Origin of the sequence: Streptomyces sp. NPDC049040, assembly GCF_043197715.1 — a bacterium.
Taxonomy (GTDB): Bacteria; Actinomycetota; Actinomycetes; order Streptomycetales; family Streptomycetaceae; genus Actinacidiphila.
The window spans coordinates 177,054-224,242 of the sequence record NZ_JBICTO010000004.1 but is presented as its reverse complement, the minus strand read 5'-3'; the positions used below and the strand labels follow the sequence as shown (position 1 = coordinate 224,242).

Genomic DNA, 47,189 nt, shown 5'->3' with positions numbered 1-47,189 from the left:
TGTGGGGGGCGCCCCCCCCCCGCCCCCCCCCCCCCCCGCGGGGGGGGCGCCCCCCGCCCGGCGGGCCCCCCCCCCCCCCCCCCCCGGGGGGGGGGGCCCCCCCCCCCCCCCCCCCCCCCCACCGCCGTACGCGCGCTACTTCCGCTTGAGCGTGAAGTCCGTGATGACCGCCACTCCCTTCTTGATCTTCACCGTGGCAACGGTGGGCTGGTAGCCGTCCTTGGCCACGATGACGGTCAGCGGGTTGTTGCGGGTGTCGAGCCAGAGGGCGTAGGTGCCGTCCGCCGCAGTCGTCAGCGTGTAGGTCGACGCCCAGCTGTCGACCTGGACGGTGGCGCCGGCCAGCGGCGCGGTGCCGCCGGTGGCGGTGACGCCGTTGACGGTGCCGTTCATCTTGCCCCAGGTCTTGGGCGGGTTGACGTGCAGGCCGACGGGGATCGCGGCCACCGGGTAAGGCGTGTCGCTGCCCGCCGTGATCAGGGCGGTGAGATCGCCGGGCTGCGAGACCTCGGGAACCGAGGCGTCCAGCGTGACGGTGACCGTCGAGCTCGCACCGGGAGCCAGCGTGAGCTCCTGCGTGCTCTCGCTCAGCCAGCTGACGTCGGCCGAGCCTTCCTGCGCGTAGCCGGGCAGCAGCTCCACCGCGGCGATCGGCGAGCCGGGAGCGTTGCCGCCGCCGACCTTGTAGAAGCCGGCCGCGCCGCCGCCCCGGTAGGTGGGGACGTTGGCGTTGGGCAGCGCGCTCCAGGTGCCGGACTTCGGGTCGAAGGCCTGGCCGCGGTTGGTCAGGGCGTTCTGGCTGATGCCGCTGGAGAGCAGCAGGAGCCCGTTGGCCGAGGTGGAGGCCGAGGCCCACTGCGGGGCGGGCAGGTCCGCGACCGGCGACCAGCTGTCGCCCGCCGGGTCGTACACGTAGGCGTGCGCGACCTCGGACTCGCCGGCGAGGCCGCCGGCGCAGTACAGCAGGCCGTCGATGGCCGCGCAGGACTGCCAGGAGATCGGCTCCGGGTAGGCGGCGATGGTGGTCCAGCTGTCGGTGGCCGGGTCGTAGGCGCTGGCGTCGGTGGTGCCGCAGGCTGTCGCGCCGCAGCCGCCGATCATGTAGAGCTTGCCGTCGAGCACCGCGGTGCCCGAGCCGGCGTAGGACCTGGGCGCGGCGGTGCCGGTGGTCCAGGTGTCGCCCGCGGGGTCGTAGACCTCCAGTTTCGAGTCGGGGTTGCCGGATGCGCCCCATCCGCCGACGGCGTAGAGCTTGCCGTCGATGAAGCCGTGCGCCGCCGCCTCACGGGTGTCCGCCGCCGAGGCCAGCTTCGTCCAGCTGCCCAGGGACGGGTCGAGGACGTAGAGGTCGCTGGTGTCGGCGGAGCCGTTGTAGCCGAAGGCGGAGTAGACCTTGCCGTCATGGGTGTCGACGGCGTTGTCCATGACGGCGTTCGGGAAGTCGGGGGCGGTCTGCCACGCGTCCCCCGACGGCCCCGCGGCGGGAGCCGTGGCGGTGCGGGCAGAGTGCGCCTTGCTGGAGAGCGGGGAGAAGGTGCCCTTGACCGTCCTGAGCGGGGCGCCCTGCGCCTGGATCCCGAAGCCGCCGGAGCGCTCGCTCAGCTTGATCGTGGCGGGAGCGCCGCCGGTGTTCTTCACCGTGAGCTGCCGGGTGGTCTTCGCGCCCCAGCCGACCGTGGCGTCGACCGTGCCGGGGGTGACCTTGAGCCGGCCGGCCTTGAGCGGGAAGTTCGCCTTGACGGCGCTGTCCGCGCCTACGTTCACCGACTTGGCGGTGGTGGTGTAGTGGGCCTTGGCCGCGTCGAGCGTGTGGCTGCCGACGCTGGTGGAGAACAGGGAGTAGAAGCCGTCGCCGAGGTTCGGGTCGTCGGGGGTGGCCACGGTGGTGGCGCTCTCGGTGGTGTCGTCCTGGCCGGTGACGGTTGCGCCGACCACGCCGTCCGAGGTGTTGGCGTCCGAGACGGTGCCCACGACGAGGCCGCCGGGGACGGTGGTCAGCTCGCGGTTCCCGACGAAGACGTTGTCGACGGACCACCACCAGCCGAAGTGCGAGGTGAAGTGGAATCGCACCTGCACGGCCGGCTTGCCTGCGAAGTCGGACAGCGGCACTTCGAACCTGGCCGGACCGTCGATCCCGGAGGTGGTGCCCCAGACCCGGGTCCAGGTCGTGCCGCCGTCGGAGGTGGCGTCCACCTCGGCAGTCTGGCCGCCGCTCGAGGTGTATTCGGTGTTGAAGGCAAGCTCGGGTGACTTCTTGCTGGTGAAGTCGTAGACGGGGCTGATGAGTTGGGTGTCCTGGCTGGCGGCGCCGCCGAAGTGGTCGCTGTCGGCCACGGCGAACGCGCCGTCGCCGCCGGTCCTGTTGCCGCGCGAGCCCGGGTCGTCGAACTCCCAGCCGCCGGAGGTGCCGTCGGCGTTGACGACGCTCCAGCCCTGCGGGGCGGCGTCGGTGGAGTCGAACGTCTCGGTGGTGCCCGTCAGATGCTGGGTGTAGCCGCGGGCGGTGCCCGCCCATGTGTCCACGGGTACGGCGAGGTTCAGGCCGACCGCGCCGTCACCGACCGTGAGGGATTTGGTGACGGGCTCGTAGCCGGGGTCGGACGAGGTGACGTGCACCGTGTAGTCGTGCCCCTGGGGCAGCGACAGGGAGTACGAACCCGTGGCGGGGTCGGTCCACACCGAGCCGGGGACGCCGTCCGCGGTGATCTCGGCGTAGAGCGGCCAGCCGTGGCCGGAGCCGTCGGTGACCTTGCCGGATACGGTCTGGCTGGGGACCGGGGCCAGGCCGTAGTCCTTGGTGAGGGTGGAGCCGTCGGCGACCGCCACCGCCGGGTCGGTGGTGGTGGCGTAACCGAAGGCGTCCACGGTCACGTCGTAGGTGCCGGCGGGTACCGACAGGTCGTAGGCCCCCGCCGTGTCGGTGTGCGCGACATTGGTGCCTGCGCTGATCGTGGCGCCCGGGATCGGCTTGCCCGTGCCGGAGTCGGTGACGGTGCCGGTCAGCTCACCGTGCGGACCGCTGCGGAAGGCCGCAAGGCCGCTGGGGGTGCCAAGGCCGGTCGGTCCGTCGTAGCCGGCTCCGCCGGTGCACAGGTAGGCGGGGGAGCAGGAGCCGTTCGAGCCCGTGGTGATGTCGTTGAGCCCCGAGGACGCCGCGTAGGGGTAGGAGTTGGGGTACGAGCCGGCCACCGGGGTGCCCGCGTCGGCGTAGACGCTCGCGATGATCGGTGACGAGACGCTCGTGCCGCCGTAGACCGACCAGCCGCCGGCGCCGTAGGTCTGGTAGACCGCGACGTCCTCGGCCACAGCGGAGACATCGGCAAGCGCTCGGTTGTCGCAGCCGGTGTCCTTCTGGAAGGCGGGCTTGGGCTCGTAGAGGGAGCAGCCGGAGCCGGCGTCGGCCCAGGCCGACTCCGTCCAGCCGCGGGTGGTCCCCGAGTCGCGGCTCAGGGTGGTGCCGCCGACCGAGGTGACGTACTGCGAGGCGGCGGGATAGCCGACGCCGTACGCGTAGTCGCCGGTCGAGACGGTCACCGCGACGCCGGGGTGGTTGAAGTAGGCGTCGAAGGCGGTCGTCTCCGAGGGGTCCTCGCCGTTGCCGCCGCGGTAGTCGCTGCCGTAGGAGTTGGAGACGAACTTGGCGCCGAGCGCGACGGCCTCGTCCACGGACGAGCCGAGGTTCTCGAAGCCGTTGTCGTCGGCCTCGACCAGCAGGATGTGCGCATGGGGCGCGACCGCGGAGACCATGTCGAGGTCGAGCGATATCTCACCGGCCCAGCCGGGGTCGGGGGACGGGTAGGTGCTCCCGCCGCGCTGGTCCACCTTGCTGAAGCAGCCGTTGGCGGTGGTGCAGGCGGGCAGCCCGTACTGCTGGCGGTACACCGCGAGGTCGGCTTCCGCGTTCGGGTCGTCGAACGCGTCCACGATGGCGACGGTCTGTCCCGCGCCGCCGTCCGTCGGCAGGCTGTAGGCGCTCTGCAGGTCGGATGCTCCCCAGCCGTCGGGTGTGACGGCGGCGGGGGTGAGGCCCTTGACCGGCTTGATGTCGGCGCGGCGCAGGGCGTAGCAGGTGAATTCGTCCTTGCTGGGGGCGGCGCAGGACGGTTCCAGGAGCGGGTGTTCTTTGCCGGCGGTGGCAGGGGCTGCGGTGGCGGGCCCCGCGGCTCCGGCCGGTGCCTGGACTCCCAGGACTGCCAGTGCGGTGGCACTGGCCACAGCCAGGCCGGCGAAGATCGTCCGCCGGAGAGGTGGTCTGGTTCTCGTCGAAGTGCCCAACGTGTGACTCCATGCGTTCTTGCAGGGGTCGACCCGCGTACGACTTTGGGGGCGACGGTGAATGCACGCGCAATCACCGGGGGTTATTAGGCGAGCCATGTCTGCGCCATGTCAACGGCTACCCGCTGTCATGTTACGTGACTGACTGTTAGTGACGGTCGCGGAACCGCTCGGAGCCGGGCGGGAGTTAATGGGGTTTCCTGTGGCATTTCGGTGTGAACGCTGCCGCGAAATCGACCAGTCGACGCCTCAGTGGTTCCACTGGGCCCCGCCTGCCCCGCTCGGGGCGTGAACACGTCACGGCGGCAAGCCGCCAGGGGTCCGCATTGACCGGCGGATCGCGTCGGCTGGAGGTTTGTGCTGGTCAGTCAGCCTCCCCGCGCCCCGACAGTTTCGCGTCCATCCTCCGGATCCTCCGATCACGCCGTGAGCTTCCGCGGCCGCCACCTTCTGGAGTCTCCTTGCCAGCCGAACGCTCCTCCGCGGGCCGACCGCGCACGCTGCGGCGCACAGCCGCCGCTGCCGTCGTCGCCGTCCTCGCCGTCCTGGCGATCCTGCTGCCGCAGCAGGCCTTCGCCGCACCATCGCCGACCACCGCCGCGGGGAAGGTGACCGCGGAACCGGCCTGCGGCACCCCCAAGCCCGGCCACTTCGCCTGCTTCACGCTCCGGCGCACCGACCGCACGGCCTCGCTCGGCGTGCGGCGTGACACCGCGGGCGCCGCCGTGGCGCCGGACGGCTACGCACCCGCGGACCTGCGGTCTGCCTACGGCCTGCCGGCCGACGGCGGAGCCGGGGCGACCATCGCGATCGTGGACGCCTACGACAACCCGAACGCCGAGTCCGACCTCGCGGTCTACCGGGCGCAGTACGGCCTGCCCGCCTGCACCGGCGACAACGGCTGCTTCCGCAAAGTCGACGAGCACGGTGGCGCCGCCTACCCGGCAGCGGACGAAGGCTGGGGCGCCGAGATCTCGCTGGACCTGGACATGGTCTCGGCTGTCGCGCCGCAGGCCCACATCCTGCTGGTCGAGGCCGACTCGACCACATCGGACGAGCTGGGCACCGCGGTGAACACGGCGGTGTCGATGGGCGCGAAGTACGTCTCCAACTCCTGGGGCGCGTACGGCGACAACACGGACGACCTGGCCTACGACGAGGCCTACTTCAACCACCCGGGCGTCGCGGTGGTCTTCAGCTCCGGCGACGACGGCTACGGCGTCAGCTACCCGGCGTCGTCGCCCTACGTCACCTCGGTGGGCGGCACCTCACTGGTCCGCGACGGCAGTGACCGCGGCTGGGACGAGTCCGTCTGGAACGGCGTGGCGTACGGCAGCGACGGACCGCACTGGGGCGCCACCGGCTCGGGTTGCTCGCAGGTGGAGCCCAAGCCGTCGTTCCAGGCGGGCGTCGACTGCGCCGGGCGCTCCGTGGCCGACGTCAGCGCGGTCGCCGACCCGGCCACCGGTGTTGCGGTCTACAACACCTTCTCCGACGGCGGCTGGAACGTCTACGGCGGCACCTCGGCGTCGGCGCCGATCATCGCCGGCGTGTACGCGCTGGCCGGCACGCCGGTCGAGGGCACCTACCCGGCCTCGTACCCCTACCAGCAGCCGGGCGCGCTCAACGACGTGACGCGCGGCGACGACGCCAGCTGCTCGGACAGCTCGCTGTGCGGCTACGGCCCGGTGCCGGACTGCACCCCTGCCTACACCTGCGCCGCGCAGCCCGGCTACGACGGCCCGACCGGCCTCGGCACGCCCATCGGTGCTGCCGCCTTCAAGCCCGGCCCGCACGGCACCGTCAGCGGTGCGGTGACCGACGCCGCCACCGGGGCGGCGATACCGGGGGCCACGGTCAGCCTCGGCGACTACCGGGCGACCACCGACGCCCAGGGCCGATACCGGCTCGACATCCCGGCGGGTTCCTACCAGTTGGGCGTCTCGGCGTTCGGGTTCGCGGACAGGGACCTCGGGCAGGTGCGCGTCGACGACGGTGCGGCGCTCACCGAGGACGCCGACCTGGTGGCCGTGCCCTCGCAGACGATCTCCGGCACGGTCAAGGACGGCGGGCAGCACGGCTGGGGCCTGTACGCGAAGCTCACCGTGGACGGCGTTCCCGGGACGGTCTTCACCGACCCGGCCACCGGCCGCTACTCGGTCCGGGTCCCGATGAACCGGACCTACACCCTGCACGCCACCGCGCTCTACCCCGGCTACCGGCCCACCGACGCCACCGTCGCCGTGGACGCGGGCCCGCGCACCGCCGACCTCGCCCTGCCGGTCAACACCACGGGAATGCTCCCGCCCGGCTACGAAAAGGACTACGGCGGTGGCGGTCTGCAGTCCTTCGCCACCGCCGCGACCCCCGGCGGCTGGACGGTCAGGAACAACACCGACGCAGGCGGGTGGCAGTTCGACGACCCGCTGAACCGGGGCAACCAGACCGGTGCCACCGGCCGCTTCGCCGAGGTGGACGACTACGCCCTCGGCTGGGCTCCCGCCGACACCGAACTCATCAGTCCGGCCTACGACTTCAGCGCCCAGACCAAGCCCGAGCTGCAGTTCGACACCGCGCTGCCCTCGCTGTACCGGCTGGACGACCTGACCGCCGACGTCGACGCCAGCACCGACGGCGGCGCCACATGGACCACGGTGTGGCACCACACCGATGTCATCGGCGGCCCCTCGCACCAGGATGTGCCGCTGGCGGCCTACGCCGGGAAGCCCTCGGTGACGCTGCGCTTCCACTTCACCGGCTCGCTCACCGGCATCTGGCAGATCGACGACGTCGCCGTGGGCACCCCGACCACGGTCGCCAGGCCCGGCGGCCTGCTCGTGGGCCGGGTCACCGATGCCAACACCGGCACCGGCGTGCTCGGCGCCACGGTGAGCGGCGTCGCCGCCCCGTCCGACTCCGGCCGCAGCGTGGCCTCGCCGGGCGACCCGGCCGTCGGCGACGGGCTGTACTGGCTCTTCTCCGGCCGGACCGGCAAGCAGCAGTTCACCGCGGGCCTGCCGGGCTTCGGCTACCCGGCGGTCACCGCCAAGCTCGACGTACGCCCAGGGGCGATCACTCCTGGCGACTTCACCCTGCACCCCGCGCAACTGCAGTACAGCGTCTCCGCCGTGAGCGCCAACGTGGCCTGGGGCGACAGCAGGACCGTCGACGTCAAGGTGCGCAACACCGGCGGCTCGCCCGCCACCTTCTCGCTCGGCGAGCAGAACCTGGCCGAGTCCAAGGCCGGCGCCGCCGGCCCCGCGGCGCGCAGGACACCCACCGCCCTGACGCCCGACACCCTGCTCAAGGCGTCGTCGTCCCCGCCAGCCGCGGCCGCGACCGCCGGCGACGCACCGGCCGACCAGGCGTGGCAACCGCTTGCCGACCTGCCTGCCGGCTCCTTCGGCGGCGTCGCCGCCGTGGACCACGGCACCCTCTACGCCGGACTCGGCGAGTCCCCGGGCGGCGTGTGGAGCGGCTCCTTCGGCTCCTACGACGCCGCGACAGGCGGATGGAAGGCGCTCACCGGCCCGACGACCAAGCGCTTCGCCCCGGCCTACGGGTTCATCCGCGGCAAGCTGTACGTCGCGAGCGGGCGAGACGCGGCCGGCAATCCGATTCCGGGCAGCGAGGTCTACGACCCGGCCACCGACACCTGGTCCCAGATCGCCGATGTGCCCACCGCCTACGGTGCCTCGGGCTCGGCCGTGGCCGGCGACAAGCTGTACGTCATCGGCGGCTGCGTCCAGACCATCTGCGGCTCCGACGACGTGCAGGTCTACGACCCGGCGAGCGACTCCTGGTCGGCCGGCGCGCCCTACCCCGAGCCGATCTCCTTCCCGGCGTGCGGCACCGTCGACGGCCTCGTCCACTGCTCAGGAGGGGTGTACCAGCCCGACGGCCAGGCCCCGCGGGACACCGTCCACACCTACGTGCTCGACCCGGACGGGAAGTCCTGGCACCGGGTCGCCGACGCGCCCACCGACCTGTGGGGCGCCACCGGCACCGCGGCCGACGGCAAGCTGCTGGTGGGCGGCGGAGTGGAGGTGAGCGCCGGCGCGCTGACCAACGAGGCCCACGCCTACGATCCGGCCACCGACTCGTGGTCGCAGATGCCGAACCTGGCAGAGCCGGTGCTCGACGCCCAGTCCGCGCCGGGCTGGTACGTGATCGGCGGCTCGAACGCCTACAACGTCCCGCAGGCGTCGGTTCGGAAGCTGGCCGGCTACGACCAGCCGCACGCCGATGTACCGTGGCTGACCCCCTCGGCGCAGAAGCTGACGGTCAAGGGCGGCGGCTCGGTCACGGTGCGGCTGACCCTGGACGCCGCAGCGATGACCTCGGCCGATGCGGGCACTCATCGGGCCGCGCTGATCGTGGACAGCGACACACCGTACGGCTCGGTGTCGCTGCCGGTGTCCATGACGGTCGTTCCGCCTGCCGGATGGGGCCTGCTGACCGGCACGGTCACCGGGGCGAATGCCGACGGGAGCAGCGGGCCACTGGCGGGCGCGGTGATCGAGATCGACTCCAAGAACGGCGATGTCTCCCTCACCACGGGCCGCGACGGCAGCTACGCGCTGTGGCTGCCGGCCAGGAACAACCCGCTCACGGTCATCGTGGCGGCGACCGGCTACCGCCCGGCGACCCGCACCGTGCGCGTCGTCAAGGACGGCGCGGTGACGGCGGACTTCGCCCTGCTGCGCCAGTAGCGACGCCCGGCGGCCGCATCCCGGTGCGGCCGCCAGGCGTGTCCGCCGCCTACGGCGAGCGGTCCGGCATCCCCGCACGTCGCAAGCCGGCGGGGATCGACCGATTCAGCGCCCGGGCCCCCGCCCCGCGGGGGGTGCGGCGCCCTTGGTCTGCTCCGGAAGCCACCAGCCGCGGCTGGCGGCGAGTACCCCCGCCTGGAACCGGCTGGCGGCGCCGAGCCGGGTGAGCAGCGCCTGCACCCTGCGCTGCACCGTGCGGTGGCCGATGCCGAGCTGGCGTGCGATGGTCTCGTCCGGCATCCCCATGGCCAGCATCGAGATGATCCGCCGCTCCTCGTCGTTGACGAACTCCTCCTCGCCGACCGGTGCGATGCGCCCCGGCATGTACGGCTGCGCCTGGGCCCACAGCGACTCGAACAGCGTGGACAGCGCGTCGAGCAGGGCCGAGGGGTGGACCAGGATGCACGCGTCGAGCACCTGCGGGGTGGCCAACAGGGGTATCAGCGCCGCCTGATGGTCGGCGATGATCAGCTTCATCGGCGCCTCGGGCACGAAACGCACCTCCTCGCCCGCCGCGATGTCCTCCTCCGCCCGCTCCATCGCGCCGGGGATGTTGAGGCTGTCGCGGGCGTGGATGAACCGGCTGCGCACGCCGCGGCCGGCGATCACGGCGGCGGAGTTGACCCGCGCGCCGTCGCGGGCCTCGGCGTAAGGCGGTGCGTCGATGCCGCGGATCTCCTTCTCCGCACGGTTGAACAGCTGCTGCCCGCAACGGGCGACGCCGTCCCGGCCGTTGATGACCTGGATCAGCGAGGCCGAGTCGCGGTCCCGGCGTGCCTCACGGTGCCGCTCGGTCAGCCGCTCGGTCAACGCCCGCACCCGGCGGATGTCCCGCTCCCTGGCGAGCAGCAGCACCTCCAGGGCGTGGCCCGGCGGCAGCGCGGTGTAGCCGGCCGGGCTGCCAGGCAGCCGGGAGACCAGACCGCCGTCCTCCAGCCGGACCATGGCCGCGGCCACCGCCTCGGACTCGATGCCGGTGCGGCGGGTCAACTCCGCTATGGGCAAGGGCGGGTTGTCGACCAGGACGAAGTACAGTGTTTCGGCTGCTTGATCCAGACCGAGAACTTCCAGCATGGCCACCTCCGACCAAAAGGTAGCCCAAGAAGGGTCCTTGGTTGAATGTGAGACCTTCTGCTCCCGGTTTCGACGCGTTCCCCGGGGCGTTGCCCGGGGACCGGGTTCACCGCGGGGCGTCGCCGCAGGCCTGAGCGGCCTCGATGACTCCACCCGGATCTCCTCGTGAGCCGAGGTCGTCCCGCCGGGACGGCCTCGGTCACTCAGAGTGCGCAGCCCCGAAGCAGCGAGCCCGGCACCACGTGGTCCTTCTCCACACCGCGAAGCAGCAGAGCGATGCGCTCACCCCCCGGGATGCGGGCGAACTCGAGCCACGCCTGCGGTACGGCCAGGAGCTGTCCACGCGACTGGAGCTCCGCCGGCCGCCCGCTCCGGTCGATCTCCCCGGTGAGATCGCCGAAGACGCCGACCCCGCGACCGCCGATCCAGAAGGACTGCGTGACCCGGAAGGTCCAGGGCCGTTCCACTCTGACCGCGGTCGCGAGGATCTCGACATCGGCGACCGGCCGCGGCCCCTCCGTGATGACCAGCCGGGTACCCCGTCCCCACCCGACCGGCGCCGCCGCGCCGTTCAGCCGACGGGCGTACACAGCCCCCTCGCCGAGCCCGATCCCCGGTCCTGCGGGGACGTCATCGAACGTGATGCTCCACGGATCATCGACCGGCCCGGAGGCCGCGGCAGCCGTCGCCGCGTGGCGACCGCCCGGATGGGGCGTGCCGCGGCCGCCCTCGGACGCCGGGAACCACCGCATCCAGCCGCTCATCTCCACCTCGTCATCCACGCCGACATCTTCACCGATCACCCATCACCCACCACCATTCACGCCCGACGGCTCAGCGTGGCAGCCGGCCGGTGGCGCGAGGCCGCCACGCCCGTCCGCGGGATGGCTGCCCGGCCCGGATCCGCCGTTCGCAGGAATGCCATACGGCCGCAACGTCCCCGCGTTGACCCCCGGAAGGCGCCCTGCAAGCATCGGGCCATGCCCCTTCGCCGCTCTCCGGCCGCGCCGCCGAGTTGTCCGCGCGGCACGTACTGACCGCCGCCCGCGCAGGGCGACCGCGTACACCGCAGGAGAGGCCGGGAGATGACTGTCGTCGCGGGGACACCGCCGCCGCTCGTCGTGCCGGCGGTGCCGGCACAAGGGCAGGGTGGCGGAGCCGGGGCCGTGCTGCGGGCGGTGGCGCGGTACGGGCCGCTCGGGCGCACCGCGCTCACCGTACGTACCGGGCTGAGTCCTGCCGCGGTGTCCCGGCACGCGGCCAGTCCCTCGATGCCGTCTCGCAGGAGGCCTTCGCCCGCCGATTCGGCTCGCCCACCACCGCCCACCCGACGGTGCCGTCCCTCGACGGCAGCCCGGCCGTGCTCGACCTCGACTACTCGCGCAGCAGTGCCCGCGCCAACACCTGGCACACCGACGTCACCTTCGTCCAGCGCCCGCCGCTCGGCTCGATCCTGCGCGCGGTCACCATCCCGCCCTACGGCGGCGACACCGTGTGGGCCGACACCGTACGGGCCCGCGACACCCTCCCCGCCGAACTGCGAGAGCTGGCCGACCGGTTGTGGGCGGTCCACTCCAACGCCTACGACTACGTCTCCGACGCGCGGCACGGCGACGACACGGACGAGGCGCGGCAGCGGCGCGAGGTCTTCACCTCGACGGAGTTCGTCACCGAGCACCCGGTCGTACGGGTACACCCGGAAACCGGCGAGCGGGCACTCGTGCTCGGCGGTTTCGTGCGCCGCTTCGTCGGCTGGACCGGCACCGACTCCCGTGATGTGCTGCGTGTTCTCCAGGCGCATGTCACCGAGCCGGAGAACACGGTGCGATGGCGCTGGGCGCCGGGTGACGTGGTCTTCTGGGACAACCGCGCCACCCAGCACTACGCGGTCGCGGACTACAGCGGCCAGGCACGCCGGGTCCAGCGCATCACCCTGGTCGGCGACGTTCCGGTGTCGGTGGACGGGTCGGGCAGCCGTTCCGTCAGCGGTGACGACACGGCCTACAACTCCGAACTGGCGCTGCCGACCGACGCCGGCTGAGGCCCGCCGGCCGTTGACCGGTGGCGCGGCCACCGCCGAGCAGTGGATCAACGTCCACCCGTGACCGGGTCAGGGGAGCCGCAGGACCGAATCCTGCCGTCCCACCCGTGCGTTCACAGGCCGGAGGCCGCCTCCGCAGAGATGCGGGGGCGGCCTTTCCGGACTCTCCGCCGGCCACGGGCAGGGCGGCGCCCCGCGGGATCAGGCGATACCGACGGTGAGGGACGGGGGGCGCAGGGCGAAGGTGGCGGGGGTGCCGAGGGGTGGGGCCGGGGTGAGGGAGAAGGCCGGGGTGGCGAGGCGAAGCCGGCCGGGGGTCAGGGTGTGGGAGTGGAGGCGCCACGCCGTGGCGCCGGGCGGCGGCGGCACCGCCAGGTGGACGAGGGCGGCGGCCTCGTAGTCGTAGTCGTAACGCGTGTATGCGGGGGCGTACTTGATGAGGCGCAATACCGCCGACTCCGGCTCGGGAAACACACGGGGCGGGGCGTCGGGAAGGTCGGGGAGGAGGCCGGGGCGGCGGCGCAGCGCCTCGGCGAACCAGGGCGCCAAGTCCGGCCCACCGCGCAGGGCCCAGCTCTCGACCAGACCGCGGAAGGCGGCCGCGCGGCGGCGCGGCCGGTGTTCGGCCCCTGCGGCCAGCACCGCACCTCCGGCCCCGGCGAAGGCCCTGGCGAGCTCGCCCACCGGTATGTCCGCCGCGCTTTCGGAATGGCGGACCCCGCGGATCTCCACCATGGCGGAGCGCAGCAGCGTCGCCGCGGCGTACGCGTCGGCGCCCAGCCACCCGCACGGCAGCGGTTCACGAGCGTCGCGCGAGCGACCCCGGCGCGGTGGCACCGCGTCTGCCACCCGTCCGGCGGTGGACAGATATCACCACCTGTCATCGAGGCCGAAGTGCCCCGTGGTCGCCCGCAATCCGCCACTGCTCCCGACGCCGACCCGCACCCCTTCGGCGCCCACCCGCAAGGTGACGCCGCGTGCGTCTTCGGAGTCGAAGCGGATGTCGGAGACGTCCCGGAGCCAGACGTCCAGCAGCGCAGGTTCGAGGGAGGCGCCGTCCCCCACGGGATACGTCCGAGCCAGGGCGAGTCGGAGGCTGCCGACCAGCAGGTCGGCGCCGACTCGCTCCACCACGAGCCGGAGGACCGCGGCTGACGCGAGGTCGTAGTCCCTCGCGATACCCGCGGCGCTCTCCTGCGTCGCCGCCGTCACGGGCGCGTGGACGTGACCGTTCGGTTCGCGGACCTCCTCGCGCTCGCGCCCCGGCGCGCCCAGCCAGTCCAGCCGGTGGCCGGCGGCCGCGGCCTGCTCCACCGCCCATTCCCGCCGCTGCGTGTCGAGATCGGTCATCCACCGGACGGCTGCCCGCGCCCGGCGCTCATGCCCGAGCCGGGGAAGCGCTGCCGCGACCCGGAAGAAGGGGTAGGTGTTGTTGTCCCAGACATCGGATATCCGAACGACGGTTTCGCGGTCGAAGTGCCGGGCGTCCGCGGCGGCCTCCGCGATCTGCGTGAGCGAGCGGTCGAGGATGGCGGCGAAGGCGGCGGCCGCGGACCCCGCGTGCCCGGAGGAGGTGGCGCCACGGTCGGTCATGCCGGGATCGTCGCACGGCGCGACGGGCGGTATCAGGGCGTGCGCGAGATCGATGTCCGATGAGACGAACAGCTCCGCGACCGCCACCAGCGCGATGAGCACGGCGGCAGTGCGGCCGGCGGTGTGAACCCGGGCGGTGGCTCCGCGTGCCGGGCCGGCAGGAGCAGCTGCGCTCCGTACGGTGGCGGTGTGCTGCTGAGCTGCGCGTTCATCAATCTGAAGCCCGGCGTCGGGAAAACGACCAGTGCGGTGTGGCTGGCCCACGCCTTGCACGAACTGGGGCTGCGGCCGCTGCTGGTCGACGGCGACCCGGCGGGCTCCGCGCTGCGGTGGAGCGAGCTCGCGGGTGGCTTCCCCTTCCCGGTGGTCGCGCTTCCCGTGGGCGACGTGCACCGCCGCGTCGACGACTTCCTCGGCGACCGCCAGGCGGTGGTGCTCGACGCCCCGCAACTGGAGGATCACGCCCGGATCGCCCGCAGCGTCATGCGCCATGCCGACGAGTGGATCGTGCCGGTGACCCCTGCGCCGATCGAGCTGGACCGGATGGCTCCCATCCGGACCGAGATGGGTGATGTGCAGTCGCTGCGTACGGAGCCGGCACGCACGGCCGTGCTGCTGAACCGGACCAACCGCCCCGACGCCACCCGTACCGGTCCCGACGCGGATGCCAGAGAGGTGCTCGCGGAGCGCGGTTTCGACGTGCTCGACACGCAGATCGCCCGTCTGGACCTGTATTCCCAGTCGTTCGGCGGATCGGTCCGTGTCCAGGACACCGCGTACATGGACCTCGCGAACGAGCTCGTCAAACGTCAGGAAGGCGCATGAACCAGCGCAAGGACAACTACCGTGCCGCCTTGGGACGGAGCCAGGAGCACCAGGGGCCGCGAACCCCCAAGGTGACGACCGTGAGCAGCCGGTATTTCCGGATCACCATCGAGGTGGACCCGGACGTGCGCCGGATGCTGGGCCGCTGGGTGATGCCACCGGTCGCCCTCGTCGCGACCACCGGCGTGGCCGCCTTCCGATTGCTGACCGAGCTGGTTCCCAAGACGGCTCCGCCGGACGCTGATCGGCCGAGGTGACGGACCACTCCGGTCGGCCGCGGTGCCCGCATCGCCGCTGACAGGTTTCAGGTGCCCTGCTCGCACGACGCGGCCCTACCGCCTGCCCGCGGTCGGGCGGTGGGCGGTGGTGTGGACGCCAGCCGTGCCGGCGGCGGCAGCGGTGCGTGGTGGGGGCGGGCTTCGAACGCCTGGATCACCAGCCCCGCGAACCGTCGCGAAGCCATGACCTGGGTGGCGGGCGACGCGGCGCGGATCCCTTTGTTGGCCATGAGCACGAGGACCAGATCGTCCAGGACGAAGTCGGGCCTCAGCTGTCCTGTGTCCTTGGCCCGCTTGGCCAGTCCTGCGACCGCTCTCACCGTGTACTCACGTCCCGCGACATCGGGCGCCTCCGGGAGGGTCGACAGGAAGGCTTCGGTGAAACCCCGGTCGCGTGCGTGCAGTTCACAGATCTGCTCGATCACCAGGCAGAGGCCGCGCCACGGATCGGGGTCCGCGCACCCCTCGTCGACGATGGTGCGACAGGCGCGCAGCTGGTCCGCGAAGGCCTCGGCGACCAGCACCTGCTTGGTCGGGAAGTGACGGTACAAGGTGGCAGGTCCCACCTCGGCCCGCCGCGCGATCTCCCGCATCGGCACATCCAGGCCGTCGGTCGAGAGCAGGGCCCGTGCCGCGTCGAGGATGCGGTTGCGGTTGTCCCTCGCGTCGGAACGCGTTTTACGAGGCAGGAAATCGCTCACGCTCTCACTTTACTCAAACGGACGGGGGTGTCCGTTAGCGTCGCGGACGGAGAGACTCGCCGAGATCCTCGGGGCGGACGGCACGGGGACCGATCCTCGGCCGCGCATACGGCCCCCCTCCTGCGGGCGGCGATCGGCGGCGGGTGTGGAACAGGACCGTGAGCGAGCGGTCCGGGAACGTGGAGATGACATTGAAGGCAATCGTGATCCGGGCGTTCGGAGGTCCTGAAGGTCTTGCTGCCGTCGACCTGCCGGACCCCGCTCCCGCTGCCGGGGAGGTCCTGATCGCCATCGAGGCGGTGGGCGTGGGTGGTGTCGACACCGTGATCCGGAGCGGAGCCTTGGCCGCCTACGGATTCAGGGAGGGTTTCATCCCGGGCAGCGAGGTGGCAGGCACCGTGACCGCGGTCGGGGACGGCGTCGACACGTCCTGGATCGGCAGGCGGGTGTGGGCCTTCACCGGAACCGGTGGCGGCTACGTCGAAAGGGCCGTCGCGCCGGTCGAGCGGATCCTTCCGCTCCCGAACGGCCTGCCTGCCATCGGTGCGGTGACGCTCGGCAGCGCGGGTGCGGTGGCCCACTTCGGGCTTCGCCAGGCCCGTTTCGCTCCCCGGGAGGCGGTGCTGGTGCGGGGGGCCGCCGGCAGTATCGGGATCATGGCGGTGCAACTCGCGGCGCGAGGCGGCGCCGCCGCGGTGGGGGTCACGACGTCGTCGGCCGAGCGCGGCGAGCGGCTGCGCCGGCTCGGCGCGACCCATGTGCTGGACCGCTCCGGTGAGGGAGGGGAGGACGCCCCGGCGGGCTACGACGTCATCATCGACGTCGTGGCGGGCGAGGACATGCCGTCGTTCTTCGACAGGCTCAATCCGAACGGGCGCATGGTGGTCGTGGGTGCGGTCGCCGGTCAGCCGCCCGCGGACTTCGGCACGAGGATCATGGACGCGTTCCAGAGGTCGCTGTCCTTCGCCGCCTTCAGCGCGGCCACCGTCCCCTCCGCCGATCTGCGTGCCGTGCGCGGCGAGCTGTTCACCGCGGCCGGTCGCGGCGAGATCGAGGCGGTGGTGCACGACGTGCTGTCACTGGACGAGGCCGTGCTGGCTCACCGGAAGATGGACGCGGGTGAGGTCTTCGGCAGGATCGTGCTGACCCCGTAGCCGCAGCGCTCCATACCGGGGCACCGTCCGTCCGGGACCAGGCACGGGGCACCGCTCGGGCCAGGTCAGGGGCTGAGCGCGGCCCCTCCAACCCGAATTTTAGTTTATTAGTAATAATCGTTGACACCTCCCGGCGCCACGCCCACAGTTCTCGTCGTGGCGGGCACCCCCTGGTCTTCAGTGGATGTTGTGCCCCGATATCCCCAAAATCCGGGAGAATCCGATGACTTGGCATGGTTCAGGGATGGTGCGCCCATCCAGGGCGGTCGCCGCGGTGGGGGCCGCGGCACTGCTCGCGCTGGCGGTACCGGGCGCGGCCCAGGCGGCAGGCGGCCACCACGGGGCGGCCGGACAGCCGGCCGCCGGGGTGCCCGCGTACTACGACAGCGGTCTCGCCCCGACGCCGCCCATGGGCTGGAACACCTACTACGGCCTGGGCGCGCCGACGGAGGCGCAGGTCGAAAGCGTTGCCGACAATCTGGTCGACAGCGGCCTGCGGGACGCCGGTTACACCATCGTCTGGCTCGACGGCGGCTGGCAGGCCGACTCGCCGCGCGGCCCCCAGGGCCAGTTGGTCGCCAACCCCGAGCGTTTCCCTTCGGGCATCCCCGCGCTGGTGAAGTACCTGCACCAGCGCGGCCTGAAGGCCGGCATCTACACCGACGCGGGGGACTACGACCCGGCAAACTGCGGACTCGGCAGCAGGGGCCACTACCAGCAGGACGCCGACCAGTTCGCGGACTGGCAGATCGACGCGATCAAGGTCGACTTCCTGTGCGGGATCGGCGAGAAACTCGAACCGGGCCCCGCCTACAAGGAGTTCAGCGACGCGGTGGCCAAGTCCGGCCGGCCGATGCTGCTGAACCTGTGCAATCCCCTCACCGACGACTGGGGCCTGCCGCACACCCCTGGACAGGACGCGCACAACACGTTCACCTACGGCCCGACGGTCGCGGACTCCTGGCGGACCGGAACCGACATCGCGTGGGGCTCGCCGACCGCGGGTGAATTCCCGAACGTGCTGCGCAACATGGACGCCAACGCCTGGCACCCCGAGGCCCAGGGGCCGGGTCACTGGAACGACCCCGACTACCTGATCCCGATGCGGCAACTGGTCGACGGCTCCTACGAGATGAACCAGGAGGAGTCCACCACCCAGCTGGTGATGTGGGCCGAGATGGCCTCGCCACTGATCATCGGCTCTGACCCGCGCACGCTGCCGCAGGCGATGGTCGACACCCTGCGCAACCCCGAGATCCTCGCCGTCGACCAGGACCCGCTGGGCATCCAGGGCGTGCGTGTCGCCACCGACGGCACCGGCGACACGTACAGCAAGGTCCTCCAGGGCGCCGGGCGCCGTGCGGTGGTCCTGCTCAACCGCTCCGACCAGCCGGCCGTGCGGACGCTGACCTTCGCCCAGGCCGGGCTGACCGGCGCGGTGAGCGTGCGCGACCTGCGGGCGCGCGCGGACCGCGGTAGGTACACGGGCACCTACACGGTCACCGTTCCCGCGCACGGAACCGCGATGTTCAAGCTGACCGGTACCGACGACGCGCCCGGTGCGAAGCTCGGCGGTCCCGCCTCCACCGCCGATCCGGCACTGGTGCGCGACGGCGACAGTCTGACCGCCTTCACCCGGGACGCCGACGGCTCGCTGCGCGCCACGACCGGCCGTGACGGCCACTGGCCCGGCTCGGGCACCACCCTCGGCGGCCCGACCGGCGGCCGGTTCCTCGGCCAGCCCGCCGCCTACGCCTCGGCCGGCCGGATCGATGTCTTCGTCCGCGGCACGGACGACCACGCCTATCTGCGGACGTATTCGCGGGGGACGTGGGGCCGCTGGCAGGACCTCGGCGGGCGGATCGCCGATGCGCCGACCGCCGCGTACCAGAGCCCGGGCGCCTGGACGCTGTTCGCCACCGGCGCCGACGGCACGGTGACCAGCCGCGGTCCGGCCACCGGCTGGACCGCGATCGGGGCTCCCGCCGGGGTGGCGCTCTACGGCCGCCCGTCGGCCGTGACCGACGCCTCCGGTCGGATCCATGTCGCGGTCCGCGGAGCGGACGACGCGGTGTGGTCCCGGGACGCGGACGCCTCGGGCACCTGGTCCGACTGGACCTCGCTCGGCGGCACGATCAGCGCCGCCCCGACGCTGGTGGCCACCGGCGGCAGCGTGCAACTGCTCGCCCGTGCGGCGGACTACACGCTGTGGCAGCGGACCTACGACGCCACGGCGGGGAGTTGGGGCGGCTGGTTTGCGCAGAACGCCTTCGTGAGCAACGCCTTCGACGGAGCGGTGGGCGCCACCGCCGGGCCGAACGGCCAGGTCCTCGCCGTTTCGCGCGGCGTGGGCGGCGTGGTCCGGCAGAGCTCCTTCTGAGGCTGCCGGACCCTCCGGTCGCGCCGCCCGACCCACCTTCCTTCCCCTGACGGTTCCCGGGATGCCAGAAACCGGGCATCCCGGGCTCCCGTCAGGGCAGTTACTCAATAATTTACGAATTAATCTTGACGCCGCACGGACGTCACGACAGGCTGTAGCAGCCGACAAGGGAGTCACTGCCAATGAACACCGCACCCACCTGGCCGACCGGCCGCCGCCAGTTCCTCGCCGGCGCCGGCGCCATCGGAGCCGGCGCGCTGATGAGCGGCTGCGTCACCTCCAGCTCGTCCGACGCAGGCAGCACCAGCCAATCGTCCGGCGGTAGCGCGACGCTCCAGTCCAACCTGTCCTCGCCGCAGGCGAAGACCGCGATGGAGGACCTCGTCGCCGCCTACAACAAGCGCGGCGGCGCGAAGGCCAGGCTGAACACCGTCGCCTCCGAGACCTTCCGCACCCAGCTGCCGACGTACCTCACCTCCGCCAACCCGCCGGACCTGCTCACCTGGTACCCCGGCTCGGTCGCGGACGCGTATGCGAAGAAGGGTCTGCTGCTCGACGTCAGCGACATCTGGACCAAGGGCGAACTCGCCGAATACCCGGACGCGCTGAAGAAGCTGTGCAGCGACTCCTCCGGCGCCAAGGTGTTCGTGCCCGCCGGCTACTACTGGTGGGGGATGTTCTACAAGAAGTCCAACTTCGCCAAGTGGGGCGTGCAGGAGCCCAAGACCTGGGACGACTTCATAGCCCTGTGCAAGACGCTCAAGTCCAAGGGCGTCGCCCCGATCGGCCTCGGTGCCGGCGGCGACACCGCGTGGGTCGCGTCGGCGTGGTTCGACTACCTCAACATCCGCATCAACGGCGCCCAATACCACCGCGACCTGCTCGCCGGGCGGCACAGCTTCGACGACCCGCAGGTGCACAAGGTCTTCGACAAGTGGGCCGAGGTGCTGCCCTACTTCGACCCCAACGGAACGGCGCTCGCCTTCCAGGACGCCACCACGGCGATGCTCAGCAACCGCACCGGCATGATGCTGATCGGCACCTTCTTCGCCGACGCGGCGCCCAAGGACCAGCTGGACGACATCGACTTCTTCCGGTTCCCGATCATCGACCCGAGCATTCCGGTCGCAGAAGAGGGCCCCACCGACGGCTACTTCGCCAGCGCGCACACCTCGCACAAGGAGCAGACGCTGGACCTGATGAGCTACCTGGCCACCGCCGAGGCCCAGGAGATCTACCTCAAGGGCTCGTCCGGCACCTCGCTGCCCAGCAACCCCAAGGCCAAGGACTCCGGCACCCCGCTGGTCAAGAAGGGCCGCGCGCTGATCGAGAACGCCGCAGAGGTCACGCAGTTCTTCAACCGCGACTCCAGCGACGCCCTGCAGCCGACCGCCGACACCGCGCTGACCAAGTTCCTCGCCAAGCCCAAGGAGATCAACTCCATCCTCACGGCCTGGCAGCGGGACGCGCAGAAGATCTGGAGCCAGTGAGATGGTGGCACTCACCACCGCGGGCCGGCGTGCCTCGACGGGCGCCGGCCGCGGTGGGCGCACGACGCGCGGCGGGGGCAAGCGGGCCACCCGGGTCCCTCCGGCGGTACTCGCCTTCGTCCTGCTGCCGCTGCTCGCCGAGGGCTTCTTCGTCTTCTGGCCCGCTCTGCAGGGCTTCTACCTCTCGCTGACCAAGTGGGACGGCGTCTCGGCCCCGCAGTTCATCGGCCTCGGCAACTACCGGGAGATGTTCCACGACACGGTCTTCCACACCGCGATGCTCGACACCGTGCTGTGGCTGGCGCTGTTCGGCGGGTTGTCCGCGGTCCTCGGCCTCGGCGCCGCCCTGCTGCTCCAGCAGGAGCGCCGCGGGGTCGGCTTCTACCGGGCCGCGCTCTTCTTGCCTGTGGTCTTCTCGCTCACCGCCACCGCACTGGTGTGGCAGGCGATGTACCAGCCTGATGGGCTGATCAACAAGACCCTGTCGGGGCTCGGACTCGGCAGTCTCACCCACGCCTGGCTCGCCGACCAGGACACCGCGCTCTACGCGGTGATCGTGCCCGCGCTGTGGCGCCAGGTCGGTTACGTCATGGTGCTCTACCTGGCCGGCCTCAAGGGCATCGACCCGGCGCTGTACGAGGCCGCGAAGGTCGACGGCGCCACCCGGTGGCAGCAGTTCCGGCACATCACCCTGCCGCAGCTGTCCAGCGTCAACGCGGTGGTGCTGTCGGTCATCATCATCGACAGCCTGCGCTCATTCGACGTCGTCTGGGCACTCAGCCGCGGCGGCCCCTACCACTCCTCCGAACTGCTCAGCACCTACATGTACTCCACCGCATTCCAGTCCCTTCGGCTCGGCTACGGCTCCGCGCTCGCCGTCGTCATCTTCGTGCTGGCCTTCGGCGTCATCGCGTCCTACCTGGTCCGGGCGTTCAAGGAGGCCGACTGATGAGCGTCACCCGAACCGCCCCCGAGACCGCCGAGGACCGGGACGCGCGACCGCCGGCTCCGCGCCGGCCGCCGGGGGCCGCGCGCCCGCTGTGGGGCACCGTCGCCTTCCACACCGGCGCCGGGCTACTGTCCGTGCTGTGGCTCGTACCGATCGCCGTCGTCCTGATCACCGCGACCCGGTCGTTCGACGACATCGCCTCCCACGGCCTGGGCAGCCTGCCGCACTCCTTCACCCTCGGCGGCTTCCGGCAGGCGTGGGTGGAGGGCGGCCAGCAGCAGGCCCTGGTCAACAGCCTTCTCGTCAGCATCCCGACGGTCCTGCTGTCGCTGCTGCTGGCTTCCATGGCCGCCTTCGCGCTGAGCCGCTACGACATGCCCTTGCGGCGGGCACTGCTGCTGCTGATGCTCAGCGGCAACCTGCTGCCCCCGCAGATCCTGTTGATCCCGGTCGACAAGCTCAGCGAGAAGCTGGGCATCTACGACTCGCTCTACGCACTGATCGGCGTCCAGATCGGCTTCGGCGTCGGCTTCTACGTCTTCGTCCTGCACGGCTTCATGCGGGCCATCCCGCCGGAGATCCAGCAGGCCGCCGTGATCGACGGCGCCGGACCCTGGCAGATCTACACCCGCATCATCATGCCGCTGGCCCGACCCGCACTGGCCGCGCTGACCGCACTGGCCTTCACCTGGATCTTCAACGACCTGCTCTGGGCGATCACGGTGCTGCGCTCCGAGGACAAGATGCCCATCACCGCCTCCCTGCTGAGCCTGCAGGGGCAGTACGTCTCCCAGTGGAACGTCATCGCGGCCGGATCGGTGATCGCCGCCGCACCCACCGTTCTCGTCTTCCTGCGGTTCCAGCGGCACTTCGTGGCCGGACTCAACCTGGGAGCCGTCAAGTGACCACCGCAGGACCGCAGGACCCGGACGGCCCCTGGCTGCTGCATACCGAACACACCGTGTACGCGGTGCGGCTGGCCGCCGAGGGCCGCTGGGCGGAACTCGCCGCCTGGGGACCCCGCGGTGCCGAGACCGGACCCTCCCCCCTGGACTGGTCCCGCCGCACCCACTTCATCACCCCCGCCGACGCCGCGCCCGCCGAGTTCATCCCCTACGGGCTGCGGCCGTTCACCGGAGCCGACCTCACCGTCCGCCGCCCAGGCGGCGAACGCGGCCTGTGGTGGACGTTCACCGGCGCGGAGTACGAGGAGGACAGCGGCCTGCGGCTGGAGTTCACCGACCGGCCGACCGGCCTGCGCACCACGCTCTGCTACGCGACCGTCCCCGGCACCGACGTGCTGTTGCGCTGGACCGAACTGCACAACGCCGGCAGCGAGGCCCTGCACCTGGAACGCCTCGACTCAGCGGGCGTCAACGTGCCGGTCCAGGGCGGCGCCCGCCTCACCTATCTCGCAGGACAGTGGTCGCAGGAATTCGGGCGCCATCAACTCGACCTGCGGCGCGGCCGCTTCGAGATGTCCTCCACGCAGGGAGCGCCGGGCCACGCCTACGCCCCCTGGCTCGCCGTGCAGGACGCCGGTGACGGGGACGGACCCGCCTACGGCGTCGCCCTCGAGTGGTCCGGCAACTGGCACATCACCGCAGAGGCCGAACCGGGTGGCGCGATCCGGGTCAGGGCCGGACGCGTCCCCCACGAGGGAGCCGTCCTGCTGGAACCCGGTGGCAGCCTCGACACCCCGCGGCTGGCGTGTGCGTTCAGCCCCCAGGGACTCGACGGGCTGTCCCGCGTCTGGCACCGCTACGAAAGGCGGCTGGCCGGCGAGCGGCTGCACCGCACCCGCAAGGTCCTCTACAACTCCTGGGAGGCCACCGGCTTCGCCGTCGAGGCCGAGGCGCAGCTCGAACTCGCGACGATCGCCGCCGGACTGGGCGTCGAGCTCTTCGTCGTGGACGACGGCTGGTTCACCGGCCGCCACGACGAGAAGGGCGGCCTGGGCGACTGGCAGCCCGACCCCGCCGCCTTCCCCGCGGGCTTCGACGACTTCATCGCGAGGATCCGGGCCACCGGGATGGACTTCGGCCTGTGGGTCGAGCCCGAGGCGATAAGCCCGGCCTCCCGGCTCTACGCAGAACACCCCGACTGGGTCTACCGGATCGAGGGCCGCCCGGCGACCCTGGTCCGCGAGCAGTTGCTGCTCGACCTCGGCCGCCACGACGTCCAGGACTTCGTCATCGGCACCCTGGACCGGTTGCTCACCGACCACGACGTCACCTACCTCAAGTGGGACATGAACCGCCCGCCCACCGAACGCGGCCGCCCCGGCGCCGGTCCCGCGGGGGAGCAGGACCTCGACGCTGCCCACGTGGCCGGCTACCTGAGAGTCCTCGACCACCTCAGGGACCGGCACCCGGAGGTCACCGTCGAGGGCTGTGCGGGCGGCGGCGGGCGGATCGAACACGCCACCCTCGCCCGTACCGACGTCGTGTGGCCCAGCGACAACACCGCTCCACTGGACCGGCTGGCTATCCAGTTCGGCTATCTGCACGCGCACGCGCCGCACACCATGAGCAGCTGGGTCACCGACGCCCCCGGGGTCTTCGACCCGCGGCCCCGCTCGCTCGCCTTTCGCTTCGTGCTCGCCGCGGCCGGCGTCCTCGGCATCGGCGCCGACCTGCGGCACTGGACCGGTGAGCAACGCGCCGAGGCAGCCTCCTGGATCGCCCGCTACAAGGAGGTACGCGAGGTGATCCACCACGGTGAGGCCCGCCTGCTCGGCACGCCCGCAGACGCGGGCTGCGCGGTGCAGTACGACGCCCCAGGCGGCGACCGTACCGTCGTCGCCGCCTGGAGCACCGGGCGGCTCGACGGCGCGCCCCTCGTCCCCGGCCGCGCCGTGCGGCTGCGGCTGCGCGGCCTCGACCCGGGTGCCCGCTATCGGGACACCGCGACCGGCACGGAATACAGCGGTGCGCACCTGCTGCACTACGGCCTGCCGCTGGCGTGGACCGCCGACCACGATGCGGAACTGGTCACCCTGGTCCGCCGATGAACCCACCGGGCAGGTCAATCCCCCCTCGCCCGCACCCCGTCACCGAAGTCGCGACAAGCACGAACGCAGAGGAGCCGACCCGTCCCATGAACCTCACCGCAGCCCGCTTCGCCGGACAGGTGGCCGTCGTCACCGGCGCGGCCGCCGGCATCGGCGCCGCCACCGCCCGCCGCCTCGCGGCCGAGGGAGCGAAAGTGGTCCTCGCGGACATCGCCGCGGACGCGGGGCGTGAGGTCGCCGCCGGCATCCGTGCACAGGGCGGCGCCGCGGAGTTCGTGCCCGCGGACGTCTCCTCGCCGGGGGACTGGGACCGGCTCGTCACCGCCGCCCACGCCTTCGGACCGGTGGACGTCCTGGTCAGCAACGCCTTCACCGTCGACGTCGCGCCCGCCCACGAGACGAGCCTCGCCTCCTGGGAACGGCAGGTGGCGGTCAACCTCACCGGTGGCTTCCTCGGGGTCAGAGCGCTGCTGCCCGACCTGCGCGAGCGCCGCGGCGCCATCGTGCTGATCTCCTCCGTGCATGCCCACAAGGGCATCCCCGGCCACCCCGCCTACGCCGCCGCCAAAGGCGCCCTGCTCTCGCTGTCCGGTCAGCTCGCCGTGGAGTACGGGCCCGAGGTACGCGTCAACGCCGTGCTCCCCGGCCCCATCCTCACCGCCGCCTGGGATCGCGTCTCCCAGGAGGACCGGGACAAGAGCGTCGCCGAGACGGCCGCCGGCCGCTTCGGCCGACCCGACGAGGCGGCCGCCGCGATCGCCTTCCTGGCCTCGCCCGAAGCGTCCTACATCACCGGATCGAGCTTGCTGGTGGACGGTGGCTGGAGCGTCGTCAAGGGCTCTGCCTGACCAACGCCCGGCCGACAGACATGCCACCCGACCTGGAGAAAGGCAGAACGACATGACGCCATACGCGCGCCGCGGAGTGCACGGCCAGACCGTGGAGACCCTCGCGCGCCGGGTGCTCAGCGGTGAGATCCCGGAGGGGGCGACACTCGATCTCGTGGCGTTGCAGGGCGAGTTGGACGTCAGCCTGACCGCCCTGCGCGAATCCCTGAAGGTCCTCGCTGCCAAGGGCATGGTCGACGCGCGGCAGAAGCGCGGCACCTTCGTCCGCGCCCGGTCCGACTGGAACCTGCTCGACGCCGATGTGCTGCGCTGGCAGTTCGCCGGCGGCACCGCGGCCGGGGCCGACCTGTCGCTGCTGCGCAACCTCGGGGAGGTCCGCGGCATCATCGAACCCGCCGCGATCCGGCTCGCCGCCGTACGGCGCACCGACGACGACCTGACCGCCCTCGACGAGGCGCTCACCGCGATGGCCCGCCAGGACGGCGGCCCGGCCCACGCCGTCAAGGCCGACCTGGCCTTCCACCGCGCCCTGCTCGCCGCCACCCACAACGAACTGCTCGAACGCATGGAGATGGTCATCGAATCGGGACTCGCCCACCGCGACGAGATCGTCCACAGCTCGCCGCACGGCGAGGACCCGGTGCCCAGCCACCGCGCCGTCCTCGACGCGGTGCGCGACCGGGACCCGGACGCCGCGGAAACCGCCATGAGAGCCCTGCTCGACCAGGCGGTACGCGACCTCGACCTCGTGCACGGCACCGACTCAGGGGCGGAGGACGCCCAGTGAAGATCGTTCGCGTCGAGACCTTCCTCGTGGCGCCCCGCTGGCTGTTCTGCCGGGTCGAGACCGACGAAGGACTGGTCGGCTGGGGCGAGCCCGTGGTGGAGGGCCGCGCCGAAGTGGTGCGCGCCGCCGTCGACGTCCTGGCCGAACAGCTGATCGGCCAGGACCCGTTGCGCATCCAGGACCACTGGCAGGTGCTCACCAAGGGAGGCTTCTACCGCGGCGGACCGGTGCTCTCCAGCGCCGTCGCCGGACTCGACCACGCGCTGTGGGACATCGCGGGCAAGGCGTACGGCGCCCCCGTGCACGCCCTGCTCGGCGGCGCGGTCCGCGACACGGTCCGCGTCTACGCCTGGGTCGGGGGCGACGAACCGGCCCGGCTCACCGACGAGATCACCGCCCAGATCGAAGCCGGCTTCACCGCGGTCAAGATGAACGCCGCGGGCCGCACCGACCCCCTCACCACCCCGGCGGGCACCGCCGCCATCGTGGAGCGGGTGGCCGCCGCCCGCGAGGCGCTGGGCCCCCACCGCGATGTCGCCGTCGACTTCCACGGCCGCTTCACCCCGGCCGGCGCCCGCCGGGTCCTGCATGAAATCGCCCCACTCCACCCGCTGTTCGTCGAGGAGCCGCTGCTGCCGGAACACGGCCACCTCACCGCTTCGCTGGCCGCGTCCACGCCTGTCCCGCTCGCGACCGGCGAACGGCTCTACGGCCGGGCCGAGTTCCTCCCCGTGCTCAGCGCCGGCATAGCGGTCGCGCAGCCCGACCTCTCGCACGCCGGCGGCATCACCGAGGTGACCCGGATCGCCGCGCTCGCCGAGACCTTCGGCGCGCAACTGGCGCCGCACTGTCCGCTCGGCCCCATCTCGCTCGCGGCCAGCCTCCAAGTCGCCTTCTGTACACCGAATTTCCTCATCCAGGAGCAGAGCCTCGGCATCCACTACAACAAGGACGCCGACCTGCTGTCCTACCTCCTCGACACCGAGCCCTTCCGCTTCACCGACGGCCACGCCCGGCGCACCACCCTGCCCGGCCTCGGCGTCACCATCGACGAGAGCGCGGTCCGTGCCGCCGACCGCTCCGGGCACGCCTGGCGCAATCCCGTATGGCGCCACGACGACGGGTCATTCGCCGAATGGTGACCGGAGCGACGGTCCTGCGAGTTGCCACCGACCCGGCGCACGGCGGACGTTGGACGTCCCTGACGGCCGGGGAGAGGGAGTGGCTCTGGCACCGAGAAGAACCGCGCCGGCCCCGGGTGGGTCCGGATGACGCCTTCGCCGACGCGGGCGGCCTGGAGGAGTGCCTTCCCACGGTGCGCGGCGCCCCCGACCACGGCGACGCCTGGTCCCGGCGCTGGACGTGCGACGGTGACACCGCGTCCGTGCGGTGCCCCGACTTCCACCTCACCCGAACCATCGGCGCGGCGGACGGCGGTGTCGTCGCCGACTACCGCCTCAGGGCGGAGCCCGGCTACCGCTTCCTGTGGGCGGGCCACGCCCTGCTCGACATCTCGGAACAAGGGCGGATCGCCATCGTCGAGGGCGCGCCCGCCCGGCTCTACCGCGACGGCGGCTCGGACTGGGAGGCGTTCGCCTGGCCTTGGGCGGGGGCCGCGGCCCCCGCCGGCGCCGGCAGCCGCCGCGGGGCGCCCGCCGCGCCCCCGGGCCCCGTGGCACCCGACCTCCGCTTCGACCTGCTCGGTCCTGACGACGGCACGGCGCTCGGGGCGATCGTGCACACCGCGCGGGCAGCCGTCCACGACGGCGGGGACACGCTGAAGTTCGCCCTCGAAGCGCCAGGCCAGCCGGTCTCCGTCGCCGTGTGGCGCAATCTCCGGGGCTTCCCCGAGGGCGCCCCCTACCGCTCGATCGGCGTCGAGCCGATGCTCGGCCGGGTCTTCGACCTGGCCGCGGCGGGGGAGCAGGAGGCGGCGCGGGTGCCCGCGTCGGGAGAGGTCCGCTGGCGGCTGACGATCACCGCCCAGTAATGACGCACCGTCAGATCGTGCTCGGCCATGGCGGACGGGGACGGCGCCACTGGCTCGTCCCGCGCCGGCGGAAGCGGGGCTGACCCGCTTCGAGGCCGGCTCCGGTGGCGGCCGCCGCAGGCAGCTCCCGCGGTCCGTCGCCACCGTCCCCACCCGCCACACCGTCCCCCGACCACGCCGCCCTCTCCGGGCTCCGGCCGCCCGCCGGACCCGCCACCCCCGTCCCGTACCGGGCCGACAGCCCGGCCCAGCAGAGGAAAGGAGCCCGCACGTGGACCTACTGACCGCGCTGCGTACCCACAGGCTCGTCGCGATCGTCCGCGGCACCGACCCCGAGGCCGCCCACCGGGCGGTGATGACCCTGGTGGAGGAGGGCGTCGCCCTGGTCGAGGTCTCGCTCAGCGGTGAGGGTGCACTCGACGTCATCGCGCGATCCCGCGCATCCCTCGGCCCCGCGGCCCCGCTCGGTGCGGGGACCGTGCTCACCGCCGACGACGCCCGCGCCGTCCAGGCCGCGGGAGCCGACTTCGCGGTGACCCCGGCACTCGGCGAAGGGGTCACCACCGCCCGCGAGTTGGGGATGCCGGTACTCGCCGGTGTGATGACCCCCACCGACATCGTGGCCGCTGGCCGGATGGGCGCGGAGGCGCTGAAGATCTTCCCCGCGGAGCAGGCCGGCGGCCCCGGCTACCTCCGCGCCCTGCGCGGTCCCTTCCCCGCGCTTCCCTTCGTCCCGGTCGGCGGTGTGGACGTCGCCGCCGCCAGGGACTACCTCGCCGCCGGCGCCATAGCCGTCGGCGTGGGCTCCCCGCTGCTCGGGGACGCAGCCGACGGCGGCAGCTTGGACGCGCTGCGGGTCAGGGCCCGGATGTTCCTGGACGCGGTGAGGGACCTCGGCCAGGGACGGGAGGACCGGTGAAGGCCGGGACCGCAGTGCGGCCGGCGGTGCCGGGCAGGGTGCGGAGCGCAGGACCGAGTGCCGCGCGGAGCGCCGTAGGGCGTGCCGTGGCGCTCGTCCGTACGGGCCGGGCGCGCGGTGCGGCCGCCTCCCGCGGGCACAGCGGACTCCCCGGTCCGCGGCGGGCCGCACGGTGATGCCGCGCGCCGGGGGTCCGATCGTCTGCGTCGGCGAGACCATGGCCGCGCTCGTCCCCGAGCCGGTGGGCCCGCTCGTGGCCGCAGCCGGACTGCGGGTCGCCGTGGCCGGGGCCGAGTCGAACGTGGCGATGTACCTCGCCGATCACGGGATACCCGTGCGCTGGGTGTCGGCGCTCGGCGACGACCCCTTCGGGCGCCGGGTGCTGGCCGAGGTGGCAGCGCCCGGGGTCGACGTGGGCGGCGTCCGCGTGGATCCGACCCGGCCGACCGGTCTGCTGGTCAAGGACCCAGGACAGGCCGCGACCCGTGTCCACTACTACCGCCGGGGTTCGGCCGCATCGGCGCTCGGGCCCGGCCTGCTGGCGGGCGCCGCTGTGCGGGACGCGGCGCTGCTGCACCTGACCGGCATCACCGCCGCCCTGTCACCTTCGTGCCTGGCGCTGGTCGAGGAGGCCTTGAACGGTTCGCTTCCTGTGAGCTTCGACGTCAACCACCGTCCCGCGCTGTGGACGGACGGCTCGGCCCCCGACCTGCTGCTCTCCCTCGCCGACCGCGCCGATCTGGTCTTCGTCGGCCTCGATGAGGCGCAGGCCCTGTGGGGCGACCGGATCGGCGCGCCGGACGACGTACGGAGCCTCCTGCCCGGCCCGCGCCTGCTCGTGGTCAAGGACGGCGCCCACGCGGCGACCGCCTTCGACGGCGCCGAGGCGCACACCGTGCCCGCCCTGCGCACCGAGGTGATCGAACCCGTCGGCGCGGGCGACGCCTTCGCCGCGGGCTTCCTCACCGGGCTGCGCCGAGGCGAGCCGCTCCGGAGAGCGCTCCGTCTGGCCCATCTGACCGCGAGCGCCGCCCTGCGGGTGCCCGGCGATCACGGCCCGCTGCCTCCGGAGGACCGGATCGCCTCACTGCTGGCGGCCTCTGAGGAGGAGTGGCGGCAACTCGGCCCGACAGCCCGGCCGGACGCACCCTGAGCCCACCTGATGCCGCCCGGCGGCCCCCGCCGCCTGGCCGCAGTGCTGTGGCCCTCCTTGTGCAACCTATCGAAAATCGATAGATTGCCATCGACAATCGATGGAAGGGGTCGGCCATGGGGAAGCTGACAGTGCGCGCGCTGCGTGCGGTGCTCGGGGTGGTGCTCACCGGCACGGTGTTCGTGCAGGCATTGATGGTCTGGGCGTTGGTCAGCGGAAGCGATCCGGAGGACGGGTCGCTCCCGCTGACGGCGTTCCGCGTGATCGCCCTTCTGGGCATGGTGTCGGTCCAGGTCGCCGTGGTCTGTGTATGGCGGCTGGTGTCGATGGTGCGTCGCGGAACCGTGTTCTCCCACGCCGCCTTCGGATACGTGGACATCGTGATCGGCGCGATCGTCGCCGTCGCCCTGCTGTGGTTCACGGTCACGGCCGTCAACGCGCCGGGCCAGCGGGACGACCCGGGGGTCACCCTCATCATGGGCGGGATCGGCGTGGCCATCCTGGGGGTCGCGCTCATCGTGCTCGTGCTGCGCATGCTGCTTGCCCAGGCCGTCGCTCGCGACGTCGAAGCGACGCAGATGCAGGCCGAGTTGGACGAGGTCATCTGATGCCGATCGTCGTCGACATCGATGTGATGCTGGCCAGGCGGAAGATGTCCGTGGGCGACCTCGCGAACCGCGTGGGGATCACGCCCGCCAACCTCGCGGTGCTCAAGAACGGCCGCGCCAAGGCGGTGCGCTTCGCGACGCTCGCCGCGCTCTGCGAGGTGCTCGAATGCCAGCCGGGCGACCTGCTCCGCTGGGAGGCCGAGGACACGGCGGGCTGAATGAAGCGTGCGCGCCGAGGACCGTGCGCACCTCGATGACGACAGGCGGCGGCCAGGTGCCTCCGGGCGGCCTTCGGAGCATGGGCCCGCGGGCCGGACCATCGAGGCGGCTCGGACCACTCCAATGATGGTTCCTCCTGCTGATGAGGAGGCGAACCGCTCCCGATCGATCCGGGACTACATTTGGTGCGGCATGTGCAATGCGGTGACTCGCCTGGGAGGCGCCTGGATCCGAGGTCGGGAACGGCGCGCTCCGCGTCGTCGGACCCTGCCAGGGAGTCGCGCAGCCTCGGCGCGGTCCGGGGGATGTACCGAGGGGGTGGCACGATGCGTCTTGCCAATGCGGGCAGGGCTCTGCTCATGGCCGCGTGGATCGGTGCTCTGAACGTGTGGCAGAGCGGCCTTCACGTGCGCGGTCTGGTGATCGCGGGAGCCGGGACGTTCGTCTTCGGCCTGCTGATGTTCGAAGGATTCGAGTGGTGGGAACGGCGGGGGAGCGCCGGCAGGTCGTGCCCGCCCCCGCCGCTCCCACCGGGTGCTCCGGGGTCCGGGCAGCCCGGCGGCGTTGACGGCGGCGCGGCGAACCCGGACAGCTGACACCGTGACCGCGCAGGTCTGCCGGGCCGCCGGCGCGGGCGGTCGGAGGTGCGGAGCCCCCGGTCCGCGGCCGGCGACGGCTCGGTGCCCACCGGGGCCATCAGCGCCGCCGGTCCCGGTCACCTGAACGGATGAACTCGTCCACACGCAGGTCACCGTCGGCGAACTTCCCCACGACGAACCCGATCGCGCCGAGCCCGGCCACCAGGATGAAGGCCTCGAATCCGCCGTACCAGCCGGCGAAGGCAGACGCCAGGCCGTAGAAGAGGCCTACCACCACCATGCTCATCCGGTGCCCTCCATCCCCGATGCCCTTGCGGTCCGATCCCGTGTGCCGGCGGCGTGCCTACGGTCACTGCACGCGTTGTCCGCGGTCGTCGTCGTCCGGCTCCTCGGGGAGTTTGACGTCGTCGACGGCGATGTTGACCTCGACCACTTCGAGGCCGGTCATGCGCTCCACCGCGGAGATCACGTTCTCCCGCACCGCCTGGGCGACATCGACGATGGAGACGCCGTAGTCGATGACGATGTCCAGATCCAGCGCGGCCTGGACCTCGCCCACCTCCGCGCTGACGCCCTGGCTGACCGATGCCCTGCCGCCGGGGACCCGGTTGCGGACCGCGCCGAGGGTGCGGGACATGCCGGTGCCCATGTTGTGCACACCCACGACGTCCCGGGCGGCGAGACCGGCGATCTTCTCCACCACGCCGTCGGCGATGGTGGTCCGGCCGCGATCCGCGGGCGGACCCGGTGCCTTGCGCGTGGCGTCGGCAGGACCACTCCTGTCCTGTGGCCTGCCGCCGGACGTGTGGGCCAGCCCGGTACGTTCCTGCCGACCCTGCTGCGATTCGGCCATGGCGAGTCCTCCAACCCGTGAGCTGATCGCCACCCACGTTATGCGGACAGGTCATGAAATGCCCGAGGGCTGCGGCCAACGGTGTCCCCGGCCGCCCACGACCCCGGGCAGCACCGGCTGAGCCCGCAGAGGAGATCCGGAAGGGGGACCCCGCAGGGACATGGACCCGGCCCCAGGGGCGTCACCCGTCCGAGCGAACCCGACCGGCGTTTGCCATGGTCAGCGCCGGGTCCGGCGCGGCACATGCCGGGCTCGGGGGCGACCTTGGCGATACTGGCCGTCATGAGCCATGTCGGTCGGTGACGCGGTGGAGGGGGAACGATGTCCGAGGTGGAGTTGGTGGCCGCGGCTTTGGCAGCGGGGGCGACGGCCGCATTCTCGGAGACGGTCCAGCGCGGTGCCCGCGACGCGTGGCGCGGGCTTTTCGACCGGGCCGGCCGGCGCCGGGGCGCCACGGCCGGCGAGGAGCAGCCGGCCACCGGCCCGGCCTGGGCGGTCCCACCCGCGGAAGGATCCGGCGGAGACGGCCCGACCGGACACCACACCATCGTGGCGAACGAGATCAAGGGCGTCGTCATGGGCGACAACGCCCGCCAGAACAACCACTTCCACTGATCGGTGACGGAGATGGACTCCGGCGGGGGCGGCGGCTCCCATTACACGGTCCACGCCAAGAAGATCAAGAACTCCGTGATCGGGGGCGAGGCCGACCAGCGCAACCAGCATCCGGCCAGGGTGAAGGGCAGCACCGTCCTGGCGGTGGTGGCCGCGGCCGCCGCACTGGCAGCGGTGGTGGTGCCGGCCGTCGTGCTCCTCGGCGGCAGCGGCGACCCCGTGGCGGCCACTCAGGCCGTCCCGTCCGGGATGCCGGGGCCGCCTGCGGCTTCGCCGGCCGCACAGAGCCCCGCACAGAGCCCCACTCCGAGCCACCGGGCGAGCCGTCCGCCGAGCACCACCCCGGCCCGTCCGCCCGACACCCCGTCGTCTGCGCCGGACCTTCCGCCCGCACCGGGGCCGAGCGTTCGAGCCCCGAGGCCGCCCGTCTCGTCCGCCCCGCCCGCGGCTCCCGCACCCCAGCCGTCCACGGTGCGGCCCTGCCCGCTGCGGAAGGAGTACCGGTTGATGAACAGGGCCCAGCTCTGGAACGCCCAGGGGGAGCACATCGGCGACGTGGCGTCGGGCACCCTCTTCTTCCGGCAGGAAGCTGCTGGTTACCCCGAGCCTGTCGACGACCGCTACTACGGCACCGTCGATCAGGCCATCTCCGGAAGTGCGACAGGCTACGTCCTGAGAAAGAAACTCGACTACGTCGGCACCGTCGAGTACTGCCGCAGCGCTGTCGGCTGACCGGCCGGAACCGGGCTGTGCCGCTCACCGGACGACGGTCGCCAGCCGTCGTCGTCACCGGCGGCTGCCGGTGCCTTCGTAATCCGACACCGCCTCTGCCGTGCTGCTGTGGAGGACGAAGGCGACATCGATGCCGGCGAGAGTCAGCAGGCGTCCGATCCGGGGCGGCGGGGCTGCCAGCGCCAGCCAGCCATCGGCTTCCATGACCCGCCGGCGCAGGCGCAGCAGAGTGTTGAAGCCGGTGGAGTCGCAGAACGTGACGCCCGACAGATCCACGATGAGATCGGGACGGTCGCCGAGCAGCGCCGTGACACTCACGTATGCTTCGGCGGCGCTCGTGATGTCGAGCTCGCCGGTCATCGCCGCCACCGTGAGACGTCCACGCTTGTCCGTCACGGTCACCTTGAGTTCTTCGCCCACAGCGGGCGCTCCCTTCTCACTGCCCTCGATCGAGGGTGCGTGCTGCCGGCCGACAGCCCCGCGACACCGGCCGGAGCGTCCTGCGCGCTACCGATGGCCTGGTCGTACGCGCATCCCCTACCCGCGATCCCCTTCCTCAGGCACCACAGTCGCGGCATGGCGCGACCGCAGGACCGTAGGAGGATGGGTCCCGGACCATCCCGCCGACCTCCTGGAGGGCCCGTATGCCACCCCGTTCCGGCGAGCCGCCCCAGTCGGAGGTGCTCTTCGGCCCGGACGATCTCGTCCCCGCGCCCGGGCAGCGCCCGGTGCTCCCTGCCGCGGCACCTGCCCGGGGGTTGCTGGACATCCGCGAGATCCACGCGGAGCCGGAAGCCGCGGCCTCGGCACGGGGCCGCGAGATCCTGGCCCGCTTCCCGCGGGCCCGGGTCGTCGAGGTCGCCTCGCACTGGCGGATCCCGCACCTGCACGGCAACGAGGGGAATGTCGCCCGCTGGGTCCGGGTGAAGACCGAGGTGCTGGTGCTCGGTGTGCGCAAGACCTTCCCGATCCGCCCCAACGGGCGCTCCGCCGACTGGATCGCCCCTGGCCTGTCCAACGGCTGCGCGATGGCGTGCGCCTACTGCTACGTGCCGCGGCGCAAGGGCTACGCCAACCCGATCACCGTCTTCACCAACGCGGAGGACGTCGTCGCCCGCCTCGGCCGCCACATCGCGCGCCAGGGCCGCAAGAGGGAAGCGAACCAGTGCGACCCGCAGGCCTGGGTCTACGACATCGGTGAGAACGGCGACTGCTCCGCCGACGCGTTGATCAGCGACAGCACTCTCGACCTCGTCGCCGCATTCCGTCACTGGCCCTCCGCCAAGGCGTCCTTCGCGACCAAGTACGTCAACCCGTCCCTGCTCACCTACGACCCGCAGGGACGGACCCGGGTGCGGCTGTCGGTCATGCCGCCAGGGGACTCCCGCCTGCTGGACATCCGCACCAGCCCGGTGCCCGACCGGATCGCGGCGGCCGGCGACCTGCTCGAAGCGGGCTACGAGGTGCACTTCAACCTCTCACCCGTCGTCCTGCGTCCCGGCTGGGAGGGAGCCTGGGCTGAACTGCTGCGCCGGATGGACGACGTGCTGCCGGCAGCCGTCAAGGCTCAGGCGGCGGCCGAGGTGATCATGCTGACGCACAACGAGGACCTGCACGACGTCAATCTGGGCTGGCACCCGCGCGCCGAGGACGTCCTGTGGCAGCCGCCGGCCCAGGAGGCCAAGCGCTCGCAGAACGGCGGCGCCAACCTGCGCTACCGCGGCCCGGTGAAACGCGACGCGGTGGTACGGCTCCGCGAACTGGTCACCGCGCACGCCCCGTGGCTGCGCATCCGCTACGCCTTCTGAGCACTGCCCGGATCCGCCGCCGTTCGGCGCCGTTTCGTGTTCTCATCGTGTGGGGGCGTGGCGAGGACACCTTCGGAGGCAAGGGCCGGCCACGGCGCATCGGCAGTGAGGCGGACTCGGTGGACCCGATAGGGCAAGGACAGGGCCGGCAACCACTCGTGGAGGATCCGATCACGGTCTCCGCCGCGATCGACAGCAGCCAGGAGATCGCCGCCGCGCGAGGCATCAGCCGGGATTTCCTGACGACACTCCAGACTGCCCATGGGCTGCCGGTGTCGCAGCGGCTGATCGATGTGGCCCAGCTGGTGGTGAGCGAACTGGTGACCAATGCCGGCAAGTACGCTCCCGGGCCGTGTCTGCTGACCCTGGAGATCCGCGAGGGCGCAGTCGAGGTGACGGTGTGGGACAGCTGCACGACCCTGCCGGCCGTCCTGCCGCCCGATCCGGCCAGGGTCGGCCAGCACGGCCTGGAGGTCGTCATGGCGGTGTCCCGGAGTTTCGAGGTCCACCGCGAACCCGTCGGCAAACGCATCAAGGCCGCGATCGTCCTGGCCGACGACCCGGGCGGGGATCCGGCAGGCCGCCAGGTGTCGTGACCACCCCGTTCTCCCTCGTACTCCCGCGCCGGGTGCCGGCCTGCCCGCCACCGCCGGCTCCACGCCAAGCCGGCAGCGCTCAAGCCCCCGGAAGGAAGAGGCAGAAGGGATGGCCGTGAGGGTCGCGGAGGACTCGTACGTCCTTCTGCGGCTGGAAGTCCTGCAATGTCGCACCGAGGGCGCAAGCTCGCGCTGTCTCCGCTTCCAGGTCGTCGACCTGAAGGTCCAAGTGCGCCTGCATCTGCTGGGTACCGGGGCGCGGCGGCCACACGGGAGGAAGGTGGTCAGCCTCCAGCTGGAAGCTGAGGCTGGGGCGTTCCTGTCCGGGAGCCGCCAGGCGCACCCACTCCGGCTCACGGTCGACTTCCTGCCAGCCCAGCAGGGCGCGGTAGAAGTCCGCGAGTGCGGGCGGATCGGGAGTGCCGAGGACAAAGGCACCGAGCGTCGTCGTCATGGCTCCAGCTTTGCCCCCGGTACCCGCTCCCACGCCTCTCCGGCCCCCGGCTCACGGGTCCGGCCCATCAGGCCACCGGCCCTTGGCCTTGGGCCGGGCCGGCTGAGAGCTGCCGGGCACGGGGGCCCGCAGCAGCCGGCAGTCATGCCGCCCGAATCCGTGCTGCATGACAGGTGCAAGGCAGGGCATACGGATTTTCGGAGGTAGATAATCATGGGACCGTTGCTCATTGTTCTTCTGCTCGCGCTTCTTCTGTTCGGCGGGGGATTCGCATTGCATCTTCTGTGGTGGGTCGCGGTGATCGTCCTCATCGTGTGGGCGCTCGGCTTTGTCATGCGCGGCACCCACTCCGGCGGTGGCAGGAACCGCTGGTATCGCTGGTAGTCGTAGCAGCAGGCCGCAGTGCAGGCCGGGGCCCCACCCATTCCGGGTGGGGCCCCGCCCGCGTGCCAGGATTCCGTCGGAAAGCTCCCGGCGCCCGGAGCCACTGCAGACTTTCCCCCGCCAGGCGGACCAGCCTTTCAGCCGCCAGGTGCGAAGTGTGAAGATTCGGCGTGTCCGTGGTGTGCAAGGATCGCGTCGTCAAACACGTCGATGTGGGGAGCGGCCATGGATGGCAGACCTGTTCCGTCTCCCGATGAGGACGGCGCTGCCGCCCGGTTCAGGGTGGACATCCGGCCCGGTGAGCCGAGCGTGATCACGGTGAGCGGGGACACCGACCTGGACAGCACCGGGCCGCTGCGGGAAGCGGTGCTCGCTGCGCTGGACCGCCATCAGGACCTGGTCTTCGACCTCGCCGGGGTCGCCTTCGCCGACTCGTCCTTCCTCAACGTCCTCCTGCTGGCCCGCAGTGCCGCCCTGGAGCGGAAGGGCAGCGTGCGCCTGTACAACGCCGGCAGCCAGGTCCGGCGCCTGCTGGATGTCACCGGTGCTGCGGCGCTTTTCCCCGCGCTCTCCCCTGAGCAGTCGAAGCAGCCGTGATCCGGGCCGCCGCCTGCCCGCCGGGCGGCGGCCCCGGGGTGACCTGGCCGGGTCCCGGAGCCGGGCGCGTCACGAGCAGGTCGTGCCGGGTGCAGGGGTCGTGCCGTCGAGGAGGTAGGTGTTGACGGCCTCATTGGCGCAGCGGTCGTAGGGGTAGGTCCCGTGGCCCTCGGCCCGTACGGACAGCAGGACGCCGACCTGCGCGCCCAGTTCGGCCACCATGTGTCCGCCGCCCGCGTAGGGCGTCGTCGGGTCACCGGTGCCGGCGACGACCAGGATCGGGGCAGCTCCGTCGGCGCTGACGTCGGGGTCGGCGCGCTCGCCCTTGAACGGCCAGTCGTCGCAGAGGTAGACGATGCCGGACCAGGCTTCACCGAAGACCGGGGAAGCCGCCTTGGTCTGCTTGATCATGTCCTCGGCTGCGGTGAATCCCGGGCGCAGATTGGAATCGGCGCAGGTGATCGCGACAAAGGCGGAGGTCCCGTTGCCGCCAGAGGCCGCGCCGCCGGCGCTGGCGCCTGCGTGGTCGTACGCGTTGTCCAGCAACCTGGTGCCGGTGCGCTGCTCCATGACCTCGGTGAGCGCCTTCACCAGCGGTGGCCAGCCGTCCTCACCGAGGTCCAGGAAGTTGGCGATGGCGTGGGCGGCGAGATCCCCGTCGAGCTCCTTGTCGCCGTCGGTGGGCGCGGGCTTCTCCCTGAGCTTGTCCAGCAGCGCGACGACGCGCTGGTCGGCCTGCGCGGGGTCGCTGCCGGTGGGGCAGTCCTTGTAGGCGGTCGCGCAGTGCCTGGCGAAGCGGTCGAAGGCGAGCTGCACGGCCTTCGCCTGGTTGATGTTGTACTGCAGGCGGTCCAGCGTCGGGTCGACGGGGGCTTCGAGCACGAGTCTTCCCACGTTCTTCGGGAACAGGTGGGCGTAGACGCCGCCCAGTTCGGTGCCGTAGGAGACGCCGAAGTAGTTCAGCTTCCGGTCACCGAGGAGATAGCGCATCAGGTCCAGGTCGCGGGCCGTCTGCGAGGTGCCGACGTACGGCAGGAGCCCGCCGGAGTACTTCTTGCAGGCGTCGGCGCCCTCGAACTTCTTCTTCCCGCAGGTGACGGGGGCGGTGCCGCCGACGCCTCGCGGATCGAAGCCGACCAGGTCGTAGCGCTTCCCCAGCGCCGTGTAATTGCTCTGGAACTCGGGGAGTCCCGTGACACCGGACACGCCGGGGCCACCGAAGTCGAACAGCAGCGATCCGATCCGCTTGTCCTCAGGCCCGGTGGCCCTCTTCCGGATCAGGGCGACGTCGATCGTGGCGCGGCCGGGCCGCTGGTAGTCCAGCGGCGCCTTCATCGTGGCGCACTCCCAGCCGTGGCCCGGGGCGGCACCGTCACCCTGTGCCCCCGACGGCGCAGGGCAGGCCGACCAGGCCAACCGCTGGCCTGCGGTGAAGGCCGCGGGCAGGCCAGGCGGCGGATTCGTCGCCTTGTGCTCGACGCGGTGCGCTGTCAGACGGCCCTTGTCCGATGAGGACGACCCTGATCGCCCGAGGACGTCACACCCGGACCCCGAGGCAGCGACGACCACGAGCGCAAGCAGGGCCGCGCCGGCACGGCGGTGCCGGACGGCGGATACCGCACCAGTCCGCGAGCCATCACCGGGCCGGGCCGTCCCCCTGTGAAGAAACCGCGCCGAATGCCCCGAAAGTCGGATCCGTACACGCATCCGCGAGTCCCCCTGTCCTCCGGCACGCCGGACCACCGTGCCGCCCCAACCCCCGACCGGATGAACCTACTGAGCATCACGTTTCGCTGCCACTTCCGCCGAGGAGCGGATGGGCAGGCGCGGGCTCGCAGCCGGCGTCAGCCCATACCTGACGTTGCGTCACCTTGACCTCGCTCAGGCCATCCAGGACCGCAGCGAGTCGCCGGCGGATAAGATCGAAGGGCGCGGCTGGCACCTGGGCGGCGCGACGCCGAGGGGGAGCGGGAGGGCGGATGGCGACGGAGGGGCGGGCGCTGACCGACCGATACCGGTTGCTGCGGCTGCTGGGCTCCGGCGGCAGCAGCAGCGTCCACGAGGCAGAGGACCTGGCGCTCGACCGCCGGGTCGCCGTCAAGCTGCTGGCCGGCGGCTCCGAGCCCGCTGATGTCGTCGCCGCCGGGCGCTTCCGGCGTGAGGCGGCGACCCTGGCGAGGATCAGCTCCCCCTATGTGGTCGCGGTGCTCGACGCGGGCACCGACGCCACCGGCACCCCCTTCGTGGTGATGGAATTGCTCGACGGCGTCGGACTCGACGCTTTGGTCGACACCCACGGAGCGCTGCCGTCCGACGTGGCCGAGGCGGTCGCGGCCAGTGTCTGCGCGGGTCTCGCGGCCGTCCACGAGGCGGGCGTGGTCCACCGTGACGTCAAACCGTCCAACGTCATGATCACCCGGGCCGGGCGCGTGGTCCTTCAGGACTTCGGCCTGGCCCGCACCATCGACAACTCCCCGGTCACCGGACTGGGCGAAGTCGTCGGCACCCCGCGCTACCTGCCGCCCGAGACGCTTCGCGGCGCCTCGCCCCGGCCGTCCGCCGACCTCTACGGGCTCGGCACCTGCCTCCACACCATGCTCAGCGGGCGGCACCCCTTCGCCGGGGAGGAGGAGATCGCCCCGGTCATCCTCCAGGTCGTCGACACCGGCCTGCCGCGGCTGGCCGGCACACCGGGCATCCCGGCGCGGCTCGCCGAGCTGACCGATGCCCTCACCGAGCGGGACGCCGACCTGCGACCGGCGAGCGCAGCCGACGTGCTGGACCGGCTGGCGACCACGGTCTCCGCGGAATTGGTGCGGCAGTTGCGCGACCTGGTGGCCGACTGCATCCGGGACCAGGCGCTCGCCACCGTGCACCGGTCCGCGGCGGACGTGCCCGCGGTCGCGCAGGACGCCCCCCTGACCCGCGCACGCCCCGCGCCCGGCGGCGGCAGGGAGCGCCCCGAGGAGATCGCGGGCCTGCACACCACGGCGGTTCCCACGCCGGTGTCGTGGCCCACGACGTCGGCCGACGGGGTGCCCGGCGGCCACCCGGTCGGGCTGAGCAGCACCACCCAGCAGATGGTGATGAGCGGCATGACCGAGGCCAAGGCCACCTCGCGGTTGCGCGAGGCGGTCACCCTCGTCCACCGCGGTGACCTCCAGGAGGCGGTGCGCATCCTCGGCACGCTGGCCAGGGTGTGCCCGATCTCCCTGGGGACGGGCCACCCCACCACCCTGGCCGCCCAGTTCTGGCAGGCGATGTGCCTGTCGAGGGAGGGCGCAGGCGGGGAGGCGGTCGTGCTGTTCTCCGCCGTGAGCGAGCGCTGCGAGGCGGAGAGGAACAGCGGGCGTGGATGAGACGGGCGCGATCGGCGGCGCCTTCGCCGCCGCCGGGGAGGTCCAGGTGGTCCTGACCCTGGTGGCCCCGGGCACGACGGAGGACGATCTGCGGTCGCTGCTGCGCTGGCTGAGGGCGGACGAGTCGCTCGCGGGCAGGGCGGCGGGCCGAATACGGGACGGAGCGCCACCGCAGCCGGGTGCCATGGGCCTGGCCTTCGACGTCCTGCAGCTCACGATCGGCTCCGGGCTGTCCGCGGGGGCGCTGGCCGTCTCCCTCGCCCAGTGGCGGGACGCGCGGCGCCGCCCGCCGGGCATCACGCTTCGGCACGGGCAGACGACCGTCGAGATCCCCGCGAACGGGCAGGTCGACGTGGCCGGGCTGACCCACGCCCTCCAGCTCCTCGCGGCACAGCCGCAGGCCGACCTCCCACTGCCCGCCGCGGCTCCGTCGGCGGCCGCACCGCCGGATGCCCAACCGCCGCCCGTTCCCGCCCAGGAGCCGACGCGGGCGGCGATCGTACGCGCCGGGGAAGCGGCGGGTGATGGAACGCCTTCCTGATCCGATGGGCTCACGGGCCGTTCTCATCGGCACGGCGGCCTACCGCCAGCTGGAGCAGCTGCCCGCCGTCACCGCCAACCTGCGTGACCTGGCGCAGGCGCTGGGCGACCCCATGCTGTGGGGGCTGCCCGACCGGCACTGCGCCGTCGTCACCGATCCGCAGGACTCCTCCGCCCTGCTCGACCCCGTACAGAGCGCGGGTGAGGACGCGGAGGACACGCTCCTCGTCTACTACGCCGGGCACGGGCTGCGGGACGCGGACTCCGCCGACCTCTACCTCGCACTGACCGGGTCGCGCGCCAACACCGGCTACACGGCGGTGGGTTACCAGCACCTGCGGGCCGTGGTGCGGCAGTCCCGCGCCCGCCGTAAGATCATCGTGCTGGACTGCTGCTTCAGCGGCCGGGCCGCGAAGGCGCTGAACGGCGGCATCATCGACGAGGCCGCGGTGGACGGCGCCTACGTGCTGGCGGCCTCGCCGCGGGACCGGGTGGCACTGGCCCCGGACGGCGAGAGGCACACGGCCTTCACCGGGGAGCTGCTCGACATCCTGCGGTCGGGCATCGTCGACGGGCCGGAACTCATCGATCTGGAGACGATCTACCAGGAGCTGGACGCTCGGCTGCGGTCAAAGAACCGGCCACGGCCGCAGCGGCATCAGGAGAACAACACCGGCCGGCTGCCGCTGGTCCGCAACCGTGCGGCGACCGGGGTGCCACTGCCGGCGGGTCCGGTGCTGCGCGAAGAGGTGCGCGCCGCCATGCTGGGCGCGGGGCTTTCCATGGCCCGCATGCTGCGCTCGGCAGGCCGCAGCAGGGATGCGCTGCCGGTTCTGCGCCTGGTCCTGCAGGAGGGCATCCCGGAGCCGGGCGCGCACAACTTCGCCGTGCAGCTCGAACTGGCGGAGCTGCTGGCCGACACCGGGCAGAGCCGGGAGGCCGTCGAGGTGCTGGAACAGGCTTTCCTCCAGACCGGCAAGTCCTTCGGGCCCGAGGCGGTGCTGGTCTGCCGCCGGCTGGCCGACCTGCTCCAGGAGGCCGGCAACCACATCCAGGCCTGCGAGGTGCTCAAGCACGCCCTGGACCTGATGGAGGTCGGTTCCGCGGTGGCCGGGGCGGAAAGCCGGGCGTAGCCCCCGGGGCGGGGGTGCGCCTGCTTTCACCTCGGCGAACGGGTGCTGCCCGTCAGGGCGGGCCGACCGCTGGCCTGTCGGCCTGCCTCTCAGCGTGCCGGGCCCGGCGCGGCCGCGCCCGCCGAAGGCTTCGCGGTCGGCCTCGGCCTCGCCGCCCTCTCCCTGGTGGCGGGTACGTACGTCTTCTGCAGGGAGAACGTCTGACCACCGCCGACCGGTCCCGGCCGGTGCCGCGTTGTCGACAGCACCGGCCCTCGGGGCTTGTCCGACCGGCGCCGGGAGTGGGCCGCGAGGGTGGCCGACAGCGGCAAGAAGGTGATCGGGGGTCACCGGTCAGAGTGCAATCCTGCGGGGGCGCGTGCGTGCGGCCGGGCCGGGAATGTCAGGACCCCTAGCGTGATCCGGGAACGATCCCGGCGGACCGCCGCCGGGATCCCGGTCCTACGGAGGAATCTTGACCACGGCCACCGAGCTCACCGGGGACTACGTCCTCGACCCCGCCCACACACGGATCGGCTTCGTCGCCCGCCACGCCATGGTGACCAAGGTGCGCGGCGCCTTCCACGAGTTCGAGGGCACCGCCCACCTGGACGGGGCCGATCCGGCCGGATCCACCGCCCAGGTGGTCATCAAGACCGAAAGCATCGACACCGGCGTCGAGCAGCGCGACCAGCACCTGCGTACCAATGACTTCCTCGACGCCCCCAACTTCCCCGACATCACCTACCGCACCACCAGGGTCGAGCAGAAGTCCGACAGCGAATACCGGGTCACCGGCGACCTCACCGTCAAGGACACCACCAAGCCGGTCACCATCGACTTCGAGTACACCGGCAACGCCGTGGACCCCTTCGGCAACCTGCGCGTCGGCCTCGAGGGATCGGTGACGATCTCCCGCAAGGAGTTCGGCGTGGAGTGGAACACGGCTCTGGAAGGCGGCGGCGTCCTGGTCAGTGACAAGATCGTCCTGGAGTTCGACATCTCCGCGATCAAGCAGGGCCAGCAGGGCCAGTAGCGGCGCCGTTCGTGCACGGGGGCCCGCGGGGTGAACCGGCCCCTCGCGGGCCCGGCCCGTGCGGCCCCGTCGGCGACCCACCCCGGTGCCGCCAGTGGCTTCGACCGCCATGTACGCGTCACTATGCTCACGAGACTCCTCACGCCCCTGCTCGGCACGCAGGTCGCGGCTGGTCCTCGTCGACCGTTCGGCGCTGGTCCCGGGCGGAGGCGTACGGAAGGGGAGCGGTGGGAGCCATGGTCGTCGACGCAACGGCGCTGGTGGTCCAGAGCAGTGCGCACAGCGGGCCCGGGCGGTGGTCCGGCTGGCTCGCCGAGGGCGGTGTCGGCATGGACGTGGTGCGCGCGTACGCGGGGGAGGAACTGCCGGGGCGGCTGGAGCACGACGCGCTGGTCGTGCTGGGCGGTGGGTACCTACCCGATGACGACGAGCGGGCGCCGTGGCTGGCGGGCACCCGGGCGTTGGTGGAGCAGGCACTGCAGCGGGGGGTGCCGATGTTCGGCATCTGCCTCGGCGGGCAGATGCTCGCGCACGTCGCGGGAGGTGAGGTGGAGGGCGGACACGGGGAGCCGGAATTCGGCAGCACCGTGCTGACGCTGCGCAAAGAGGCCGCGGACGATGCGCTGTTCCGGGAACTGCCGCAGCAGCCCACGGCTGTGGAGAACCACGTCGACGCGATCGTGCGCCTGCCGCAGGGAGCACGCTGGCTGGCGAGCAGCGAACGGTGTGCCTTCCAGGCGTTCCGGGTCGGGGCAGCCGCATGGGGCGTGCAGTTCCATCCCGAGGCCGCGCCGGAGAACCTCACCCGGTGGTCCGCCGCTCGGCTGGAACGCTACGGAGCCGACCGGGAGGAGCTGCATCGTGAGGCCCTTCGCGACGACCCGACCGCCGCCGCCGTCTGGCGGCTGGTGGCCCTGCGGTTCGCCGCGCAGGTGAGGAACGGCCGGGCGTAGGGCGCCCTCGACCGCACGGCCACGTCCGGGCCCTGAATCACGGTTGCCGTCAGCGCCTGCGGTTCAGCCGCCCGATCACGACGACAGCGGCCACCACCCAGGCCAGCACGAATATCGCAACTCCCCATACGGGCAGGTGGGTGCCGTGACTGGTAGCGGTGATGGCGAGCAACGAGTCCTTCATGGCGGCCCGTACCTCTCGGTTCACCGGGGCGCTCGCAGGGAGCGCGGGAGCTGCTCCGCCCTCATTTCCTCCTGCCCCGCATTCGGCCGCGCAAGGGAGGGCGGGGAGCGCCGCTGGTCCCTCCGGTGGAGTGCGCCCAGGCGGTGGATCAGGCGGTTTTGACGACCGTGCCGGCTCCTGCGATCGCCGCCACTTCGCCGGCGGGCGCGGTGCTGTCGGTGACGAGGGTGTGTACGAGCGTGCTGGGGCCGACGTGGGCGAGGGCGGTGCGGCCGAGTTTGCTGCCGTCGGCCGCGGCGATGACGCGGCGGGCGGACGCGACGACGGCCTTCTTCACGGCCGCGTCGTCGAGGTCGTAGGCCGTCAAGCCCTCGGTGGCGCTGAGGCCGCAGCAGCCGACGACCGCGGTGTCGAAGCGCAGCGCCGCGAGCGAGGCGAGGGTGAGGGGGCCGGTCAGGGCGCCCTCGCCATTGCGGGGCCGGCCGCCCGGCACCATCAGTGTGGTCGGGGCCGGGGCGTCGCTGAGGATGTGGATGGCCTGGAGTGACAACGGCATCACGGTGACCTGGCGGCCGTGCAGCAGGCGGGCGACCTCCAGGCAGGTGGTACCGCTGTCGAGCAGGACGCTCTCCCCGTCGGCGACGAGCCGGGAGATCTCGGCGGCGATCCGGCGCTTGGCGTCGACCGCTTCGTGGGTGCGCAGGGCGAAGGGGGGCTCCTCGCCCCGGAGGATCAGGGTGCGTGCCCCGCCGCGGAAGCGTTCGAGGACTCCCTGGGCGGCCAGCGTGTCGAGGTCGCGCCGGATGGTCATCTCCGAGGCGCCGGTCAGCTCCGCGAGCTCCTGGACCGTGGCACCGCCGGAGTCCCTGACGGCCTTCGCGATCTGCCCATGCCGGTCTGCGCTGCTCATACCGCGATTGAACACCACCCGGTAATGAACATTCAAGCTGTTCGAAATGAAGGCTTACGAACATCAAATATGTTCGTTATGGTGTGCGTCATGCGACGTTCGCTTCGAGCCGCCCGTGTGGCGACTTATGTCTACTTCGTCCTCTGCGGCACTCTGATGGGCGTCTGGGTGGTGCACATCCCGGCTGTCGAGGAGCGGGTCGGTGTCAGTCACGCCACGCTGGGCGGCCTGCTGGTACTGCTCGGGCTCGGAGCCTTCGTCGGGATGCACGTGGCCGGGCGTCTGACGGACCGCCTCGGCGCGCGTGCAGCGGTGCCCGCCGGCGGGGTGCTGTGCGGCGCGGCCCTGGCGCTGCCGGGGCTGGCACGGGATCCGTGGACGTTGGCAGGTGCCCTGCTGGTCTTCGGGTTCTGCAACGGCTGCCTGGACGTGAGCATGAACGCCCACGCCGTGCACGTGGAGAAGGCGTACGGTCGGCCCGTCATGTCGGGCTTCCACGCCACGTTCTCCGTCGGCGGTGTCCTCGCCGCGCTCGTCGCGGCCGGCGCCGCGAGCGCGGGTGTGAACCCGGCCGCGAGCATGGCCGCCGTGGGAGCCGCGGGCATCGTGGTCGCGCTGGCCGCCGCACCTGCCCTGCTGCCGGCCGCTGCCGCGGCGGAGGGCACCGGTTCCCGGGAGGAGGCGGAGGTGTCACCCACGCGCCGCGACACAGCACGGAGCGTCCGGCTCCTCGCCGTCCTGGCGCTGATGGTCATGCTGTGCGAGGGCGCGGCCAACGACTGGAGCGCCCTGCACCTCAAGGACGTCCTCGGCGCCCCTGCCGGCACCGCCGCCTTCGCGTACGGCACCTTCGCGGCGGCCATGACGATCGGCCGCCTGCTCGCCGACCGCCTCGTCGCCCGGTTCGGCTCGATGGCGATCCTGGGCCACGGCGCGGCCACGGCCGCCGTCGGCATCACCATCGTGGCTCTCAGCCCGTGGATCTGGGCAGCGTTCGCGGGCTGGGCACTGTTCGGGCTGGGCTTGTCGGGCTGTGTCCCGCAACTGTTCAGCGCCGCCGGGCACGCCGACCCCGCAGCCGCCGGCGCCAACGTCTCCCGCGTCGCCGGACTCGGCTACGTCGGCATGCTCGCCGGCCCCGCCGTCATCGGCTGGCTGACCCACCTCGTCGCCTTGAACCACGCCTTCCTCCTGCTGACCCTGCTGTGTCTGACCACCGCCGCGGCCGCCGGGATCCTGCGCACCGCCGCCGTGCAGACCACCGGCACGCAGGCCCACCTGGGCGGGGGCGCCCCGGTCCAGCCGTCTGACCGGAGTTCGAGCGATACGGCGGGTGATCGCTGCCTCGGGAGTGTGACCAGCGAGCACTGACCATGAAGGCCGTCCGG

General features: G+C 72.2%; 43 protein-coding genes. 30 read left to right on the top strand and 13 right to left on the bottom strand.

The annotated features are described in order from the left end of the window. Positions 1-135 precede the first annotated feature (135 nt). Positions 136-4,215, bottom strand: coding sequence for a carboxypeptidase regulatory-like domain-containing protein (locus ACGFMP_RS13595; RefSeq protein ID WP_393672369.1), 4,080 nt, complete (start codon positions 4,213-4,215; stop codon positions 136-138). A gap of 521 nt (positions 4,216-4,736) precedes the next feature. On the opposite strand from ACGFMP_RS13595, the gene ACGFMP_RS13590 reads away from it, so the two are divergent. After that, positions 4,737-8,987: a carboxypeptidase regulatory-like domain-containing protein gene (locus tag ACGFMP_RS13590; protein WP_393672368.1), complete on the top strand. Its 4,251-nt coding sequence runs from the start codon at positions 4,737-4,739 to the stop codon at positions 8,985-8,987. A gap of 105 nt (positions 8,988-9,092) precedes the next feature. Here the strand turns inward: ACGFMP_RS13590 and ACGFMP_RS13585 are convergent, their stop codons facing one another. Both ACGFMP_RS13585 and ACGFMP_RS13580 read right to left on the bottom strand, forming a co-directional pair. After that, the gene (locus tag ACGFMP_RS13585) at positions 9,093-10,121 is read right to left on the bottom strand and encodes a helix-turn-helix domain-containing protein (RefSeq protein ID WP_393672367.1); all 1,029 of its coding nucleotides are present in this window, start codon (positions 10,119-10,121) and stop codon (positions 9,093-9,095) included. Between the two features lie 203 nt (positions 10,122-10,324). Next, complete coding sequence (locus tag ACGFMP_RS13580) at positions 10,325-10,903, bottom strand: hypothetical protein (RefSeq protein ID WP_393672366.1); 579 nt, start codon at positions 10,901-10,903, stop codon at positions 10,325-10,327. Positions 10,904-11,136: 233 nt separating this feature from the next. On the opposite strand from ACGFMP_RS13580, the gene ACGFMP_RS13575 reads away from it, so the two are divergent. After that, entirely contained in the window at positions 11,137-12,162 is a 1,026-nt protein-coding gene (locus tag ACGFMP_RS13575) for a TauD/TfdA dioxygenase family protein (protein ID WP_393672365.1), read from the top strand. 201 nt (positions 12,163-12,363) lie between these two features. On the opposite strand, the gene ACGFMP_RS13570 is transcribed toward ACGFMP_RS13575, so the two are convergent. Together ACGFMP_RS13570 and ACGFMP_RS13565 are read right to left on the bottom strand one after the other, a co-directional pair. Further along, positions 12,364-13,011 (bottom strand): hypothetical protein, encoded by a 648-nt coding sequence (locus ACGFMP_RS13570; protein ID WP_393672364.1) that lies wholly within the window; start codon positions 13,009-13,011, stop codon positions 12,364-12,366. 21 nt (positions 13,012-13,032) lie between these two features. Beyond that, positions 13,033-13,857 carry a hypothetical protein gene (locus ACGFMP_RS13565; RefSeq protein ID WP_393672363.1) on the bottom strand — a complete coding sequence of 275 codons (825 nt, stop codon included), beginning with the start codon at positions 13,855-13,857 and terminating at the stop codon, positions 13,033-13,035. An 87-nt stretch (positions 13,858-13,944) separates the two neighbouring features. Here ACGFMP_RS13565 and ACGFMP_RS13560 point away from each other — a divergent pair, with 87 nt between their 5' ends. Continuing rightward, positions 13,945-14,580 carry an AAA family ATPase gene (locus tag ACGFMP_RS13560; RefSeq protein WP_393672362.1) on the top strand — a complete coding sequence of 212 codons (636 nt, stop codon included), beginning with the start codon at positions 13,945-13,947 and terminating at the stop codon, positions 14,578-14,580. After that, positions 14,577-14,837, top strand: a complete 261-nt coding sequence (locus tag ACGFMP_RS13555) for a hypothetical protein (protein ID WP_393672361.1) — start codon at positions 14,577-14,579, stop codon at positions 14,835-14,837. Before ACGFMP_RS13560 ends, ACGFMP_RS13555 begins: the two co-directional genes overlap by 4 nt. A gap of 47 nt (positions 14,838-14,884) precedes the next feature. Here the strand turns inward: ACGFMP_RS13555 and ACGFMP_RS13550 are convergent, their stop codons facing one another. Next, the gene (locus ACGFMP_RS13550) at positions 14,885-15,559 is read right to left on the bottom strand and encodes a TetR/AcrR family transcriptional regulator (RefSeq protein ID WP_393672360.1); all 675 of its coding nucleotides are present in this window, start codon (positions 15,557-15,559) and stop codon (positions 14,885-14,887) included. 191 nt (positions 15,560-15,750) lie between these two features. On the opposite strand from ACGFMP_RS13550, the gene ACGFMP_RS13545 reads away from it, so the two are divergent. From ACGFMP_RS13545 to ACGFMP_RS13480, 14 genes are all read left to right on the top strand, one after another. Next, the gene (locus ACGFMP_RS13545) at positions 15,751-16,713 is read left to right on the top strand and encodes a zinc-binding dehydrogenase (RefSeq protein WP_393672807.1); all 963 of its coding nucleotides are present in this window, start codon (positions 15,751-15,753) and stop codon (positions 16,711-16,713) included. A 244-nt stretch (positions 16,714-16,957) separates the two neighbouring features. Beyond that, the gene (locus ACGFMP_RS13540; protein WP_393672359.1) at positions 16,958-19,093 is read left to right on the top strand and encodes a glycoside hydrolase family 27 protein; all 2,136 of its coding nucleotides are present in this window, start codon (positions 16,958-16,960) and stop codon (positions 19,091-19,093) included. A gap of 182 nt (positions 19,094-19,275) precedes the next feature. After that, positions 19,276-20,583: an ABC transporter substrate-binding protein gene (locus ACGFMP_RS13535; RefSeq protein WP_393672358.1), complete on the top strand. Its 1,308-nt coding sequence runs from the start codon at positions 19,276-19,278 to the stop codon at positions 20,581-20,583. A gap of 1 nt (position 20,584) precedes the next feature. After that, entirely contained in the window at positions 20,585-21,532 is a 948-nt protein-coding gene (locus ACGFMP_RS13530; protein ID WP_393672357.1) for a carbohydrate ABC transporter permease, read from the top strand. Beyond that, positions 21,532-22,437: a carbohydrate ABC transporter permease gene (locus ACGFMP_RS13525; RefSeq protein ID WP_393672356.1), complete on the top strand. Its 906-nt coding sequence runs from the start codon at positions 21,532-21,534 to the stop codon at positions 22,435-22,437. Before ACGFMP_RS13530 ends, ACGFMP_RS13525 begins: the two co-directional genes overlap by 1 nt. Beyond that, positions 22,434-24,545: an alpha-galactosidase gene (locus ACGFMP_RS13520; protein WP_393672355.1), complete on the top strand. Its 2,112-nt coding sequence runs from the start codon at positions 22,434-22,436 to the stop codon at positions 24,543-24,545. The genes ACGFMP_RS13525 and ACGFMP_RS13520 overlap by 4 nt, the downstream gene beginning before the upstream one ends. Positions 24,546-24,631: 86 nt before the next feature. Then, entirely contained in the window at positions 24,632-25,393 is a 762-nt protein-coding gene (locus tag ACGFMP_RS13515; RefSeq protein ID WP_393672354.1) for an SDR family NAD(P)-dependent oxidoreductase, read from the top strand. A 52-nt stretch (positions 25,394-25,445) separates the two neighbouring features. Then, a complete protein-coding gene (locus ACGFMP_RS13510; RefSeq protein WP_393672353.1) occupies positions 25,446-26,180 on the top strand; it encodes a FadR/GntR family transcriptional regulator in 735 nt (244 codons plus the stop codon). Continuing rightward, positions 26,177-27,322, top strand: coding sequence for a galactonate dehydratase (gene dgoD, locus ACGFMP_RS13505; protein WP_393672352.1), 1,146 nt, complete (start codon positions 26,177-26,179; stop codon positions 27,320-27,322). The genes ACGFMP_RS13510 and dgoD overlap by 4 nt, the downstream gene beginning before the upstream one ends. Before the next feature lie 116 nt (positions 27,323-27,438). Next, positions 27,439-28,170, top strand: a complete 732-nt coding sequence (locus ACGFMP_RS13500) for a hypothetical protein (protein WP_393672351.1) — start codon at positions 27,439-27,441, stop codon at positions 28,168-28,170. Positions 28,171-28,441: 271 nt separating this feature from the next. Beyond that, positions 28,442-29,089 (top strand): bifunctional 4-hydroxy-2-oxoglutarate aldolase/2-dehydro-3-deoxy-phosphogluconate aldolase, encoded by a 648-nt coding sequence (locus tag ACGFMP_RS13495; RefSeq protein WP_393672350.1) that lies wholly within the window; start codon positions 28,442-28,444, stop codon positions 29,087-29,089. Between the two features lie 175 nt (positions 29,090-29,264). Next, positions 29,265-30,242: a sugar kinase gene (locus tag ACGFMP_RS13490; protein WP_393672349.1), complete on the top strand. Its 978-nt coding sequence runs from the start codon at positions 29,265-29,267 to the stop codon at positions 30,240-30,242. 116 nt (positions 30,243-30,358) lie between these two features. Beyond that, on the top strand, positions 30,359-30,850 hold the full coding sequence (locus ACGFMP_RS13485) for a DUF2975 domain-containing protein (protein WP_393672348.1): 492 nt from the start codon (positions 30,359-30,361) through the stop codon (positions 30,848-30,850). Continuing rightward, on the top strand, positions 30,850-31,068 hold the full coding sequence (locus tag ACGFMP_RS13480; RefSeq protein ID WP_393672347.1) for a helix-turn-helix domain-containing protein: 219 nt from the start codon (positions 30,850-30,852) through the stop codon (positions 31,066-31,068). Before ACGFMP_RS13485 ends, ACGFMP_RS13480 begins: the two co-directional genes overlap by 1 nt. 697 nt (positions 31,069-31,765) lie before the next feature. On the opposite strand, the gene ACGFMP_RS13475 is transcribed toward ACGFMP_RS13480, so the two are convergent. Continuing rightward, positions 31,766-31,954, bottom strand: coding sequence for a hypothetical protein (locus ACGFMP_RS13475; protein ID WP_393672346.1), 189 nt, complete (start codon positions 31,952-31,954; stop codon positions 31,766-31,768). A 63-nt stretch (positions 31,955-32,017) separates the two neighbouring features. Then, the gene (locus ACGFMP_RS13470; protein ID WP_393672345.1) at positions 32,018-32,521 is read right to left on the bottom strand and encodes an Asp23/Gls24 family envelope stress response protein; all 504 of its coding nucleotides are present in this window, start codon (positions 32,519-32,521) and stop codon (positions 32,018-32,020) included. Between the two features lie 321 nt (positions 32,522-32,842). Between ACGFMP_RS13470 and ACGFMP_RS13465 the strand changes: the two genes are divergently transcribed. Further along, positions 32,843-33,136 carry a hypothetical protein gene (locus tag ACGFMP_RS13465; protein ID WP_393672344.1) on the top strand — a complete coding sequence of 98 codons (294 nt, stop codon included), beginning with the start codon at positions 32,843-32,845 and terminating at the stop codon, positions 33,134-33,136. Between the two features lie 3 nt (positions 33,137-33,139). Next, complete coding sequence (locus tag ACGFMP_RS13460) at positions 33,140-33,868, top strand: hypothetical protein (RefSeq protein ID WP_393672343.1); 729 nt, start codon at positions 33,140-33,142, stop codon at positions 33,866-33,868. 54 nt (positions 33,869-33,922) lie between these two features. Here ACGFMP_RS13460 and ACGFMP_RS13455 read toward each other — a convergent pair whose 3' ends face one another. Then, on the bottom strand, positions 33,923-34,288 hold the full coding sequence (locus ACGFMP_RS13455) for an STAS domain-containing protein (RefSeq protein WP_393672341.1): 366 nt from the start codon (positions 34,286-34,288) through the stop codon (positions 33,923-33,925). Between the two features lie 224 nt (positions 34,289-34,512). Between ACGFMP_RS13455 and ACGFMP_RS13450 the strand changes: the two genes are divergently transcribed. Continuing rightward, positions 34,513-35,676: a spore photoproduct lyase family protein gene (locus ACGFMP_RS13450; RefSeq protein ID WP_393672340.1), complete on the top strand. Its 1,164-nt coding sequence runs from the start codon at positions 34,513-34,515 to the stop codon at positions 35,674-35,676. A gap of 119 nt (positions 35,677-35,795) precedes the next feature. Beyond that, on the top strand, positions 35,796-36,272 hold the full coding sequence (locus ACGFMP_RS13445) for an ATP-binding protein (RefSeq protein ID WP_393672806.1): 477 nt from the start codon (positions 35,796-35,798) through the stop codon (positions 36,270-36,272). A 79-nt stretch (positions 36,273-36,351) separates the two neighbouring features. On the opposite strand, the gene ACGFMP_RS13440 is transcribed toward ACGFMP_RS13445, so the two are convergent. Beyond that, positions 36,352-36,726, bottom strand: coding sequence for a VOC family protein (locus ACGFMP_RS13440; protein WP_393672338.1), 375 nt, complete (start codon positions 36,724-36,726; stop codon positions 36,352-36,354). 213 nt (positions 36,727-36,939) lie between these two features. Between ACGFMP_RS13440 and ACGFMP_RS13435 the strand changes: the two genes are divergently transcribed. Together ACGFMP_RS13435 and ACGFMP_RS13430 are read left to right on the top strand one after the other, a co-directional pair. After that, positions 36,940-37,110 (top strand): hydrophobic protein, encoded by a 171-nt coding sequence (locus tag ACGFMP_RS13435; protein WP_393672337.1) that lies wholly within the window; start codon positions 36,940-36,942, stop codon positions 37,108-37,110. Positions 37,111-37,335: 225 nt separating this feature from the next. Next, a complete protein-coding gene (locus ACGFMP_RS13430) occupies positions 37,336-37,707 on the top strand; it encodes an STAS domain-containing protein (protein WP_393672336.1) in 372 nt (123 codons plus the stop codon). Positions 37,708-37,776: 69 nt separating this feature from the next. Here ACGFMP_RS13430 and ACGFMP_RS13425 read toward each other — a convergent pair whose 3' ends face one another. Continuing rightward, entirely contained in the window at positions 37,777-39,042 is a 1,266-nt protein-coding gene (locus ACGFMP_RS13425; RefSeq protein WP_393672335.1) for an alpha/beta hydrolase, read from the bottom strand. A 644-nt stretch (positions 39,043-39,686) separates the two neighbouring features. Between ACGFMP_RS13425 and ACGFMP_RS13420 the strand changes: the two genes are divergently transcribed. The 5 genes from ACGFMP_RS13420 to ACGFMP_RS13400 all read left to right on the top strand — a co-directional run bounded on the left by ACGFMP_RS13420 (position 39,687) and on the right by ACGFMP_RS13400 (position 44,707). Next, positions 39,687-41,066, top strand: coding sequence for a serine/threonine-protein kinase (locus ACGFMP_RS13420; protein WP_393672334.1), 1,380 nt, complete (start codon positions 39,687-39,689; stop codon positions 41,064-41,066). Next, positions 41,059-41,607 (top strand): hypothetical protein, encoded by a 549-nt coding sequence (locus ACGFMP_RS13415; protein ID WP_393672333.1) that lies wholly within the window; start codon positions 41,059-41,061, stop codon positions 41,605-41,607. Before ACGFMP_RS13420 ends, ACGFMP_RS13415 begins: the two co-directional genes overlap by 8 nt. Continuing rightward, complete coding sequence (locus ACGFMP_RS13410) at positions 41,591-42,739, top strand: caspase family protein (RefSeq protein ID WP_393672332.1); 1,149 nt, start codon at positions 41,591-41,593, stop codon at positions 42,737-42,739. The genes ACGFMP_RS13415 and ACGFMP_RS13410 overlap by 17 nt, the downstream gene beginning before the upstream one ends. 454 nt (positions 42,740-43,193) lie before the next feature. Continuing rightward, positions 43,194-43,754: a YceI family protein gene (locus tag ACGFMP_RS13405; RefSeq protein WP_393672331.1), complete on the top strand. Its 561-nt coding sequence runs from the start codon at positions 43,194-43,196 to the stop codon at positions 43,752-43,754. A gap of 236 nt (positions 43,755-43,990) precedes the next feature. Continuing rightward, complete coding sequence (locus tag ACGFMP_RS13400) at positions 43,991-44,707, top strand: type 1 glutamine amidotransferase (RefSeq protein WP_393672330.1); 717 nt, start codon at positions 43,991-43,993, stop codon at positions 44,705-44,707. A gap of 49 nt (positions 44,708-44,756) precedes the next feature. Here ACGFMP_RS13400 and ACGFMP_RS13395 read toward each other — a convergent pair whose 3' ends face one another. Together ACGFMP_RS13395 and ACGFMP_RS13390 are read right to left on the bottom strand one after the other, a co-directional pair. Then, positions 44,757-44,891, bottom strand: a complete 135-nt coding sequence (locus ACGFMP_RS13395; protein ID WP_393672329.1) for a hypothetical protein — start codon at positions 44,889-44,891, stop codon at positions 44,757-44,759. A 148-nt stretch (positions 44,892-45,039) separates the two neighbouring features. Then, entirely contained in the window at positions 45,040-45,801 is a 762-nt protein-coding gene (locus ACGFMP_RS13390; protein ID WP_393672328.1) for a DeoR/GlpR family DNA-binding transcription regulator, read from the bottom strand. Between the two features lie 90 nt (positions 45,802-45,891). On the opposite strand from ACGFMP_RS13390, the gene ACGFMP_RS13385 reads away from it, so the two are divergent. Beyond that, a complete protein-coding gene (locus ACGFMP_RS13385; protein WP_393672327.1) occupies positions 45,892-47,172 on the top strand; it encodes an MFS transporter in 1,281 nt (426 codons plus the stop codon). The last annotated feature ends 17 nt before the right edge of the window (positions 47,173-47,189 follow it).

Excerpts from the sequence above, each read along its gene's own strand:
- ACGFMP_RS13585 (WP_393672367.1), bottom strand. The coding sequence starts at position 10,121 with ATGCTGGAAGTTCTCGGTCTGGATCAAGCAGCCGAAACACTGTACTTC.
- ACGFMP_RS13555 (WP_393672361.1), top strand. The coding sequence starts at position 14,577 with ATGAACCAGCGCAAGGACAACTACCGTGCCGCCTTGGGACGGAGCCAG.
- ACGFMP_RS13540 (WP_393672359.1), top strand. The coding sequence starts at position 16,958 with ATGGTGCGCCCATCCAGGGCGGTCGCCGCGGTGGGGGCCGCGGCACTG.
- ACGFMP_RS13535 (WP_393672358.1), top strand. The coding sequence starts at position 19,276 with ATGAACACCGCACCCACCTGGCCGACCGGCCGCCGCCAGTTCCTCGCC.
- ACGFMP_RS13530 (WP_393672357.1), top strand. The coding sequence starts at position 20,585 with ATGGTGGCACTCACCACCGCGGGCCGGCGTGCCTCGACGGGCGCCGGC.
- ACGFMP_RS13525 (WP_393672356.1), top strand. The coding sequence starts at position 21,532 with ATGAGCGTCACCCGAACCGCCCCCGAGACCGCCGAGGACCGGGACGCG.
- ACGFMP_RS13515 (WP_393672354.1), top strand. The coding sequence starts at position 24,632 with ATGAACCTCACCGCAGCCCGCTTCGCCGGACAGGTGGCCGTCGTCACC.
- ACGFMP_RS13510 (WP_393672353.1), top strand. The coding sequence starts at position 25,446 with ATGACGCCATACGCGCGCCGCGGAGTGCACGGCCAGACCGTGGAGACC.
- ACGFMP_RS13490 (WP_393672349.1), top strand. The coding sequence starts at position 29,265 with ATGCCGCGCGCCGGGGGTCCGATCGTCTGCGTCGGCGAGACCATGGCC.
- ACGFMP_RS13485 (WP_393672348.1), top strand. The coding sequence starts at position 30,359 with ATGGGGAAGCTGACAGTGCGCGCGCTGCGTGCGGTGCTCGGGGTGGTG.
- ACGFMP_RS13480 (WP_393672347.1), top strand. The coding sequence starts at position 30,850 with ATGCCGATCGTCGTCGACATCGATGTGATGCTGGCCAGGCGGAAGATG.
- ACGFMP_RS13475 (WP_393672346.1), bottom strand. The coding sequence starts at position 31,954 with ATGAGCATGGTGGTGGTAGGCCTCTTCTACGGCCTGGCGTCTGCCTTC.
- ACGFMP_RS13470 (WP_393672345.1), bottom strand. The coding sequence starts at position 32,521 with ATGGCCGAATCGCAGCAGGGTCGGCAGGAACGTACCGGGCTGGCCCAC.
- ACGFMP_RS13465 (WP_393672344.1), top strand. The coding sequence starts at position 32,843 with ATGTCCGAGGTGGAGTTGGTGGCCGCGGCTTTGGCAGCGGGGGCGACG.
- ACGFMP_RS13450 (WP_393672340.1), top strand. The coding sequence starts at position 34,513 with ATGCCACCCCGTTCCGGCGAGCCGCCCCAGTCGGAGGTGCTCTTCGGC.
- ACGFMP_RS13440 (WP_393672338.1), bottom strand. The coding sequence starts at position 36,726 with ATGACGACGACGCTCGGTGCCTTTGTCCTCGGCACTCCCGATCCGCCC.
- ACGFMP_RS13435 (WP_393672337.1), top strand. The coding sequence starts at position 36,940 with ATGGGACCGTTGCTCATTGTTCTTCTGCTCGCGCTTCTTCTGTTCGGC.
- ACGFMP_RS13430 (WP_393672336.1), top strand. The coding sequence starts at position 37,336 with ATGGATGGCAGACCTGTTCCGTCTCCCGATGAGGACGGCGCTGCCGCC.
- ACGFMP_RS13425 (WP_393672335.1), bottom strand. The coding sequence starts at position 39,042 with ATGAAGGCGCCGCTGGACTACCAGCGGCCCGGCCGCGCCACGATCGAC.
- ACGFMP_RS13420 (WP_393672334.1), top strand. The coding sequence starts at position 39,687 with ATGGCGACGGAGGGGCGGGCGCTGACCGACCGATACCGGTTGCTGCGG.
- ACGFMP_RS13410 (WP_393672332.1), top strand. The coding sequence starts at position 41,591 with ATGGAACGCCTTCCTGATCCGATGGGCTCACGGGCCGTTCTCATCGGC.
- ACGFMP_RS13400 (WP_393672330.1), top strand. The coding sequence starts at position 43,991 with ATGGTCGTCGACGCAACGGCGCTGGTGGTCCAGAGCAGTGCGCACAGC.
- ACGFMP_RS13395 (WP_393672329.1), bottom strand. The coding sequence starts at position 44,891 with ATGAAGGACTCGTTGCTCGCCATCACCGCTACCAGTCACGGCACCCAC.
- ACGFMP_RS13390 (WP_393672328.1), bottom strand. The coding sequence starts at position 45,801 with ATGAGCAGCGCAGACCGGCATGGGCAGATCGCGAAGGCCGTCAGGGAC.
- ACGFMP_RS13385 (WP_393672327.1), top strand. The coding sequence starts at position 45,892 with ATGCGACGTTCGCTTCGAGCCGCCCGTGTGGCGACTTATGTCTACTTC.